This window comes from Ruegeria sp. CG1, assembly GCF_056537265.1.
Genome location: NZ_JBQFRF010000012.1, coordinates 1 through 50,872, shown reverse-complemented (window position 1 = coordinate 50,872; position 50,872 = coordinate 1). Strand labels below are relative to the sequence as shown.

The window sequence follows — 50,872 nt, the reverse complement described above, 5'->3', positions numbered from 1 at the left end:
CCCAATCAAAAACCTCAGATGCCCCCAGTCTCTCCCGAGCGTCTCCGCAGCTTCCACCGCGTCCCAGCACCTCAGCAGCGCCGGTGAAGGGGTATTTACGGATTAGGTCTGGGACCTGCAACCCCCAATTTGAAAAAACTTCACATTTCCGACCACCTTCTTCTTCACCTTAATAAAAACAACAGGTTAGCTTAACAAATCCTCCCGAGAACTCACAAAAAGGAGGTTTATAGAAAGAGAAAGAACAGTCTCTCGGCGGAATCGTACCCAATGCTTGGTACGCGCCCTGAGTCAGGCGCATGAAAACGCCGCCCGACTCTCGTCGGGCGGCGCAATTTACTGCGATGGTTATAGGGTTACTTCAGATCAAAACGATCCGCGTTCATCACCTTGTTCCAGGCCGAGACGAAATCGCAGACAAATTTGCCACCTGCGTCGTCCTGACCATAGACCTCGGCCAGTGCCCGCAGCTGCGAGTTCGACCCAAAGACCAAATCCACGCGGGTACCTGTCCACTTCACGTCACCACTTGCGCGGTCGCGGCCTTCATAGACGCCGTCACCGGATGGTTTCCATTCGGTGCCCATATCCAGCAGGTTCACGAAGAAATCGGTGCTGAGCGTGCCGACCCGTTCGGTCAGCACACCATGAGAAGTTCCGTCAAAGTTTGTGCCCAGCACACGCATCCCACCTACAAGCGCAGTCATCTCCGGTGCCGACAGCGTCAGCAGTTGCGCTTTGTCCACTAGCAGGGCCTCGGCCGGAACCGAGTATTCCTTGTGCAGGTAGTTGCGGAAACCGTCCGCTATCGGTTCCATCACCGCGAAAGACTCGACATCCGTCTGCTCTTGTGAAGCATCGGTGCGACCGGGGCTAAAGGGAACATCAACATCATGACCTGCGGCCTTGGCTGCCTTTTCGATGGCAGCACCACCACCCAAGACAATGAGATCGGCCAATGAGACCTTCTTGCCACCAGACTGCGCGTCATTGAACGCTTTCTGAACGCCTTCCAGCGCATTCAGCGCCTTGGATAGTTTCAGCGGTTCGTTGACCTCCCAATCCTTCTGCGGGGCCAGACGAACGCGCGCACCGTTGGCACCGCCACGCATATCCGATCCCCGGAAGGTCGAGGCCGAAGCCCATGCGGTCGACACCAGATCTGAGACAGACAATCCCGTCGCGAGTATCTTGGCTTTCAGATCGGCTACATCAGCGTCGTCAATAAGCGCGTGATCGACGGCCGGGACGTTGTCTTGCCAAATAAGCTCTTCGCTAGGTGCCTCGGCTCCCAGATAACGCGCACGCGGACCCATGTCGCGGTGGGTCAGTTTGAACCACGCGCGGGCAAAGGCATCGGCAAATTCGTCCGGGTTTTCGTGGAAGCGCTTCGAGATCGGGCCATAGATCGGGTCCATGCGCATCGCCATGTCGGCGGTGGTCATCATAGTCTTGACCTTTTTCGATGGATCACCCGCTGCCGGGGCCATGTCCTCTTCCTTGACCCCAACAGGTTCCCAGATCCACGCGCCCGCTGGGCTCTTGGTCAGGTTCCAGTCGTAGCCAAACAGCAGGTCGAAGTAACCGTTGTCCCACTTGGTCGGGTTTGCGGTCCAGGCACCCTCGATGCCGCTGGTGGTGGTATCATCACCCTTGCCGCTGCCAAAGTCGTTGATCCAGCCAAAGCCCATCGCCTCCATCGGGGCGGCCTCGGGTTCGGGACCGACAAGACCGGGATCACCGGCGCCGTGGGCCTTACCAAAGGTGTGGCCACCCGCAACCAAAGCAACGGTTTCTTCGTCATTCATCGCCATTCGGCCAAAGGTGTCGCGAATATCGCGACCTGAAGCCAAGGCATCTGGCTGACCATCTGGACCTTCGGGATTCACATAGATCAGACCCATTTGCACAGCGGCCAACGGGTTTTCCAGATCACGTTCGCCCGAATAGCGGCTGTGCGGGTTCTCGGTTGGAGCCAGCCATTCGGTCTCGGCACCCCAATAAATGTCTTCCTCAGGTGCCCAGATGTCTTCACGACCACCGGAGAATCCAAATGTTGTGCCGCCCATGGATTCGATCGCGCAGTTGCCCGCCAATATGTAAAGGTCAGCCCACGAGATCTGGTTGCCGTACTTCTGCTTGATCGGCCAAAGCAGACGGCGCGCTTTGTCCAGGTTGCCATTGTCCGGCCAGCTGTTCAGAGGCGCGAACCGCTGATTGCCGGTCGATGCGCCGCCGCGGCCATCTGCCGTGCGGTAGGTGCCCGCTGCGTGCCAGGCCATACGAATGAACAAACCGCCATAGTGACCATAATCTGCGGGCCACCAATCTTGCGAATCTGTCATCAGCTCATACAGGTCTTCCTTCAGTGCCTTCAGGTCGAGCTTCTTGAACTCTTCGGCATAGTCGAATGTCTCGCCCATCGGGTTCGATGCAGGGCTATGCTGATGCAGAATCGACAGGTTCAGTTGGTTCGGCCACCAATCCCGGTTGGACCGGGCCTCGGCGCCATGCATTACCGGGCATTTGCCCATGTTGGGGGTATCACTTCCGTCCATATCGATCTCCAGTCCTGGCTAGATGTGTGCGTCGCGCGGTTAACTTTGAAACGAGAAACAGGGGTCTTGAGTGTTTTTGCGCTCGTCCTTGGCATGGGCGTTACGCGGGATCGCGCAGATCGGCCCTGCCTTCATTGTAGGAAATAGCATTAACGACTCGTTCTTTCTGTTTGGATGTAGATTTAGCAAATCCAAGCCATTCATATAAGTTTTGTTTTTTGATGATATTGATAATCCAGAGCTATCACTTGAACATCTGCGCGCAGCCTGACCCTGAAGCGCGTGATTGCGATTGCACCACCAAGCTTCACCGTGCCTCGCAAGTCGGGCACAAGAGAGAGTGGACGCAAATAAACTTCCGATGATGGCCGCGCATGAAACGACTGAACTGAGTCTAGCGCAAAACGGATTGACCGGCCCAGATTCAGTGGCCACTGACCTTCTTATAAAGGGCCGATTTATAGCCGAAGGGAATTCCCAATACCCCGACAAGCCACCCAACCGTTCGGGCGATCTGGATCAATCGCCGATCTGGTTGGAACGGAAACAGAAGGATTGCCCCTAACAGCGCCAACAAGCGGAAGGGGGTGCTCAAAAACCCCAAGATCGCCTTTGTTGGCTTCTGATCAAGCTTACGGCGCATATGGGTGTTGGACTGGTCCCTTCCCCGGGCGGTCTGATACCAGAATGACAACCTTTCGGGAGGAATGGTCTCGTACACAAAAGCGTCGGGCACCCAGCCGACCGGTAAGCCTGCAGCAACGGTCTCGGCATAGAACTTTGCATCCGTCCCCCCGGTCATCCGCATGGTTTCATCGAACCAAAGGCCGGTTTCGCTGAACAGACGTGTCTCGCCCAGCCAATTGTTGGTCACAATGGTCACGCCGCCCGTATCGTTCAGCGTGGCTTTCTTGGCGGCTGCGTTTTCCTTGTCGAGGTAACGGTTGCTGATATTGCGCAACATCAGCCGCTGAATCGCGGTCTCCTGCCCCGATGGCCCCGCCGCACGAAGCGGAGCGCCCATTAGCACGGCAGAGCTGTTGCGATACCCGGCGACCAACCGTTCAAGCCAATCGACCGCCACCACCTCGTCATCATCGACAAAACAGAGCAGATCCGAGCCATTCTCCAACGCTTCGCGCGCGGCTCGGTTGCGTCCGAACGGGATGCCGAGTTCGGTCTCAAGGACATAGTTCAGACTTGCTCCATTAGGCAGCTTCTCCCCTACTGCCTGCACGGTACCTTCGCTGAGCGCTGAGCTGTCGTTTTCCACCACCAAACATCGCACCGAGCAGTCGGGCGGCAGCTTCATCTCTCCCCAGCTTCGAATCAAAGCGGCCAGCATCTCGGGCCGCTGCCGGGTCAGGGTCGAAACGGTAATGTTCAGCGGGACAGAGCGGTCTTTCATCGAAATCCCATACAATCCGTGCCGGTTTCTTGGCAAGGCGCGGCGATCAAGTGGCATCCTTCTGATGCTGCATCAGTGCTTCCAACCCTACACGGTAGTTCGGATAGAGCAATGAGACGCCCAGTTCATCCTTGATCCGATCATTCCGAACGCGCTTGTTCTCATTATAGAAACTGCGCGCCATCGGAGTCAGATCAGCCTCATCAAACGGAACCGCAGGTGGCATCGGCAGACCTTGCAACTCGGCGGCATAGCCGATCACGTCCTGCGGAGGCACCGGTTCATCATCACAGACATTATAGATCGCACCCGGATTGGGTTTGGCCATCGACGCGATCAAAACTTGTGCGATGTCGTCAACATGAATGCGCGAAAATACCTGGCCCGGCTTGATGATCCGCCGCAACCCTCCGCGTTTCAGCTTTGAAAACGGCCCGCGACCCGGCCCGTAAATCCCTGCCAGTCGGAAGATATGCAAGGGCAGGCCCGGAATGCCGCCCCATTGCTCCTCGGCACGCACGCGCCAACGGCCACGTTCAGCCGTCGGTGTGGCGGGCGTCGTCTCATCCACCCAGCCTCCCTGGTGATCCCCGTAAACGGCTGTGGTCGACAGGTAGCCGACCCATTTGAACTGTCCGATCCGCGCGGCGATCTCATCCTTCAATTCCGCCAGCACCGGATCACCATCGGCTGTGGGTGCTGTAGAGACAAGCAGATGCGTCACCCCATCCAGATCAGGCCGATCCCCCGGCCAGACCCAAGGCTCGGCGCCCGAGTCGCGGATTGTCTCAAGTTGCTGGGAATCACGCGTGGTTCCGATGACCCGCCATGTGGTTGGATCCAGTTGCCTCGATATCGCTCGGGCAGAATAGCCGTGGCCGAAGGAGAATAGTGTCTGTGTCATGGTCCCTTTGATGATCTGCCCGGCACGTGGATGCAAGCGCCGGATGGACGCACTTGATTCGAATCCTCTGATGCGCATTCATTGAGAAATGACCAAAAAGACACCTGACTTGCACGCAGCCTACTCCCTGAAATCGCCCGAGGAGAACAAGCGCCTTTATGCGGAATGGGCAGGGGAATATGACGACAGTTTCGCAGCGCTTGAGGACTATCAACTCCACATCCACACGGCGCGCGCTTTTGTGGGTGCAGGCGGACAAGGCCCGGTATTGGATGTAGGCGCGGGCACGGGGTTATGCGGAGCTATTCTGGCCGGGTTGGGCGTGGGTCCGATCGACGCCACCGATATCAGCGCCGAAATGCTGGACGAGGCGATGCGCAAGGATATCTATCGCGACGCGATCGAAGCCGATCTCAATCAGGGCCTGCCGGTTCCGCGCGGCAGCTATGCCGGTGTCGTCTCGTCCGGAACGTTCACCCATGGCCATCTTGGGCCAGAAGTTTTGCCAGCGCTCTTGCGCGTCGCACGCCACGGTGCGCAGTTCGCCCTGTCGATCAACGCAAAACACTTTGAGGCGCTCGGGTTCGCCGATACCTTCCGCCGCCTCGAAGCGGATCAGATCAGAGACTTATCGTTAACGCAGGTCCGGATTTATGGCGATCTTGCTGCCGGCCCTAACAAAGATGACGTCGCTTTGATCGCGTTGTTTGAGAAAACCTGACCAAAGCTCTGCGTAGGTCATATACGGACCTATGCAGAACTCGGCGGGGCAGAACGCCCTCGTGATCTAAGTATACATCTGCTTCTTGAAAGCCCGTGTCCGCGTTGTCGCCTCGGCTGAACCATCGTGATAAGTGCCGAACCACTTGTCGAACGGAATCTCGGATGTGCCGTAGTTACACTCGAAATACCGGTGATGAAGCTGGTGGAAGAAGTCCCCTGCCCGCGCGGCATCCGTTTCACCAGCCTTCAGCTTTTCGAAACCCGAGTGAGACAGTACCGGGCTGATCTGCTGGAAGTAGGCGTGAAACAGCAGATGCAGCGGATGCGAGGGTACAATCAGATGGATGAAGTAGGTGGTGAAATAGAGAAGGTTTTCATACCAGTGGTTCGATATTCCCGACCATGGTCCGATATTGACGTTACGATGGTGCACAGCATGAACGTGCTTGTAGAGTTTCGGGTGATGTTCCAATCGGTGCACCCAGTAGAAATGAAGCCCTGACCACATCGGGATGAAAAGCATCCAGATCACGAACCAAACGGGGGCCGCGGCCCAGGTTATCACTGGCGCATAGCCATTCGCCATCGCCCAGTAGATCAGCCACTGATAGACCGTCGCCACAGTCACCGCACTTCCCAGCGTCCACCAGATGTTATCCAAAACCTGATTTCGAAAGGTAAACGACCCATTGTCACGTGTCAGATCACGCCGGTCGAATTTCTTGTACATGCCCTGCCCTTTGCGCATGTAAAGCCACCAATGCAGACCTCCTGCTATCATGATCTGAGGCACCATGTTCAGCAGCCAGATACGGAACATCCAGCCGGGCGCGAAACTCTGCATGGTCTCTAATGGAGGTAAAAACACGAAATAGGCGGCAAAAGCCATCACCATGCAAAGCGTCAGCGACGTAAGGTGAAGCCAAGCCCCTTTGTACCAGTTCAGGATAGCCGCAGGACGCGGCGGCCAGTTGAACAAAGGGTTCAAACCGACGGGCCCTTCGGGGCGGTAATTCCATCGGGCGGCTTCTGCATCATGTATATCGGTCATGGCTGAAACTCCTAACAGTGCGCTTCAGGTTGCGTAATCCGAGCCTTCGGCATCCAGAACAGATTTGATTTCGCGTAAATGTGCTTCGGCCTGACCGGGATATTCATCAAGCTCTTGCGCGGTTTTCTCAGCAATCTCATCGGACAGAACGCGCAAAGGTTGCCCGGTTTGAAGAGCACGAATGTACGTTTCTGCGGCGCGTTCAAAATAATAGAGTCTGTTAAAGGCATCTGCCGGACTGTCGCCGATCACCAAAACCCCGTGGTTGCCCATGATCATGACTTTCTTTTTCGGGTCCGACAGCATCGCGGCACAGCGCTCACCTTCGCTTTCAAAAGCCAGACCTCCGAATTCTTCATCGATTACGTAGCGATTGAAGAAAGTTGCGGTGTTCTGATCGATCGGCGGCAAGCTGCTGTCTGCCAGCGAGGCAAGAACCGTCGCAAAAATCGAATGCACGTGCATCACGCAGCGCGCATGCGGGCAATGGCGGTGGATCGATCCGTGGAGCCCCCAAGCCGTCGGATCCGGTGCGCCGGGCTGGTCCATGACATCTTTGTCATTGGCATCAAGCAGCAGCAGATTTGACGCCTTGATACGCGCGAAATGCATCTGATTGGCATTCATCAGGAACTGCGTGCCGTCTTCGTTCACCGCAAGGCTGAAATGGTTCGCCACCCCTTCATGCATGTTCAACCGTTCGGTCCAGCGGAATGCGGCGGCCATGTCCACGCGTTCGGACCAATGATCGATGTTGGGACGCAGGTTTGTAACGCTCATGCCGGGCTCCTTCGCTTGTCAATTGACTTCTGGGAAATCGTGCCTTCACCGCAAACGTTTGACCAACGAAAAAAACATGCCTAGTTCATTAGTAAAACTACTGGCAGAGTTATGAGCATGCAGAAATCACTTCCACCGCTCGGCTGGCTACGCACATTTGAAGCGGCGGCCCGTCATTTGTCATTCACGGGGGCGGCGCGGGATTTGAACATGACGCAAAGCGCAGTCAGCCAGCAAATCAAATCACTAGAGGGCTATTTGGGTCAGCCATTATTCCTACGTCGTCCGCGTGCATTGGAGCTGACCGAAGCTGGTATCACCTATCTGCCGGTCGTGCGTGAAGCCTTTCGAACTCTGGTAAGGGGGACACAAGCCGTCACGGGCGCACAACAAAACGCGGTTCAGGTCCAGAGCAATATCACATTTGCCGTCAACTGGCTGGCTCCGCGCCTACCCCGGTTTCGGGAACTGCATCCGGATGTACATCTGAATATCTTCACCGAACTGTGGGAGCCTCGCGAAATGGCCGAAGGCGCGGCGGTGGAAATCCGCTATTCGCTGCGCCCAGCCGATACGGTGCGAACGGAATTGCTACGGACAGATCACTACTATCCTGTCTGTGCCCCCGACTTCCCGGTGACGCTGGAAACTCTGCAGGAACAGCCCCTGTTCGACTGTTCAAATTTGTTGTCGAATTGGGAGAGCTGGATCACAGATCAGGGCCTAACTTGGGGGAAACCTAAGGTAACCTATTCGACGACCTATCTGGTCAGCCTGTCGGTTGCGATGGCCGGAGGAGGCTTGTGTTTAGCCCACGACATGATCGCAAAACGGTTGATTGAAGAAGGCCGCCTGATCGCGCCGTTCAACCATCGCGCTACTATGCCCGAGGCCTATTATCTATTGCTATCGCCCCAAGCCGAGGAAACGCCGGGCGCGTTGGCGTTTGTCGACTGGCTGCGCGCGGAGATTGAAGCCGATCGCCACAACTAATCGCGGGTCGCTCCCGCCCATCTTTGATGCCCTTTGGGCATCTCCTCTGGTTGGGCGTGGCAGCGCTGGCGCGCTGCGGATGGCAGGTTTTGTGATGATTCCATGATACCTTAATAGTGGGGGTTGCACCTTGCGCCGCATTCGGGAAAGTTGGGCCATGGAATACACTCCCTTCCCAAGTTGGCCCGATACCGCCCCTCGTCTCATTGCTGTTGCTGCTGGCCGCGAGGCTGCCGATTTGGTGATCCGTGGCGGCGTCTGGGTCAATGTGCATAGCCGCGAAACCCTGCCTGACCATGACGTGGCGATCGCTGCGGGGCGCGTTGCTTTTGTGGGGCCGGACTCCGCGCATTGTATCGGTCCTGAGACTCAGATCATCGAGGCGCACGGTCGCTATTTGGTGCCGGGGTTATGCGACGCACATATGCATATCGAATCTGGTATGTTGACCCCGGCAGAATTTGCCCGCGCAGTCACTCCGCATGGGACGACTTCGATGTTCACCGACCCGCATGAGATCGCCAATGTGATGGGGTTGGAAGGCGTACGCCTGATGCATGACGAAGCGCTGATGCAGCCGGTGAACATCTTCACCCAGATGCCGTCCTGTGCACCCTCAGCACCGGGGCTTGAGACCACAGGGTATGAGATCACCGCCGAGGATGTGGTTGAGGCGATGTCTTGGCCCGGTATCATCGGACTGGGCGAGATGATGAACTTTCCCGGAGTCATTCATGGCGATCCGAAGATGTTGGCAGAGATCGCGGCCACACAACGCGCCGGTAAAACAGTTGGCGGGCACTATGCTTCGCCAGATTTAGGGCCTGAATTTGCCGCTTACGTCGCTGGTGGCCCTGCCGATGATCATGAAGGCACCTGCGAGGCCGACGCCATCGCACGTGTCCGTCAGGGAATGCGGTCAATGATGCGGTTGGGGTCGGCCTGGTATGATGTGGAAAGCCAGATTACTGCGGTGACTGAAAAAGGGCTGGACCCGCGCAACTTCATCTTGTGCACCGACGACTGCCATTCGGGAACGCTGGTAAATGACGGACACATGAACCGCGTAGTGCGACATGCGATTGCCTGTGGTTGCGATCCTCTGGTTGCGCTGCAAATGGCGACAATCAACACGGCGACCCATTTTGGGTTGGAACGCGAGATCGGCTCGATCACACCCGGGCGGCGCGCTGACATTATCCTGAGTTCTGATCTGGTAGAGCTTCCGATCGAAACCGTGGTCGCGCGCGGTCAGATTGTGGCTGAAAACGGGACGGTAACGGTCGAATGCCCGCATCTGAACTGGCCCGATAAGGCGCGAAATACCGTACACCTAGGGCACGCGCTGACCTCGACAGACTTTGAGATCGCAGCCCCTGCCGGAGCGAACCGTGTCACGGCCAACGTGATCGGGGTGGTTGAAAATCAGGCCCCGACGCAGGCACTGAAATCCGAGCTGCCGATTATCGAAGGGCTTGTTGAAGGCGAAGGCGATGTGTGCCAAATCGCATTGGTCGAACGGCATCGCGCTACCGGAGGTGTGACCAACGCCTTTGTCTCGGGCTTTGGGTATCAAGGCAAAATGGCCATGGCCTCGACCGTTGCGCATGACAGCCACCATATGATTGTTGTCGGTACCGACCGTGAACAGATGGCACTGGCCGCGAACAGGCTGGCCGAAGTGGGCGGAGGCATCACAATCTTTCGCGATGGTGAAGAACTGGCCCTGGTGGAACTGCCTATCGCAGGCCTGATGTCCGACAGCCCAGCGACTGACGTTGCCGCCAAAGCTGAACAAATGGTCGAGGCGATGAAGACCTGCGGCTGTCAGCTTAACAACGCCTATATGCAGCACTCTCTGCTGGCCTTGGTTGTGATCCCTGAGCTGCGGATCTCGGATCTTGGGCTGGTGGACGTGCGCACATTTGAAAAGATCGATCTTCTGGAACCCCTTGCATGACTACTATCCGAACACCTGACGTTCCCAACCCCGAGAAATTTAGCGATCCGCTTGCAGCTGTCGCACGTTTGGAAGAGCTCTATGAACAGGCGACAAAATTCCTGTGCGATAGGTTTGCAAATGCACTTAAGAACGGCGCTCCTACCGAGAGGTTTCGGGCGTTCTACCCCGAAATCCGGATCAGGACCTCGTCTTACGCGCAGGTCGACAGCCGGCTGAGCTTCGGTCACGTGTCCGAGCCGGGCACGCACGCCACGACAGTGACGCGCCCCGATCTGTTCCGGTCCTACCTGACCCAGCAGATCGCGCTTTTGATCAAGAACCACGATCAACCGGTCACAATCGGAGCTTCGGAAACGCCGATCCCGGTCCATTTCGCTGTCGCCAATAACCCGGATCTGGTTGTCCCGCATCAGGGTGCAGCTGGGTTCACTCTGCGCGATGCGTTCGATGTACCGGACCTGAATACAACAAACGACGATATCGTGAATGGCGTGCACGAGCTGGAAAACGAAGCCGGGCCCCTTGCGCTGTTCACGGCCCAGCGCGTGGACTATTCGTTGGCAAGGCTTTCGCATTACACCGCGACAGACCCCGGTCATTTCCAGAACCACGTGCTGTTCACCAACTATCAGTTCTATGTCTCGGAATTTGAGAGCTACGCACGGGCGCAACTCGCTGATCCCGACAGCGGCTATACCAGCTTTGTCTCGACCGGGAATGTTGAGATCACGGACGCCGAAGCCGTACTGGAACAGCCCCTTAAACTGCCGCAAATGCCAACCTACCACCTGAAACGCGCGGATGGGTCTGGGATCACGCTGGTCAATATCGGCGTCGGGCCATCGAATGCCAAAACGGCCACCGACCACATTGCGGTTCTGCGCCCGCACGCCTGGTTGATGGTCGGCCACTGCGCCGGTCTGCGCAACACGCAGGCGCTTGGGGATTTCGTACTGGCACATGCCTACCTGCGCGAGGACAAAGTGCTGGACGACGACCTGCCCGTCTGGGTGCCGATCCCACCGCTGGCCGAAGTCCAGGTCGCGCTGGAACAGGCTGTGGCCGAGGTAACCGAGTTGGAAGGCTACGAGCTGAAACGTATCATGCGAACAGGTACAGTCGCCTCGGTCGATAACCGCAATTGGGAGCTTCGCGATCAGTCCGGCCCGGTGCAACGGCTCAGCCAGTCCCGTGCGATTGCGCTGGATATGGAAAGTGCAACAATCGCAGCCAACGGTTATCGGTTCCGGGTTCCTTACGGCACCTTGCTGTGCGTCTCGGATAAGCCCTTGCATGGTGAATTAAAGCTTCCCGGCATGGCTTCGGCGTTCTATACCACTCAGGTCAGTCGTCATTTGGCGATCGGAATCCGGGCGATGGAGCACTTGCGCGGCATGCCGCTGGAACGGTTACACAGCCGGAAATTGCGTTCGTTTGACGAAACGGCCTTTCTCTGAAGCAAAAAAGCAACGAATTTCCCCTATTTTTGGGGTTTTTAGTGCTACTATTCGTTGTGTTCAGCCACAATATCCCGTTACAGTTACGCGGTGAGGCCCTATAGATCGGGCACGTTAAGGAGACCAAGAAATGGCAAAGCCTATGACAAAGACTCAGCTGGTGGCTGCTCTCGCTGAGGAAATGGGAACTGACAAGAAATCCGCAAATGCCGCGCTGGAGGCCATGACCGGCCTTATCACTCGCGAAGTTTCGGCCGGTGGTGCCGTCACCCTGCCCGGCGTTGGCAAAATCTACTGCCGCGAGCGCCCCGAGCGCATGGTGCGCAACCCCGCCACCGGCGAGCAGTTCAAGAAAGAAGCCGACAAAGTGGTCAAAATGACCATCGCGAAAGCTCTGAAAGACAGCGTCAACGGCTAATTCGCCGAAGACAGATCACAAGATCGAAGGGGTCGCCACCTGGCGGCCCTTTTATTTTGCTTGAACAAGCCATTCAAACATCTGATTGATATTGAGTTTTCACTACTATCTCCATAGTTGTGTCATATTCCTCATCCACTCGCTCAATGGGAAGTATTATTGAGGAATCTCGACTTATGGCACGATATCAAACCACTGAATTTGATACAGAAAATCAATTCGACTGGGCGAGCATTCAATACACGATTGAAGACGATGTTGTCGTTGCAACGCGGACGACTTTTGATGCCGGATACGAGGTCTTCGGGACTTACGAAGACGGCGTTTTGCGTCAGGAATTTTATGTCGGAACAGAAGAGGCATTGGGCTTTGATAATCGGTTCATTGACTATGACGCCAATGGCATAATGACCGAACGCGGAACGGTTTATCCAGACAGTATCCGCGTGACCGAGACCTTTCAAAATGGTGTTCCGAATGAGATTGTCATCCAAGATGGGTTTTTCGGAGACGGTGCAAAACCCTGGGACCAGATCGTTCTACGCTATGATGCGTCGGGCAATATCATAGGCCGCACGATAACAAACGATAATGGTGCCCAGACGGTTTAAGCCTTCGCGCCCGGTCATTTCAGTACTGTTCAGGACTTTCTACAAACCAAATCCTGGGATCGGATCGACACGTTCTTCGATGTCAACGGAGAGACAACCGGACGGACGACCACCTATGACAATGGAATTGTCAAACAGGAAACGTGGACAGACGGACAGCGTAGCAACGTAACGCAGACAGACGGAAGCGACATAAAGTCGTGGGAAACCATCAGCACCTCATTTGATGGCAGTGGAAAGATATCTGAAAAGACAACGACATATGACAACGGTGTCGCGAAGCACGAGGTCTGGTCAAATGGCCAGCGCGTCAGCATCAGCCAGACTGATGAGCTGGATGCGAAATCCTGGGATTCGATCACGACCGCCTATCAGGACGGACAAATCTCGGAACGTCGGCTGGAGAAAGATAATGGGGACGTAACCGTTACACTTTATGCGGATGGAAAACGTTCTGACGTGCTGCAACTGGACGGGGACGACAGTGCTTCTTGGGCATTGAAAGTCACCAGCTATCCAGACGCAGCCGGGAAAGAGATTTCTTTGTATGAAAAGGTCGAGGACATCCCTGAATCCTTGTTCCAATACTTCCCGGAACTGACCCCGCCTGACCCGCTTGAAGAGTTCGTGCTGGATTTCAATGACGGAACCCGCATCAAAGACAATGATCAGGTGCTGAATGGTGTATTTATTGCAAGTGTTAGCAAAGGGCAGAGCAACACTGATGGCATTCTAACCCCATACGAATACGGTGGCTCAAACCCCGACCCCGACCTGGAGGCATTCAATTCCTGGGGGGCAACGGTTGGCTTCTCCAAAAGCGATGGCGAAGAATTCAACTTCAACAGCGTTTCCTTGGCCAATGCTTCCAGATCGGACACCACGTGTATTCCTGAATCGAACTGGGCAAACCAAGTCACAATCAATGCCTATAATGGCGATGAGCTGGTGCACTCCGCAGAGGTCGATCTGACATTCGATCACGTCACACACGAGTTTGACTGGCGCGATATTGATCACGTCGAGTTCGTTGCATCGGGAGGTGAAATTACCAATGACCATGTCGAGAACGCGGGTTGGTTCTCGATGGACGATCTTAGCTTTTTCGCCTGAATCAAGCGACAAGCTGAATCATAATGATGAGCAGCGCTTTTCTACAAAAAGCTCTGCTCATTCTCATTGCGCGCAAGCTCATTGATGCCAACTATCGGGCGACCCCGCTATTCGACGCAATGGGTCCTTGCAGCTCATGTTAAAATCAGGAACAGTCGCCCGAATTTCATCAGGAGGCCGTAATGGACCTGCGCGCCATCGCCATGGGGCTTGTTTTCGCCCTCATCTGGTCTTCGGCCTTCAGCTCGGCGCGGATCATCGTTGCCGATGCCTCGCCTTTGTTCTCGTTGGCGCTGCGATTTCTGATTTCGGGACTAATGGGCGTGGCGATCGCACGCGCCATGGGGCAAAGCTGGCGCCTGACTCGCAACCAATGGCGCGCCACTATTCTGTTCGGAATCTGCCAAAATGCCCTTTATTTGGGTCTAAACTTCTATGCGATGCAGACAGTCGAGGCTTCGGTCGCGGCGATCATCGCCTCGACTATGCCCCTGCTGGTAGCCCTAGCCGGCTGGCTGCTATTGGGTGAGCGGATACGCCCGCTGGGCATCGTCGGCTTGCTGGCAGGTTTTGTCGGTGTCGCGCTGATCATGGGTAGCCGGATTAACGCTGGTGTCGATCTGTTCGGGGTTCTGCTCTGCGGAATCGGGGCGCTGGCGCTGACCTTTGCCACCTTGGCTGTTCGGGGGGCGACTTCGGGCGGTAACTTCATGATGGTGGTTGGGCTGCAGATGCTTATCGGATCGGCGGTGCTGTTTCTCGCCGCCCCGGTGTTCGAGTCTATTCATATCCACGCCACACTGCCTTTTATGCTGGCTTTCACCTACACCACGTTATTCCCGGGCCTTCTGGCAACTTTCATCTGGTTCCTGCTACTGGATCGCATCGGCCCGATCCGTGCAGCAACGTTCCATTTCCTCAACCCGGTATTCGGCGTGACCATCGCCGCCATTTTACTGGGTGAGAAGCTGGGCCCATTGGATGCGGTGGGGGTTCTGATCACAACACTGGGTATTCTTGCCGTACAGCTGTCGCGCGAGCCCGGTCAGCGCAGCAACGCCTCGACCTGATCTATCAAATTAGGCGCATTTGGCTTGGTGCTTGACCCATAGGTGGCAACGACCTCACCCTCGGGGCCAATAAGCACTTTGTTAAAGTTCCATTTCGGGACAAAGCCAGTCTGCGCAGCAACAGCTCGGTAAAACGGATGGGCATCCAAACCTTTCACTGGAGTGATATCCGTCATCGGAAGCGTAAGGTCATAATTTAGTTCGCAAAAATTCTTGACCTCTTTCGACGACGCCAGCTCTTGTTTGAACGAATTCGACGGGACCGCCAGTACCACCAGCCCGCGTTCTTCATATGTTTCGTGCAGCTCCTGCAACGCTGCGTATTGTCCGGTAAAGCCGCAAAGTGACGCCGTGTTGACCACAAGCACGGGCTGTCCGCGCCAGTCTTCCAGTGATATTGTCCCACCATCGATTGATGAAAATTCGCCCGTCAGTGGTGCCGCCTGAAGGGCTTTGCCCAACAAGATCAGAGCAGTCAACAGAGCCATACGGAACATCACTTCACCTCCTGTTATAAATCATACGCGCCGTGCATTCGTTTGGATCAACTGCACAGACCCGCGAGCGCGCTGTAATATGGTTTTGATTCCTGCGCATCTATGCCCAAATAGGACATCATCATTCAAACACCGGAGGATCCATGTCCCGTTATACCAAAGACCCCGAGGTCATTGCGGCCCTCTCACCTGAAGAATTTCACGTCACCCAGCGCAGCGGCACCGAACGCCCGGGCACTGGCAAGCTGTTGAACAACAAGGAACCGGGCATCTACGTGGATATCGTCTCGGGCGAGCCGTTGTTCGCCTCGACCCACAAATACGAATCCGGCTGCGGCTGGCCCAGTTTCACCAAGCCAATCATACATGAACATGTCGAAGAGTTTCGCGACACCACTCATGGCATGATCCGGACCGAGGTCCGCTCGAAACACGGCGACAGCCACCTGGGCCACGTGTTTCCCGATGGCCCCCGCGAACATGGCGGGCTACGCTATTGCATCAATTCCGCCTCGCTGCGGTTCATTCATCGCGACGAGATGGAGGCCGAAGGGTATGGCGAATTTCTGATCCATGTGGAGGATATCTGATGACCGATGAACGCGCCGTTCTGGCCGGAGGCTGCTTTTGGGGCATGCAGGACCTGATCCGCAAACTGCCCGGCGTCTCGCGCACCCGCGTCGGATACACCGGCGGCGATGTGCCAAACGCAACTTATCGCAACCACGGCACCCATGCTGAAGGGATCGAAATCTGGTTCGACCCGACCCAGATCACCTATCGTGATCTGCTAGAGTTCTTTTTCCAGATCCACGACCCGACTACCCTGAATCGTCAGGGCAATGACCGCGGAATGAGTTATCGCTCGGCGATCTACTATGTGGACGATGCCCAGAAACAGGTGGCCGAAGATACAATTGCCGATGTCAACGCCAGCGGCATTTGGCCCGGCAATGTGGTGACCGAAGTCGAACCCGTCGGCGATTTCTGGGAAGCCGAGCCCGAGCATCAAGATTACCTAGAGCGCATCCCCAACGGATACACCTGCCATTTCCCGCGCCCGGACTGGGTGCTGCCAAAACGCTCCAGTGCGGCAGAATGATATGCGCGGTAGCCCCTTGCGGGGCTATCCGACCGCCACCCGAGGTCGTCCGCTCGCTTCAACCGTGATCAACGCTTCGACGAAAACCTCTTGCGCCTCAATCTTGGCGGTGCGGATATCGCGGTCGACTGTCACGCGTATATCCTCGGCACCTGCTTGGCGCACCGCGCCCTCAGCCTCGTTGCGCAGCACCTCTTCAAGCAGCTGCAGAGCGGAATTCGAGTCCGAGAAATCCTGCGGCCCCTCTTCCAGATGTACCCGATAGCGGCCTTCGGCCGGGGACGTAACTGAACCGGCCCGCCGAAGGGTCAGCCGCCCGACAACCGCACCGATGGCATTTGCAACACCGGCATGCTCTGGCAGGACCATCTTGCAATGCAACCGCTCTCCGACTGCCGGGTAATAGCTGGGGGCCGAAGCCCCAAGGCCCACTACATCCACATTCAGCGCGGCATCCAATGCCAACAACCCACGGTGTTTCGCCAGCCCGCGCTGCGTCAGAACATGCCGGGCCAGATCTCTTGCAGGCTGGTCAAACCCATGGCTTTCCTCGGCAAAAGCAATCTCTAATAAGGTCAATGAGGTTTGTTTCGTCAACTGATCGACAATGAGCTGAGCCAGCGCTTCAGGCGATGCTGCCAGCTTGTCCCCTGATCCAACCCGCTTACGCGCCATCAGTTCCAGCGCCTTGAGCGCTGCCGAGCAGTCCCAATCCGCAAGCCGCCCCAGAGCATGGCTGGCATCCGAAGGGGTGACACCCGAGACCTGTACGATCCCGCGATCCACCAAACGACCCAGTGCCCCATGCTCCATCCGGGTTTGCAACAGACTGCTGAGCGGCACAACACGATCCTCCAACCGGTCCAGTAACACTGATTCACGCGGCCCGACCCCATCGGCGGGGATACCCGACACACGACGGGCAAACCTCGTGTCATGTTCACCTACGGTCGTCGCCCGCAATTGCTCATCCAATGCCGCATGTACCACATCCGGGGCCTCAGCTGCGATCAGCGACACCGGCAGCACCCGACGCGGCCCAAGGAAGACACCGCCGCCCAAGCCTTCGGTCACCACATGCACCTGACTGTCACCGCCCAAACCATGAGTCCGCATCGCAACCGCTTCAACCATGGTCCGGAAACCGCCAACCTGCGCGCCTGCGGGGTCGATGGCAGGTTTGCCATCTCTGATCAGCGCGACGTCGGTCGTAGTCCCGCCGATATCGGACACCAGCGCGTTCTCAACATCAGTCAGCCAGCGCGCGCCAACGATAGAGGCCGCAGGGCCACTTAGGATCGTTTCAATCGGACGCTCCCGCGCCTGCTCGGCGCTCATCAAAGCGCCATCCCCGCGCACAACCATCATTGGGGCGGTGATGCCCTGCGCGCGCAACTGATCCTGCGCGCGCCCGATCAAGCGGTCGATCATCCCGATCAATCGTGCATTCAGCACGGCGGTCACCGCACGCTTTGGCCCATTCAGCTTGGCCGACAGATGATGAGAGCACGTGACCGGCACTCCCGTTCGCTCGGAAATCACGCGCGCCACTTCCAGTTCATGCGCCGGATTCCTGGTCGCGAACTGTGCCGCAACCGCATAGCCGGAAATGCCTGAATGTGAGTCTAAAAAGGCCTCTAGCCCTGCAACATCCAATTCGGCGACCTGACCCCCGGCATGGTTGTGCCCCCCGGTCAGTACCAAAGCCGGATCGCCCTTCAACGCCTCTCTTAAACCGTGTTTCTCAAGGTCGCTTTCCCGAAACCCGACATAGATCAACGCCACGCGCCCGCCCTGGCCTTCGACCAACGCATTGGTGGCCAGCGTTGTCGATAACGATGCCATCCCAATCTGATCCGGAGACACATCAGCCGTCTCCAGCACGGCAGAAACCGCGCGGCCCACACCAATCGCTAGATCCGCTCGCGTGGTCAGCGATTTGGCCGACGCGATCACCTCGCGCTCATCCCGGATCAGCACCGCATCCGTATAGGTTCCGCCCGTATCCACCCCCAAAGCCAACGCCATCGGGTCCTCCATCTGTTCGCCAGAACCGGGTGTAGCGTTTTCCTGCGGCGCGTCCAGCCTGTTTACGACAACCGGGATGCCGCCCAGCGCGCTGCATCAGCCACGGTCGGATCCGGATCATCGGTCAGCGCCTGTGCAACCGGCAGTAACGCCGGCACCGCTGAGTTCCCAATCGCATAAAGCACGTTCCGCACGAACCGATTCCGGCCGATCCGCTTTATCGGCGAGCCCGAGAACATCGCGCGGAATGCTGTGTCATCCAGCTGCGCCAGTTCCGCCAACGGAGGCGCCTTTAGCTCCTCCCGCGCCGCATAGCGAAGGTCACTGGCCGCGACCGCAAACTTGTTCCACGGGCAGGCTGCAAGACAATCATCGCAGCCATAGATTCGGTTGCCCAACAGCGCGCGCAACTCTTCCTCCACCGGCCCCTTATGCTCGATGGTCAGATACGAAATACAGCGCCGCGCATCCAACTGATACGGTGCCGGAAACGCGTCGGTCGGACAGGCCGTCAAACACGCGCAGCATGAGCCACAATGGTCGACCTCAGCGCCATCCACAGGCAAATCTAAAGTTGTGAAAACAGACCCTAAAAAGGCCCAATTTCCCCAATCCTGACTGACAAGATTGGTATGCTTGCCCTGCCACCCCAGCCCAGCGGCCTGCCCCAGCGCCTTCTCTGGCACCGGAGCAGTATCGACAAACACCTTCACTTCACCCCCACCCTCGGCAATCAGCCAGCGCGCCAATCGTTTGAGGCGCTTCTTAACCAGATCGTGATAATCCTTGTTCTGCGCATAAACCGAAATGGCGCCCAAGTTGGAATGCGCCAGCACCGCAGTCGGGTCATGCTCGGGCGTATAGCTCTCCGCAAGCATGATCACCGACCGCGCGTCAGGCCACAGCACAGACGGATCACCGCGCCAATGAGCCCGCTCAGCCATCCAGCCCATCTGGCCATGATATCCGGCTTGTAGAAAGGCATCCAACCGTTCGGGAACAAGGGGCACATCCCAAGGACGACAAACCCGACAGGCGACAAACCCCTCAGACAAGGCTTGCTCCACCAACCGCTGTTTCAACTCCGATCCGCTCTTCATCTGGCCAAAAATACCTTCGGGGGTGAATTGGCCCAATGGCCAAGAGGGGGCGGACAGCCCCCTACCCCTCAATCTATCAGAAATCCAGATCCGCGTAATGTGGCGGTGGCCGGAATCCCGGAACCTGATCCGCCAGAATCGAGCGGAACGCCGGGCGGGATTTGATCTTGGCGTACCAGTCCTTCACCGCAGAGCTTCGGTTCCAATCTACGTCCGAAATGTAATCCAGCGCCGACAGATGCGCCGCCGCGGCGAAATCGGCCAATGTCATCTGATCTCCGGCCAGCCAGCGACGGTGATCCAGCAGCCAGGCCATATAATCCAGATGATACTTGATCGCGCGCGCGCCTTCCTTGACGTTCTTGCTGTCCGGATAGCCTTGCCCCGTTACTTTCTTGTTCACCCGCTCATACAGTAGCTTTGAGGTCACCTCGTGGTGAAACTTGTCATCAAACCAGCCTACCAAACGCCGCACCTCATAACGTGCTTCGGCTTTTTTAGGCATCAAGGGTGGCTCGGGTCGGGTCTCTTCGATATATTCGCAGATCGCGGCGCTTTCGGCCATGATCTGACCATCCAGTCGCAGCACAGGAACCTTACCCGCCGGGTTGCGGCGCAAAAAATCCGGGTCCTGTTCCCAGTATCGTTCTTCGACCAGCTCAACCTCGATCTTCTTTTCGGCCAGAGACAGGCGAACCTTGCGGCAATAGGGCGAGAGGGGAACGTGAAACAGACGCGCCATGAACTTCCATTCGAACCAGTAGAGTACCCTTCAAGCTTTAGCCGCTGAGGGGTCTGGGTTTCAATCCTCGAAACACGCGGCGCGTCCATCTGCGCGGATGGTGGCCGCTCCATCCAGAATTGACGCGGCACGCCTGCGGGTCCGCACCGATGGATCCGTCACCGACCGGTTGCGCGGGGATGGCAGAATCGCCGCCACACGCGCCGCTTGTGTCGGAGACATTTTTGCCGCACTCACCCCATAATACTTCTGCGCCGCGGCCTCGACGCCAAAGATCCCTTGTCCGGTTTCCGCGACGTTCAGATACACTTCGAGAATGCGCTGCTTGCTCCAGACGATTTCAACAACCGGTGTCATCGAGGTTTCAAGCGCCTTGCGGACCCAGCTGCGCCCCTGCCAGAGAAATACATTCTTGACCACCTGCTGCGTGATGGTCGATGCACCCCGGCTGCCGCCGTCTTCCAGCGCATCGCGGATCGCTTCGACATCAAAGCCCCAATGCAGGCAGAAGTTGGCATCCTCGGCTGCTACGACCGACCGCGCCATGATCGGGGCAATCTCTTCGATCGGCACCCACTCGCGATCAACCTTCCCAAGCCGACGCCACTCGGACCAGATCGTATGCGTGACCGGCGGGTTCACGACTGAATAGATCAGAACCAAAGACACAAAAGCCACGACCATCGCCAGAACAACACGAAGGGCCCAGCGCCGTATCCGAGCGATGGGGCCTGTTGTTTTGTTTGATCTGGACGCCTTCTTTTTCTTACCGCGCGGTTTGCGGACTGCTTTTTTTGCCATGCCTTGCTATACGCCGCGAAGGGCGTATTTGAAACGGATTATTTCGACAACATCTGTCCGTCGCGCGGTCGCACAACCGGGCGTGCAGTTCTGACTGAGGCTGCTCCGCGCGCCGCCAACTCCGGGAACAAGGCCAATACTTCTGCTTGCGTCCGACGCTCGGCCTGGGTCAGTGCATGTCCCGGGTAGTAGCTTTCACTTTTGGCGCCATTGGCGAACACGATCTCATGTCGCCGGAACAGAATGTGGATATAATCCACCTCGCCCCCTTCGACACGCGTGACTGTTGTTCCGTTCACAAGACAATGGGCAGCGATCAGAACTTCTTCATGGCCAAACAGGTAGGGTGCACGCCAATCATCGATCAGCATCCTGTGCTGCGGCGAAACAAGCAGAGGGCGCGTGATCCCGAACATCCCTGTCTCGAACCGAATGGGGGCCAGTTTACCCTCGGCTGCCACCTTGGTCCGACCAATCCAGAGCACAGGTTTAGCGCCGCTATCCGCGGTCGTAACCAGATCTCCAAGTTTCAGGTCCTCGACCGGCCGGGGCCCATCGGGGGTATCAATCAATGTGCTGGGCGTAAAGCAAGGCGGACCGAGATCACCGTTGGCGATATCGACCGAACCAAACGAAGCCCCATCATCGCTAAAATCGGTGACTGAAGAAGAAACAAACGTGCCTTGCTGCAGAACCGAGCCGTCTGTTGGGGTAAAAACCTCGCGCCCGTCAGCAAGGTAGAAGGTAACGCCGGTATATGTAACCTGCGCACCACCCGGCAACTCGATCGTCACCATATCATTGAAGTAAGACGCAGTGATGTCAGATCCGTCAACCGAGTCTCCATTCAGCCGGTTGACCAGATCATCGTCATTCTGATCGATGATATCAAAGAACTCGACGTTCAGCGTGGATCCAACAACGGTTCCGTTCGCACCCGGATTGGCCGGGTCGAGCACAAAAAACTGGTCTGTATACGTCGTGGGCACACCGATATTCCACTTCACTCACATCATTGGGATAGCAGCATGCCTGCATTTCCCGAATAAACTATGACTAAAGCTAGGCGTTATGCACGGCATTACACAAGAATTGGAAACAATATGGCCAGACAAAAGAATACCCGGCGTGTTGGGAACGACACGCCGGGCCAAAGATTTAGATCTCTCAAGACCTATTCTGCAGGAACCGCCGCCACCTCGGTGGTCAGAGGATGACTGAGCTTGTTCAACATCTCTTTCGGGCAAACCTGCAGGAAGTTGGTCTTTTCCACATCCCAATGCTGTAAGATATCAATGGCTTTGCGGCTATTGGTTTCCGCGACATGGCGCTCGATCATTGCTTTCAGCTGATCTTCCCAATGGTCCACTGTCACCGGACAGGTGACAAGCGTCTCCATGTTCATCAGCGCTTCGGCCTTGCCTTCGGGGTCGTACAGATAAGCCATACCACCCGTCATCCCCGCACCAAAGTTAGCACCGATATCGCCGAGAATAACCGCAATGCCGCCGGTCATGTATTCACACCCGTTCGAGCCGCAGCCTTCGATCACCACTCTGGCACCTGAATTTCGCACCGCGAACCGCTCACCTGCGCGGCCTGCTGCAAATAGGTGGCCATCGGTGGCACCGTATAGGACGGTGTTGCCAATGATGGTGTTATATTCCGCCTTGAGCGGGCTCACCTGCGGGGGTCGCACAACAATCATGCCGCCCGAAAGCCCCTTGCCGACATAGTCGTTGGCATCACCCGAGACCTCCAGCTTGAGACCTGGAGCGGCAAAAGCCCCCAGCGACTGGCCCGCCGAACCCTGCAGCTTCACATGCAAGTGATCGTCCTGGAACGTGTTCCGCATGCCGAAATTCTGGACGATGTGGCTTGAGACACGTGTACCCACGGTCCGATGCGTGTTCTGCACCGCGTAAGATAGTTGCATCTTCTCACCGTCTTTCAGGAACCGTGCTGCATCGCGCACAATCTCGGCATCCAGCGTATCCGGCACTGCATTACGATCCTTGTCGCGGTTGTAGACGATATCATGTGCGCCATCGACGGTGATCAACAGCGGGTTGAGGTCCAGATCATCCAGATGCGCCGATCCGCGGCTGACCTGTGCTAGCAGATCAGCACGACCGATGATTTCGTCAATCGAACGTGCGCCGAGGCTAGCCAGCAGTTCTCGCACTTCCTGTGCGTAGAAGGTGATCAGGTTCACCACCTTGTCCGCGTTGCCAGTAAACTTGGCACGCAACGATTCGTCCTGCGTACACACGCCCACCGGACAGGTGTTCGACTGGCACTGACGCACCATAATACAGCCCATTGCGATCAGGGCGGCGGTACCGATGCCGTATTCCTCGGCCCCCATCATCGCGGCCATGACGATGTCGCGACCGGTCCGCAGGCCACCATCGGTCCGCAGGGTCACACGGTCGCGCAGGTTGTTCATCGCCAGAACCTGATGGGCCTCAGTCAGACCCATCTCCCACGGCAGACCAGCATATTTGATCGACGTCGCGGGCGATGCGCCTGTACCGCCATTGTGGCCCGAAATCAGGATGATATCCGCTTTCGCCTTGGCCACACCGGCAGCAATCGTACCCACGCCCGAGGACGCAACCAGCTTCACCGTCACCTTGCAGCGCGGGTTGATCTGCTTCAGATCGTAGATCAACTGCGCCAGATCCTCGATCGAGTAGATGTCGTGGTGCGGCGGCGGCGAGATCAGCGTCACGCCCTTGGTCGAGTGCCGTAGACGCGCGATCAGGTCGGTGACCTTCATGCCCGGCAACTGACCACCCTCACCGGGTTTCGCGCCTTGCGCGACCTTGATCTCCAGTTCTTCGCACTGGTTCAGGTATTCGGCGGTTACACCAAACCGGCCCGAGGCCACCTGTTTGATCTTGGCCGATGGGTTGTCGCCATTGGGCTCCGGCACGAAATGCGCGGGATCTTCCCCGCCCTCGCCGGAGTCAGACTTGGCACCGATCCGGTTCATCGCCACGTTCAGCGTCTTGTGCGCCTCGGGGCTCAGCGCGCCCAGCGACATGCCCGGCGTAACGAACCGTTTGCGGATCGAGGTGATCGATTCGACCTCTTCAATCGGTACCGGCTTGCCCAGCGGTTTGAAATCCATCAGATCGCGCAGGTGGATCGGCGGGTTCGACTGCATCTTGGCCGAATACTGCTTCCACAGTTCATATGAGGCTCTGTTACAGGCCATTTGCATCATATGCATCGAGGTCGCTTCCCACGCGTGGGTCTCACCCGATTTGCGCGCTTTGTAGAAACCGCCGATGGGCAGCACATCCAGACCCGTGTCCCAGCCTTTGGCGTGGATTTCCTCGGCTTTGGCCTGAATACCGGTGACGCCGATGCCTGAAATCCGGCTGGTCATGCCTGGGAAATACTCGGCCACCATGGCACGGCTGAGGCCCACGGCCTCAAAGTTCAGGCCTCCACGGTAGGACGAAATCACCGAAATCCCCATCTTGGCCATGATCTTCAGCAGACCCTGGTCGATGGCTTCGCGATAGCGAGCAACGTTTTCGGTCAGGGTGCCGTCCAGCAGACCACGGTCAATGCGATCAGCCAGTGAATCTTCGGCCAGATAGGCGTTCACAACAGTCGCGCCACAGCCGATCAGAACCGCAAAGTAGTGAGGATCAACACATTCAGCAGACCGCACGTTCAGCGAACAAAAGGTCCGCAAACCCTGACGGGTCAAATGCGAATGCACAGCACTGGTGGCCAGGATCATCGGCATCGCCACACGACCTTGCCCTGAATTCATGTCAGACAGAACCAAGTGACCCGCGCCCGAGCGCACGGCTTCTTCTGCTTCGGCTCTAACACGTGCCAAGGCGGCGCTCAGAGCGCCTCGGCCGGGTTCAAAGCTACAATCGATCTCCGCAAGGGGTGAACCCAGTTGATTGACCAGGGTGTCCCATTGTGCATTGCCGACAAAGGGGCTTTCCAGAACGATGATCTCGGTCTGGCTGCTGTCTTCGTCCAGCACGTTCTTAAGGTTGCCGAACCGCGTCTTCAGCGACATCACACGGTATTCACGCAAACTGTCGATCGGAGGGTTCGTCACCTGGCTGAAGTTCTGCCGGAAAAAGTGGCTGAGCGGGCGGTATTGCTTGGACAGAACAGCCGAGGGCGTATCATCCCCCATCGAAGCCAGCGCCTCTTTGCCGTCCTCTGCCATCGGGGCAAGAATCTGTTCTAGGTCTTCTACAGAATACCCGGCCGCGATCTGACGCTTGCGCAGTTCTTCTCCGGTGAATTTCGGGTGTTCCGTCACGCCCGCAAGTGACTCGTCCAGATCGTTGATCTTGCCGACCCAGTCGCCAAACGGCAGTGCTCGGGCCAGTTTGTCCTTGATCTGCTTGTCGCGGAACAGCTTGCCCTTTTTCATATCGACAGCCAGCATCTGGCCCGGTCCCAGCGCGCCTTTTTCGGTCACGGTGGCCTCATCAATCGGCACCATACCCGCCTCGGACCCCGCGATGACCAGACCATCGCCGGTTACCACATAGCGCATCGGGCGCAGACCATTCCGATCCAAACCGGCACACACCCAGCGGCCATCCGTCATTGCCAGCGCAGCAGGGCCATCCCAAGGTTCCATCACTGAATTGCAGTAGGAATACATGTCGCGCCAGCTTTGCGGCAGCTCGATAGCTTGCTTGGACCAGCTTTCCGGAACCAGCATGGTTTTCGCCATCGGCGCCGAGCGCCCCGCACGCACCAAGACCTCGAATACCGAGTCTAATGCGGCGGAATCCGACGATCCGCCCGCTATGATCGGTTTGATATCCTCGGCATAGACGCCAAAGCTATCCGAGGTCATGCGGATCTCGTGGCTTTTCATCCAGTTGATGTTGCCTTTCAGCGTGTTGATCTCACCGTTGTGGGCCAACATACGGAAGGGCTGGGCCAGCCACCATTGCGGGAACGTGTTGGTCGAATAGCGCTGGTGGTAAATGGCAAAAGCGGACTCGAACCGCTCATCCATCAGGTCGGGGTAGAAAACAGCGACCTGCTCGGCCAGCATCATGCCTTTGTAGATGATCGACCGGCAAGACAGCGATGCCAGATACAGCCCCGAGATTCCTGCGGCCAGCGCCGCTTTTTCAATACGGCGACGAATGACATAGAGCTCACGCTCGAATGTCTCTTCATCCACGCCTTTGGAGTTCGAGATCAGAATTTGCTCGATCTCGGGCCGGGTCGCGTTGGCCTTTTCGCCCAGACAGGTCACATCAACCGGCACATGTCGCCAGCCATAAATATAGTAACCCATGCGTAAAACTTCGGTTTCCACGATGGTCCGGCACTGTTCCTGCGCGCCAAAATCCGTGCGGGGCAGGAAAACCTGACCGACAGCAACCAGTTCATCCAAGTTTGGTTCATGACCCGTGCGACGAATCTGATCATAGAAGAATGGGACAGGGATCTGCACATGGATACCTGCGCCATCCCCGGTTTTACCGTCCGCATCCACCGCGCCGCGATGCCAGATTGCCTTTAGCGCATCGATCCCGGCATCCACCACCTTGCGTGACGGCTTACCATCGACGGACACAACAAGGCCCACACCGCACGAGGAATGTTCTTCTTCCTCTGAATAGAGACCGTTTTCTGCCATCCATTTGCGCTTGGCTTCTTCGGCCCGCACCCAATCGGCATCATATTTGGTCATTGGCTGTCTCCTTCTTCCCAAGGGGGCACACAGGCTTTTGTTCATCTGTCGTCGTTCGCTTTCGAACGCATACCCGCTGGGATTTTTCGAATTGCTTTTGCGTTTTGTTTCACTCGGCTGCGATGGCGGATTTGGCGTTAAAACGCTCAATTATGGCATCTGCGCAATCGCGCCCGTCACGGATCGCCCAGACCACCAGCGAAGCACCGCGCACGATGTCGCCGATGGCATAAACGCCCTCCATCTCGGTTGCACCGGTCTGGAACGCAGCTTTGATTGTACCCCAGCGGGTCACAGGCAGATCAGGTTGGCCGAATAAGGTGGGCAGGTCTTCGGGTTCGAAGCCAAGCGCCTTGATCACCAGATCGGCCTCTTCGACATAGTCTGCGCCCTCAATCACTTCGGGAGCCTGACGGCCCGAGGCATCGGGCTGGCCCAGACGCATCTTCTGCACCATGACACCGTTTACTTGCTCATCGCCGGTAAAGCCTTTGGGTGCGCTAAGCCATTCGAAGATCACGCCTTCTTCCTCGGCATTCTGGGTCTCACGCTGCGAGCCCGGCATATTGGCGCGGTCCCGACGATAGAGGCATTTGACCGACGTCGCACCCTGACGAATCGACGTGCGCACGCAATCCATTGCGGTATCGCCCCCGCCGATGACGACCACTTTCTTACCTTCCGCGTTCAGGCGGCCATTGTCGAAGTCATCAACCGCATCGCCAAAACTTTTGCGATTCGAGGCTGTCAGAAAATCGATCGCCTTTTCAATCCCACCCAGACCGCTGCCGGGCATGGACAGATCACGGGATTTGTAGACGCCCGTTGCAATAATCACCGCATCATGTTTCGCGTGGATTTCCGCGAATTTCGCGGCGTCCACATCGCAGTTCAGCTCAAATGCAACACCACCATCTGCCAGCAGGTCATTTCGGCGTTGGACGATATCCTTTTCCAGCTTGAAACCGGGAATGCCGTACATCAGCAGCCCTCCCGCACGGTCATATCGATCATAGACCGTGACCTGAATACCCGCCCGGCGCAGCATATCCGCCGCTGCCAATCCTCCGGGACCACCGCCAATGATACCCACGCTTTCGTCGCGCTCGGCACGAGGCTGAACGGGTTTGACCCAGCCTTTGTCCCAGGCTGTATCGGTGATGTATTTCTCGATCGAGCCGATGGTGACCGTACCGTGGCCCGATTGCTCGATCACGCAATTGCCTTCGCACAGACGGTCCTGTGGGCAGATGCGGCCGCAGATTTCAGGGAAAGTGTTGGTAGCCTGGCTTGTTTGATACGCCTCTTCCAACCGCCCGGTTGCCGTCAGGTTCAGCCAATCAGGGATATTGTTGTGCAGCGGACAATGGGACTGGCAATAGGGCACTCCGCACTGGCTGCATCGGCTGGCCTGTTCGACCGCCTTCTCCGCGGCGTACTCTGCATAGATTTCATCGAAGTCCTCTTTGCGGTCACTGGCGGCACGCTTTTCAGGCATGACACGATCGATCTGCACAAATTTCAGCATCGGTTGCTTGGCCACGGGTCAGACTCCATGAATTGGCTTGGTCAGGGTTCTTTAAGTGATGTCATTCTGGATGAAAAGTCAACAGTACTGACCTATATTGAGAAAACTGCATCGCTCGATGTTTTTTCAGAGAAATTTGTCGTGTTTTTAGTTCCGATTCGGACCTATCTGAGCACTTCACTTTCCCGTTGCCCGCTTATACCCATTGTTCTCAACAAAACGAGCACGGTACCGGCAGAGCAGATGAGCCTTTTTCACTTGATTCTTGTGGCGATCATTCAGGGCGTCACCGAATTCTTGCCTGTATCTTCATCCGGGCACCTGATCCTGTTGCCCCGCCTGACTGGCGCGGTTGATCAAGGCCTGGCAATCGATGTCGCCGTCCATGTAGGAACACTTGGCGCGGTTATTCTTTATTTCTGGTCAGATGTGAAACAAGCCCTAGCCGGGATACCCCAAATTATCCGAGGACGAATTGAGACGCCTCAGGCGCGGTTGGCACTGGGCTTGGTCATCGCCACGATTCCGACAGTCATTGCGGGCGGGATCGTGTACCTGACGGGGCTTGAGCAGACTCTACGTTCAGTCGCCGTCATCGGATGGGCGATGCTTGGCTTCGGGTTAGTGCTGTATTGGATGGATCAAAAGGGGGTACAAACCAAACGTAGTTCGGACTGGGGCTTAAAGGACGCAATGATCATGGGGTTGTGGCAGATGTTGGCCTTGATCCCGGGGACTTCACGCTCGGGGATTACGATCACAGGCGCTCGCCAGCTTGGCTATACACGCGAAGATGGTGCGCGGATTGCCATGCTGATGTCGATACCAACGATTGTCGCTTCGGGCGTCCTGCTTTCGGTCGACGTCGTCCGTGAGGCGGACACACAGCTGGCCAAGGACGGCGCGATTGCCGCAGCCTTCGCCTTTGTTTCGGCTCTGATCGCGCTTAACCTGATGATGCGGCTTCTGCGCAGCGTCAGTTTCACACCCTATGTGATCTACCGGGTCATCCTCGGAGCAATCCTGCTGGTGATTGCCTATAGCTGATCAGATGCGCAGGTTCTTGGCCGAGTTCTGAATATCGTCATACTGACCCGCGGGGCGGAATTTCCACAGATATTCTGGCAGCACCGACTCCAACGTTGCGGGCTCGATCCCGAGGTCTGAAAAACCTTTAGCGTCATCCGCCGCTACATTATCGCGCCGCAAATTTTTAAGCTGGTCACGGGTCAGGATATTGTTCGGAAACAACTGAAAACTGACGAACTTCGCGATATCCAACACACCCGCCATGATTTTCGCCGCCCAGAAAGGCATCCCGATGATGATCCGGCGGCGATGAATTACGTCGAGCATCTGCTGCATCAAGGCGCGGAAACTCTTTACCTCTGGCCCGCCCAGTTCATAAACACCGGCAGACGCTTTGCCCAGAACGCCTTGAACTGCCGCTTGCGCAACATCATCGACATAGACAGGTTGAAATTTCGTTTCCGCCCCAACAAGCGGCAGGAACGGGCTCATCCGTGTCATTCCTGCGAAGCGATTGAAAAACTGGTCTTCGGTGCCGAAAATGACTGATGGGCGCAGAATGACGGCACCCGGCATGTGTTGCAAAACGCCCGCCTCGCCCTGCGCTTTGGTGCGCGCATATTCGCTGTCGGATTCGGGATCCGCACCGATGGCCGAGATATGAACCATGCGGTCAATACCCTGAGCGGCCGCCAGCCGGGCGATCCGTCCGGCACCTTCGGCCTGCACTGCGTCGAACGCATTCTTGCCCAGCTCATTCAATACGCCGACGCAATTCACCACGGCGTCCACACCATGCATCGCTGCAGCGACCGAGGCGTCATCACGGATATTGCACAAGATAGGCTCGACCTGACCAACCGCGCCATATGGTCTGACGAACATCGCTTCATTGGGCCGCCGCACAGCGACGCGGACACGCCAGCCTTCGGCAGCCATACGCCGCGCGATATATCGGCCGACAAAGCCCGATCCACCGTAAATCGTGACGAGTTTCGACATGATGGCGCTCCTGCTGTCTTGGTCTGAATTGATCTAGCGCCCACGAGCCCGTCGAACAAGGCGCAATAACGCCGCGCTTCTCTGAAAATCCGTCGCGTTAACCAGAAGTTGGGGCACGCATCAAAAAACTTTCAAAAACACCCCCGAATCTGGTTGACGCCCACTGCCAGTCAGCTTAAACGCCCCTCCACGACACCTGCCCAGGTGGCGGAATTGGTAGACGCGCTAGCTTCAGGTGCTAGTGTCCGTATGGACGTGGAGGTTCGAGTCCTCTCCTGGGCACCAAAATCTCCATAAAATTTGAACCCCTGGCACTTCCGGTCACTTGACTGATGTACAATCAGACTGGTTTGGCCTGTCTGAGTCAATTTCTCTGTTTGACCCCGAAAATTGACCCGCAGGTACCGGAATTAACAATCTCTGTTGCACTACCTTTTGCCAGTCGAAGAAGGACATGGTGCAAGGCTATGGCAATTTCCTGCAAATCAAACTCATCTTTTTTGAAGATACCTTCCCGTCGCGCTTGTTAGTTACAAAGTCAACTATTACCACACCGATTAAATTCGATCGTATCTGTCCGGAAGGAACGTGCAAAATGAATGAGCTGACCAAGAATGAACGCATGACAGTTGCCCCATCCTTGAAAGGGCCGCACGAAGGGTACATGCCGGGCTTTGGCAACGATTACGAAACCGAAGCGCTTCCTGATGCTCTGCCCCAGGGTATGAACAGCCCGCAGAAATGCAATTACGGCCTCTATGGTGAGCAGCTTTCAGGCACTGCGTTCACGGCACCTTCGCACCAGAACGAGCGTACCTGGTGCTATCGTATCCGCCCGTCGGTAAAGCATTCACATCGCTATGAAAAAATCGATGTTCCCTATTGGAAATCAGCGCCTAATGTAGATCCTGACGTTGTCAGCTTGGGACAATACCGCTGGGATCCGGTGCCCCATACCGGTGAACAGACAACCTGGGTCACGGGCATGCGCACCATGACCACTGCCGGGGATGTGAACACTCAGGTCGGGATGGCTAGCCATATCTATATGGTGAACACTTCGATGCAGGATGATTACTTCTTCTCGGCTGACTCCGAGCTGCTGGTGGTGCCGCAAGAGGGCGTTCTGAGATTCTACACCGAATTAGGGATCATCGACCTTGAACCCAAGGAAATCGCTATCATTCCACGCGGCCTTGTCTACCGGGTCGAAGTTGTGGAAGGCCCTGCGCGCGGGTTCGTGTGCGAAAACTACGGCCAGAAATTCGAACTGCCTGGCCGCGGCCCGATCGGCGCCAACTGCATGGCCAACCCGCGTGATTTCAAAGCACCGGTCGCGGCGTTTGAGGACCGCGAAGTGCCCTCAAACGTGACCGTCAAATGGTGCGGTCAGTTTCACCAGACCAAAATCGGTCACAGCCCGCTGGACGTGGTGGCGTGGCACGGCAACTATGCACCCGTCAAATACGACCTGCGTACATATTGCCCGGTCGGAGCCATCCTGTTCGATCATCCGGATCCGTCGATTTTCACCGTTCTAACCGCACCTTCAGGCCAGCCCGGCACCGCCAATATCGACTTTGTTCTGTTCCGCGAGCGCTGGATGGTCATGGAAGATACCTTCCGCCCGCCCTGGTACCACAAGAACATCATGTCCGAACTGATGGGCAATATTTACGGCCAATATGATGCGAAACCGCAGGGCTTTATTCCCGGCGGTATGAGCCTGCACAACATGATGCTGCCCCACGGCCCAGATCGCGAAGCCTTTGAAAAAGCATCGAATTCAAACCTAGGGCCAGACAAGCTGGAAAACACCATGTCCTTCATGTTCGAAACCCGCTTTCCGCAGCATCTCACAGCGTTCGCCGCCAATGAGGCACCACTGCAGGACGATTACATCGACTGTTGGAGCGACATCGAAAAGAAATTCGACGGCACACCCGGCAAGAAGTGACGAGGGTATAATTTCTTCGTCTCCCAAAGGGCAGAGATTTGGAACGCTTGATCTGTAACGCATTTAAGCGGGTACGTTCAGAAAAGCTTGGCGACCCCGGCAGGATTCGAACCTGCAACCTGCCCCTTAGGAGGGATGCGTTCATAGCGCTATTCCTTTTGTGATTTCTTACTGTTGGGTGCTTGTACAGTGTCATCCTGTACGTGGTTTGTACGAAAACGGGCCCTAATGTCGGCCTCATCGGTCTCTGCGTGGGCATAAATCCGCATGGGCAAATTGGGGTCTGACCAACGTCCAGCCTTGGCTGCTGTGACGGGATCGACGCCCTGACGGACAACAAGCTCCGTGAAGAACCCGTGCCGCCCTGCCGGGTGGGCTGAAAGGTACGAGATGCCCGCGCGTTTGCAGATCGTCTTCCAGCGCGTGTTGTAACCGGTGGAGCTCCCATAGCCGAAGATGCGCGCCTTCATGAGCTTGCCGGTCTTGCGGTTCTTGGGACGTTTGGGAGGCAGCGCGAGTAGCTCGTCCATCATCTGAGGCGAAACGGTGATCCAGCTTTCCGGATGCCCCTTCTGAGCTTTCACGCGGACTTTGTTTTCGTGCGGCCTTAGGTCATCGGGCTCCAAGGACACGGCTTGATCAATCCTTGCAGCCGTCTCAAACATAAAACGCACCAGTGCGGCATTGTATGGGTCGGCGGCACGACAAAATGCCTCGATCCATTCCTTATCAGCTGGTGTGCGCTCGACGCGGCTGAGCTTCCCTCGCCGCTTGTCCTGAGCGATCCGCTCGAACTTGTCGTAGGGTTTCACGCGGATCAGCGGCGTGCCTTCCAGCTCATGCGCGTTGTTGATCACCGCACTCGCGGGCGTCACGATCTCGCGCCACCAGGTATCCGTCGACGCTTTGGGTTTCAGCTTCGGCCCAAGGCTTTTCAGTAACGCGCCAGATATCGCACCTAACGACAGGTCGCCGATCACTTCGACAATCGGGATCAACTGCTTCGCCGCCTTCGGGGACGCGTTGTAGAGCATGATTGCATCAGAGAACGTCTTGCTCGGTTCGTCGCCCACGACATAGCGACGGATCTGACGTTCGGTCTCATGGTTTATCCAGTCCCGTGCGCCCTCTTCTGTAGATGCCTTAGTGCTTCGCCGGTATGGGCCGGCGATTGGCCTGCCGTTGTATTCGATCCACCCCTTGGCCCAGTAGACACGGCCCCTCTTGTAAATTTGGAGCGGCATGACTGGCCTCCTTCAAAAATCGTATCAATCTGCGCGGGCGTGATCAGCATGGTTCGCCCAAGGCGATAAAATGCACCCGTCTCATTGGCGCGTTCACGCAACGTGCGTTCTGAAATATCGATCCCCATCCCGGCCATAACTTCGACCCACTGCGCGGGTGTTTTCCCGAGCCCCAGGATCTGCGAGCTGTCTGAATAGTTGGTCTCTGCCATTTCACTCGTCCTTGTCCACTTAAGTTGAGTCAGCGACACGCATGGAATCGCTTGTTCTGCACCTTCTGACGTGGTCAGATGTGATTAACTGTAAATGTTCGTCATTTTTTGCAAAGTTCGCGAATTTCGACGAAGTAGTCAATTGGAAAATTCAGATGCCGCAGAAACATGCTGATCTTTTTGCTGCAATGGGTGCTCGTCTCACCATTGCTCGCAATGAAATCGGCTTCTCACAAGCGGCCATGGCGGAAGCTATCGGTGTCTCACCGCGCGCGTATCACAGCTACGAAAAGGGCCAGCGCGGAATGCCTGTAGAGGCCTTGGTCGCGATGGGTGAGCGGTTCGAGGTGGACGTGCCCTGGCTACTTCTGGGCACCAAATCCATTCGGGCGGGGCATGACTTCGAAGCCCTCAAACACATTGAAAGCTCGCTGGATCAGCACCTCACCGATGAGGGCATAAGAATCAAAAGTGAAAAGCGCGGGGCCATCGTCACCCGTTGGTATCAATCGCATGTCGAAGGTCGCGAAGTGACGGATGACGACGTGCACACATGGATCGAGCTGGTAAGGGAGTAATCTGGTGAACAAGGCAAGCAAACGCTGGAACATGTTGCGGCACTCAGTCTTGGAGCGTACCCGCCGAGAGGTGATCGAACCCTTTGGGCCGCTTTACATAATCTTGCTTGGAACCAGCGTCTTCTATTTGATTGGTTTGGGCCAACTATCGTTGGCGCAACAGCCTGCCGAATACTCGGTGTTTGCTGCCATCCTGATTTTTGCGATCGCCGCAGCTGGCTTGGCGCTTCCATTTTTGACAGGTGCGGTACTGACCCTACGCGCGGCCGATCGAAAACTGGAACGTCTTCAACGCGGGTGATGCGATGGCCTTCGGTATCTTCATCCATCGCAGCGACTCGGTCTACGAAGACATTCCCTCGGAGCGGTATCAATTTCCAAAGCAATACCTCTCGCGTGCCCAACAGTGCGAAGGGGACTGGATCGTCTACCTGGAGCCAAGCAAGGTCAAAGAGACCAAAGGCTATTTTGCTGTCGCTAAGGTCCAGGAGATCATTCCGGATCCTAGGAAACCGGAAATGTTCTTGGCGGTGATTAAGCCGGGGACCTATCTTGATTTCGGCGACCCTGTTTCATTCCGAGACGAGAATTCAGTCATCGAAAGCGGATTGCTGAACGATCAAGGCAAGATATCTGGACGCGCGCAAGCTGCGGTAAGAACCCTTTCAGCTGAAGACTTTGCCCGAATTGTCGAACGTGGTCTTGGACGGGACGAGGACATCCTGCCTCGCGTTGGTGACTCGATGCAGCTGCCAGGTTTTCAAGACGCGCAAACACCTTTCCGACACATGCCCGCACGGGAACGCGTCAACCAACTGACCAACCGGGCGGTTCGCGATCGTAATTTCAGAAAGAACGTCCTGCGCGCCTACGGCGAGCGCTGCGCCATCACTGGTTTACGTCTGATAAATGGCGGTGGCCGAGCTGAAGTGGAAGCCGCTCACATCAGACCTGTAGAGCATGACGGACCCGACATCGTCAGCAACGGGCTCGCCCTGTCCGGAACCGCGCACTGGATGTTTGATCGCGGTCTCGTTGGTTTAGCTGACGACGTGACAATTCTGGTTTCCCGTCAGAGCAACGACATCGAAGCCGTGACGTCGATGATTAACTCGTCCGGCAAGATCTTGGTGCCGGACCGCCTCGCCAACCGGCCAAGGGCAGAGTTTGTAACCTGGCACAGAGAGAACTGTTTCAAGCATTAACGATACTCAGTGCGGACCTTGGTGCAAAACGCAGCTAACGGCCGGAAAGAGCCCAAACTCACCAATGCTGCGGCCAGGATCAAGGGACGTGAACTGGTGTGAAGCTGCCATTCGAACTTGCTGGCCATGGGTGGGTGAGCGAGAGATTGCGGTCCGTTTAATCCCATAAAAGCTTCTCTCGGCGGCAATCAACTTGGGGCAGGAAAAGCCTGCCTTCGATACCATTCGCCCAAAATCGAAGCGAGATGGACGCAGAGCATAAGGGCGAAATACGACGTTTCGCTCGGCTCTGAGGCTCCGAAAGCGTGGGGTTTGACTCCTGCGCTGTCAAAAGAATCCTTGACCAGTTCCAGTATCAGCACTAGTTGAAATGAAATGACGTTTTGTCTAATGAAACGTTAAGGCAAAAGATGATGGGATCGCCCATGTCGCGGACCCGCAAGCCAACCAACAGTTAGGGAGGAGCCTGACATGACGAAAGATAACGGAAAATTGACGCTCACTGCGGGTCTCGTAGCCGGTAGTCTGGTCATTGCCACGTCTGCCTTCGCCGAAGGCGAGGTGGTGTTTTCGTCCTGGGGAGGTTCATTCCAAGATGCGCTTCGGGAGTCCATGCTGGACCCAGCGGCGAAAAAGCTGGGTCTTACCATCAAAGAAGACACGACAAACGGCATTCAAGACGTGCGTGCGCAGATCACTGCGGGTGCGGTTGCTTGGGACATTACCGAACAGGCGTTGTCCGACTGTGCCCGTTTGAAGCAGGAGGGGGCGCTGGAACCCATCGACTATGGCGTGGTCTCGACCGATGGCATGCCGTCCAGCCTTGTGGACAGCGAGTGGGTTGGCATGCTGACCTATTCACTGGTCATCGGCTGGCAAGCAGAGAAGTTTGGTGAGAACGGCCCACAGTCCTGGGCGGATTTCTGGAACACCGAAGCCTACCCTGGGACACGCGCGATGTTCAACTCGGTGTCGCATGCGCTGGAGGCGGCATTGATGGCGGATGGTGTCGACCCGGCGGATGTAAACACCGCTCTGCGGAGTGAAGGCGGCGTAGACCGGGCCTTTGCCAAGCTTGAGGAGATCGCGCCCGATATCACGGTCTGGTATCGGGGAGGCTCGCAAGCGGCGCAGTTGATGGCAGATGAAGAGATTGACTTCATTCATATCGGCAACGGCCGCGCAGAAGCGCTGAATGCCGATGCAATAACGGTTGGGTATACCTGGAACCAGGCCACGACCGACGCGGATTGCCTGTTGGTACCCAAGGGCGCGCCAAATCGCGAAAACGCCATGCGGGTTCTCAATGAGATGCTGTCGGCCGAAGCGCAGGCGCGCATGGCGGTGGCCATCTCCTACGGCCCTGTCAATGCGCATGCATTTGAAACCGGGCTGATCTCGCCCGAACTGGCAGCCAAAAACAATGCCGCCCCTGACAATATGAAGACCCAGGTGGTTATTGACGCAAGCTTCTACGTCGAAAACTTCGCAGAACTGCAAGAGCGGTTTGACACTCTGGTTCAGCAGTAGGCCCAAATTGATGCGCTCCAGTCCTTCATCCGATCCGGCAGAACCTTTGAACGTCCTTTTCGTTCATGGCTGGGCGTGCGGGTGGCAGGATTGGAGCGGTGTCTCCCCGCTCCTTCCAGACAGTGCCCACATTGGGCTTGCGAAGCTTCCGGGATGCCCCGATGCCGTGCCGCTGGGGGGAGCGATCAGTCTCAGCGACTGCGCGGCCCATGTGATTGCCCAGGCAAATGATCTGGGTTTTGATCGCTTTGCCCTTGTCGGGCACAGCATGGGTGCCCGGATTGCCATCGAACTGGCTGCGACTTGGCCAGGACGCGTCTCTCATCTTCTTTTGCTGGATGGCAGCAACGTTCCTGAAGACCCCGAAGAAGCCGTTGCGCGTCTGGCAGAGCAGCTTGCGCAGCTTGGTCAGAAAGGATGGGCGGAGGCGGCAGTCGGTGGGATGATGGTCAACAACCTCGATCCAGATCAAAAACGTGATATTGTGAACCGGGCTGCGCAATATCCGGCAGACGTTTTGAAGGCGTATTACCATGCGATGGCTGCATGGGATCGCGATAAATTTGTTCCGGCCATCGACCGGCTCACCTGCCCGGTCACAATCCTGCAATCAACGTCGCTGGACGAACACGAAGTTCGCCGATCGGCGACGACCCACCCCGCATCGCTTTGGCTGGATGCCTTGCGCGCGCGGGTTCCCGGGGCGGTGATCAAGTTGGTGCCGAATACCGGCCATTTCATCATGTACGAACGGCCGCAACTGATCGCCGACTGGGTGGAAGAGACATTGCAAGTCAACCACGGCGTTCACCACGAAAAACCCAACCAAATAACGAGAGAATATCAAGGGAGAAACTGACATGAAAAAAGTAGAGAGAAAACTGTCGCTTGCGACCAGCCTCGTTGCCGGCAGCCTGGCAATGGCTGCGCCAGCCTTCGCCGAGGGCGAGGTGGTGTTTGCATCCTGGGGCGGGTCCTTTCAGGACGCATTGCGCAGCGCCATGCTGGAACCTGCCGCCGGCGCGCTGAATGTCACGGTCAAGGAAGATACCACAAACGGTATTCAGGACGTGCGCGCACAGATCACAGCGGGTGCCGTCGCCTGGGATGTGACCGAGCAGGACTTGCCCTCGTGTGAAACACTCAGCCGTGAGGGCAGCCTTGAGCCGATTGATTACTCGATTGTCGACACAACGGGCATCCCCGAAGAGCTGATCCACGAAAACTATATCGGCTTCATCAACTTCACCAAGGTGATTGCGTATCGCAAGGATGCCTTTGGCGACAATGGTCCGTCCAACTGGGCAGAGTTTTGGGATCTGGAAAACTTCCCAGGCAAGCGCGGCATGCACGGCAAGGTGAACTACAACCTTGAGGCCGCCCTTATGGCCGACGGTGTGCCGATGGCCGATATCTACGACACATTGGCCACGGACGAAGGCAAAGCGCGCGCCTGGGCCAAACTGGGAGAGATCGCACCAGAGGTCACCGTTTGGTATCGTGGCGGGTCGCAGTCCGCGCAGCTGCTGCGTGATGGAGAGGTGGACGTGATCCACATGGGCCATAACCGCGTGGAAAGCGTGATCGCATCCGGCATTGAAGTCGCCTATGCCTTCGATGGAGGGACGATGGATGTCGACTGTCTGCTGGTGCCCAAAGGTGCCCCGAACAAAGACAACGCCATGCGCCTGATCAATGAGCTGCTGAGTGCCGAAGCGCAGGCACGGCTGGCGGTCACGATGCCGCTGGGCCCGGTGAACACCGGTGCGTTTGACACTGGTATTATCTCGGGAGAAATGGCGGTTAAGGTCAACACCCATCCCGACAACTACGGCAAGCAGCTTCTGGTCGATCCGAACTTCTACATCGGCCAGCTGGGTGAGTTGACTGAAGAGTTCGACACTCTGATCCAGCAATAATCCATCTGGGCGCAGCGCATTTGGCACTGCGCCCACTTTTCAAGTCAGGAGCTAGCATGTCCTCTGCCACCCAATCCCTTCCCATCGACATATCCAGCCTGTGCAAAGCCTACGGATCAGTCAAAGCGCTCGATGATGTATCGCTGAATATCGCTGCAGGCGAATTTCTGACACTGCTTGGGCCGTCGGGCTCCGGCAAAACGACGCTCCTGATGGCGCTGGCCGGATTTGTGCGTCCTGATGGCGGGTCGATTCGGTTTGGCGAACGCGAAATGATTGCAACGCCGCCGCACAAACGCGGCCTTGGCATGGTTTTTCAAAGCTATGCGTTGTTTCCATTCATGACGGTGGCTGAAAACGTAGCCTATCCGTTGAAAATCCGCGGAGTTTCCAAAAGCGATCAAAAGACCCGCGCCGAGCGTGCGCTGGATACCGTACAGCTGGGCGGCTATGGGGATCGGCGCATCACCCAATTGTCCGGCGGCCAAAGACAGCGTGTGGCTCTGGCCCGCGCCATGGTTTTCGAGCCGCAGATCATCCTGATGGATGAACCCCTGTCCGCGCTCGACAAAAAGCTGCGCGAGCACATGCAGATTGAATTGAAGGCGCTCCATCAAAAATTGGATGCAACCATTGTCTATGTAACCCATGACCAGCGCGAAGCCCTGACGATGTCGGATCGCATTGCGGTGGTCAATCATGGGCGGATCGAGCAGGTCGAGACCCCTGAGCGGCTGTATCGCCAGCCTCACAGCTTCTTTGTGGCGGATTTTATCGGTGAATCCATTTCGGCGCCGGTGAACGTGGCCAATAATACGGCGCATCTTGGCGAACGCGTGCTGAAATCCGATTTGCCTATTGCTCCGGGGAGCGGCGGCCATCGCCTGGTGATCCGGCCTGAGCTGCTGGAGGTCACCTCAGGTGCTGTGCCTGAAACAGCCAATGATTTGTCCGGCCGGGTCGACGCCATCATTTATCAAGGCGACAGCGTGCTGGTTATCGTTCAGCACGACAGCGCAGGCCAGATCAATGTGCGCGTCCCTGCCAATCGCGCGGGCCAGACGGGTCTGCCTTCCAAGGGAGAGAAAATTGGCCTGGCCCTGCATCCCGAAGACACGATCATCGTACCGGAGAATGTATCATGAGCATCGCCGAGTCCTTTGGGGCCGCTCAGACGCTTCGGAACGCAAGCACGCTCAAATCCGAAGAGCGCCGTGAACGCCTGACGTTTTTGGGGCTTTCGATGCCCGCGGTTCTCGCAATTCTGATTGTCGTGTTTCTGCCGATTTTCTGGCTGTCTTCGCTCTCATTTTACAATGCGGCGGGTGAGTTGAGCACGGAAAACTATGCGCGTATCTTTGAAAGTGCTTTGTATCGGCGGACCTTTGTTGTCACCTTTCAGATCAGCATCGCCGTGACGGTGATTTGTGTCCTGCTCGGATATCCGCTGTGTTACTGGCTGACCAGGATGCCGAACAGAACGGCTGCCATTTTAATGGTTTTCGTGCTGGTCCCGTTCTGGACGTCGGTTCTGGTGCGGACCTACGCCTGGCTGGTGCTGTTGCAGCGCAATGGCATCATCAATTCGTCGCTGATGTCGCTTGGCATCATCGAGGAACCGCTGCAACTGGCGCACAACCTCACGGGATCAATCATTGGCATGGTACATATCATGCTGCCGTTTCTGGTTTTGCCGCTTTACGCCACCATGCGCAACATCGACACCGACCTGGTTCGGGCCGCCGTTGGGCTTGGCTCCAGCCCGCGCGGCGCATTCTGGCGGGTGTTTTTCCCGATGTCCTTGCCGGGCCTTTTTGCCGGCATCGTGCTGGTCTTCATCCTGTCACTTGGGTTCTTCGTCACACCTGCTTTGCTGGGCGGTGGCCGGGTGCAGATGCTGGCGCAGCGGATCGAAAGCACGATCACAGTCTATTCCAATTGGGGGGCTGCATCCGCCCTGGGCGTTGTCCTGTTGCTGCTGGCACTGGCGATGATCTGGCTGATGAACCGTGTGTTCGGTCTCGACAAACTCTTCATGCGCTAAGGATCTGAGAATGGAACAAGTCGGACAACGTAAAATTGACGGTCTGTGGCTGACGGTGGTCGGTATCGCGGTGCTGTTCTTTCTGATCCTGCCCACGCTGATCGTGATCCCGATGTCGTTTTCGGGGGCCTCATTTCTGGAGTTCCCGCCGACGTCGTTCTCGTTCCGCTGGTACACGGCCTATTTCACCTCTGCGGAATGGATGAGCGCCACGAAGACCTCTCTGATCGCGGCAGTGTTGACCACGGCGATCGCGACGCCTTTAGGCTCTCTTTGTGCCTATGGGCTGCATTGCTCCACCCCACGGATCAGGAACACTGCGCAGATCCTCGTGATCATGCCCATTGTCGTGCCGGTGATCCTGATCGCCGTCGGCGTGTTCAGCCTTTATGCCAAGCTGGGGCTCAATTACACACTGACCGGTATTGTGATCGCCCATACCGCGCTGGCCCTGCCGTTTGTAATCGTGACCGTGATGTCGGGCTTGCAGAACTATGACTTCGATCAGGAACTGGCGGCGCGCAGCCTGGGTGCGTCCCGAGCTTACGCGCTGTGGACAATAACAGTACCCCAAGTCAAATTCTCGATCCAGACCGGGGCCTTTCTGGCCTTCATCACATCGCTGGATGAGGTGGTGATTTCGATGCTGGTCTCGGGCGGGGAAAATGCCACAATTACCCGCCGCATGTTCAATTCACTGCGCGATCAGCTTGATCCGACCATTGCCGCGATTTCCACCTGCCTGATTTTCGTATCAATCACGGCGCTCATCGGCGTTCAGTTGATTGGCCGCAACAAGAATGCTGACAAATGATGGGCTCTTTATATCACACCAATCTCGGCCCGGATCTGGCGGGCGGCATCAAGCACCGCAGCGCGATAGCCTTCGACAGCGGTTTCATTGAAGCGAACGCGCAGACCCGACAGGCTGACGGCACCCAGCAGCTCGCCCTCAGGCCCAAGAACCGGAACAGACAACCCGGCAACGTCCGGATCACGTTCACCAAGGCTGAGATAATACCCGGCCTTGCGGATGCTGCTGGCCTTTTTGCCATGCCCGATGGAATAGGCATCCAGCACCCGGCCCGACGAGCCAGTGCTCAGCGGAATTATCTCGCCCTCCTGGATATGATCCCGCGCAAGCCTGGGCGAATTGACACGGTAGAGGCAAACGCCGGAGTTGCCGCGTTGCACGTAAAACGACGCGCTTTCCCCCGTCGCATTCACCAGGTTCGCCAGCACCGGGCGCACAATAGGCCCCATGCGCAGATTCTGGCGAAATACGGATCCAAGACGCCACAAAGACGGCCCCAGATGAAACAGCCCTTCGGCGTCGCGCGTGATATGGCCAAATTTCTCAAGCGAGACGCTCAGACGCAGGATTGTCGCTTTGTTGACACCACTGCGGTCCGCGACCTCTTTCAGAGAAAGCCCCGCATCTCCGGGCTCAAAGCTGTCCAGAACACGCAATGCACGTTCAACCGCTTCGACACCACCATTCGTGTCGGGGGTTCGGGGCTTGTCGGGCATGGGCAGACCTTTCGACGCAAATCCGTCACTTTTTATAGCTGGTTTGAACGCAATTGGAAATCGCAAATAATGAAGGCATCTGGCAATGCATAGCGCGCAGAAACAAATGATAACAACTGGTTATGCTGGCCTGCCATTTGGCGAGATTTCGCAATGCGATGCAGGATCTGTCGGGCTTTTGGGTGTTCCAAGCGAAGTCGATAGCGGGCCACGTTCCGGCGCCTCCTTGGCACCGGATGCGCTGCGCAAGATGACCGGACAGCTTGGAACTAGCCTGCCTGTAAATGGTCGGGATCTGGGTAATCTGGACCTGTCGGGCGATTGGTCCGGCGTATTGAAACAGCTTGTGGCGCAAATGGTGGATCGCGGCATTGTGCCCGTCGTTCTGGGTGGCGCGTCTGATGTCGCCTCTGCTGTACTGGGGGCCTTGCCTGATCTGCCGGTTGTCGCGGCCATGCCACTGGCTCGGCGTGATCTTACAGAACGACCATCAAACACGATTTGGGTGGGTTTGAATGGCGGGCAACCTGCCGATGTTTGGGATCAGATCGCTCAGCGCACGATGGATTGGCGTACCGCCCGGTGGTTGGATGAAGGGCACGCAGACTTTTCTGACACGCCCGAGCGCGCTGTTCTCTGGATCGACATATCGGTCGTTGATCTGGGGCATGCAGCCGGTGCTATCGGCCTTAACCCAGGCGGAATGAAACCCGAAACCTTGGTTTCTGTCATTGGGGCAATGTCCTGCCGCTGGCAGGCGATTGTGATCACTGGCCTTGCGCCTGCCCGCGACACGCGTGGCATGTCGGAATTGGCGGCCATTGAAACCCTGAACGCGGCTTTGCGTCATGGGTGATGCGGCGCAAATACAGTTTGACGGGATCCCCAGTTTTCTGGGCATGCCTGTTGGCGATCTGGAAGACCTCGTGCCTGGGCAAGTCGCGGTAGCAGGATATTTTTGTGACAATCTCGACCGACCAGCAGCAGAGCAACGCTACCTCGCAAGGCAATTACGATACGCCTCCCAACCCGGAAAGGCCCCCGCGAATGCCATTGACCTAGGGGACGTGAATGTATTTCCGCTTGAGCCGGATAAGCATTTTTCTGCAGTTGTCTCGCAATGCGAGGCGGTTCTGAAAACCGGCGCGCGGATGGTGCTGGTTGGCGGAGATTCCAGCGGACTGAAGGCGCTTGGAATCGCGACACAAAAAGTCACAGGTGCTGATGTTCCTGTCATTCAGGTCACAGGGGGCGTTGCAGGCCAATTGTCTCACGCTCAACCGGTCATCCTTTCTGTGGATTTACAAGAGCTTGCGGGCAAATGGGTGTCGCACCCACGTCGCCTGACCGGGATGTCACCTGCACAGATGATCGCGCAAATTGACACTACCCCAGGCAATGTCACCGCCGCAGCAGTTTTCGGACTTGCCCCGGCATTAGACGATCGTGGCAGAACGGAATCCTGCGCCGCGCTGGCGATCTTGCAGGCAGTGACTGAGCGTCTAGAGAAAGGAGCTGGCTGATGCCTTTACGATCGGCCCCATTGCCGCGCATGGCAGGGCAACTGTCGTTTATGCGCGCACAAACCAAAGCAATTGAAGATGTCAGGCCCGGTGATCTGGCAGTGCTGGGCGTCCCGTTTGAAGACACCAGCGCGCCGCATGCCGGGCAGTCCCTGGCGCCGCGTGCGTTGCGCGAAACCTCGGTCTATTTCGGTTGGCACGCAAACCCACAATTCAGTCACCCGGTAGATGTCGATGCACGTCAGGACATCAGTACCGACGGTCTGCACGAGCGGCTCTGTGACCTCGGAGATATAGCGGCAGGATCTGAGGACGCGATCCACGCGGCATTGAAGGCCGCGACGCGTCAGATCAGCCGCAATGGTGCCTGCGCCATAATATTGGGTGGGTCAGATTGCCTGTCCAAGACAGTGCAGAGCGAGCTGCCTGAGTGTCAGACTGTGCAGCTTGGCGGTACGCCAGATGATGCGCGCGACTTTCATGTATCGCCCCTGCCAAACGGGGGTGGCACGACCTGCAGCCAAAACACTGCCGCGCAGCTTGCCGCGTTTTCCAGGTGGCGGGATGTATCAAAGCCGCTGTTTGTGCAGTTTGATCTGTCCGTGTTTGAAACATCGCTCAGCGCGCTTTGTGATCGGCCCCGTTTGGGAGGCTGCGACCTTGATACAGTGGTGCAATGGCTCAGCGCCCTGGGACAGCACGAGGTCAGTGCCATCATGTTGACCGGTCTGAACCCGAGCAGGCCCGGAATGGGTGTGGTGAAGGTTGGCCAACGACTGATGGTCACGGCTCTTTTGGCATTCATCTATGCGCGCCTCGGTTTTGGGATTGACCGACCGGTGCGCCCAATTCCCAAGGAAAATGTACTGACATGACTGCAGCTAATACCACATTTCACCCGCCTCTGTCACAACCGGGATATCGGCTGTTTGATGGGCCTTTGCGCGACGTGGCCGAGGTCGGTCCCGATAAGATCGGCGTGGTCGGCATGCCGAGCGACTGGACACATTCCAGCCGCCTTGGCACAAGGTTCGGCCCCGAAGCATTGCGCAGGGCGACAAGTCTTCTGCAATCTTTGCGTCCGCAGGGAGCCAGCTTTGATCCCGATACAAGCCGCCGTACTGTGCCTGCAACCGATTGGCTGATCGATTGCGGCGACGCAGAGATCACAGCGCAGGACGTTGACGCAACAACCGAAGCCATCGCTGCAATGACCGAAACGCTGACCGTTGCAGGGGCAATCCCACTGGCACTGGGTGGTGATCACTATAACAGCTTCCCGGCCTGTATGGGCTATTCCCGTGGGCTGACCAAACGTTCGCCAAACGCGCGCTTCGGATATATCCAAATCGATGGTCATCTCGATTTCTCCGACCGGCTGGGGGCGTGGGGCAGCCACAACCATGCAACCAACGCGCGCCGGATTTCCGAACTGCCCAACATCGATGTCTCCAATATGGTCTGGATCGGCATCACGGGCTGGGTCGATGGCGGCGATCTCGCGCTCATTGAAGAGCAGGGCGGACGGGTATTTTCATCTGGCGAGGTGCAAAAACTCGGCGCGGCCGAGGTGATGCGTCAGGCCCTTGCGCATGCCATGCAGGGGTGCGACGAGCTATATCTGTCGATTGACATTGATGCGATGGACGCCGGCTACCTTCCCGGCACGGGTTCCATCGTGCACAGCGGCATTACACCGCGTCAGTACTACGACCTGCTGGATGGATTGGCCGAGGCCCCCTTGGGCGGGTTGGATATTGTCGAGGTCTCACCTCCGCTTGATCCTTCAGAACGCACGGAGTTCCTGGCGGCGGAAATGCTGTTCCGGGTCCTGCGGCGCTTCCGCACGCGACCGGTGTAAGAGCTATGATGAAATATATCGGAACCCGGCAATTGGGTGGGCTATCACATGCAGGACAGATCCTTGCCCCGGCAACCCGGCCCTGGATCACGGATCTTGCAGCGCTTTGCCCCTACGAGGGTCTGCAACCCGGTAACCTCCCGGAATTTGAACGTGACCCGGATTGGGACAACTGGGCGCTCACTGACAGCCCCAAAGACCCGACCAAACGCCTGAACTGGCATGTGTTTCAACAGGGAGGCACCCGGTATCTGGTGGCCGACCGGATGCTAATGAGCCGCGTTAGCTGGCAGGATCTGGACGATGCCGGGTATGTCTATGGCACAGAGGTGTCCATCGATGGCACTACGTTTCGATGCCGGTTGCTGACCGGTGGTGATACGCCCCGAAATGACCCCTATCAGGGTGCGACTGGGCCCAATGAATGGGATGCGTTGGTGGGCGGTGCCGCCGTGTCAAACGCGCCCCAACCGGACCCAGCCAATGGTGCAGCCCCGCTTCGCCCGGATCACCTGACCTCACCTCATAACCGTTTGTGGAATTGGTTCGGGGCGGTCAGCTGGACCGCCGAACCTGTCGCCAACCGTGCCGATGGGCGGGTATGCCGGGGCTATCACGGCCCGACCTATTTTTATGTGAACACTGTAGACCACCGGCATGAAGATATCGGGTGGCGACCAGTTCTTGAGGAAGTACTATGACCGCAGATCCCTTTTCCAACTATATCGCCGGAACATGGGCCGCTGGCAGTGGTGCAGTTCCAAACATCAACCCATCTGACCTGAACGACACAATCGGGGATTATGCGCAGGCCAGTGCCGCGCAGACTGCCGATGCGATCGAGGCCGCGGCTGCCGCTTTTCCGAAATGGCGCGCAACATCGCCACTGGTCCGGTTCGAAGTGCTGGACCGGATCGGGTCGGAAATCCTCGCCCGTGTGGACGAGCTGGGCGACATGCTGGCCCGCGAAGAGGGCAAAACCCTACCTGAGGCCAAGGCCGAAGCACATCGCGCCGGGCATTTGTTCAAATACTTCGCGGCCGAAGCCTATCGTGCCACCGGCGACGCTTACCAATCACTGCGCGAAGGTGTGTCGCTTAAGGTTCTGCGCGAACCCATTGGCGTCGTGGGCGTAATCACGCCCTGGAATTTCCCGCTGGCGATCCCGGCATGGAAAATTGCGCCCGCTCTGGCCTATGGCAATACGGTCGTGTTCAAACCTGCCGAACTGGTGCCCGGTTCTGCGTGGATGTTGTCCGACATCATTGCCCGTGCGGGGCTGCCCGAGGGTGTGTTCAACCTTGTGATGGGCAAAGGCCGTGAGGTCGGGGAGGCAATCGTGTTACACCCCAAGGTTTCCGGGGTCACGTTCACCGGCTCCACACCAGTCGGTCGCAATATGGGGGCTGCGCTGTTCGCCCGCGGGGCAAAAATGCAGCTTGAAATGGGGGGCAAGAACCCGCTGGTTGTGCTGGATGACGCGGATCTGGATCTGGCAGTTCACTGCGCCATACAGGGCAGTTTCTTCTCAACTGGCCAACGCTGCACAGCGTCTTCGCGGCTGATTGTTGAAGACGGAATTCATGATCAATTTGTCAGCGCGATGACCGCGGCGATGAAAAAGCTTCGGATCGGGGATGCGCGTGCGCCTGACACCGATATTGGCCCGGTTGCGAGCGCCGACCAATTGCGGATTGACCTTGATTATATTGCGAGAGGGCAGGCCGAAGGCGCGGAGCTCATCAGCGGTGACCAAATTACTCTGAACACGCCGGGGCACTATTTGGAGCCAGCCTTGTTCGTGGGGGCCGAGCCGCAAATGGATATCTCTCGGCATGAAATTTTCGGGCCAATCGCCGCTGTGTTGCGCGTGCCGGACTATGAGGCCGCCCTTGCCAGCGCCAACGACTGTGAGTTCGGCCTGTCAGCGGGCATCATCTCGCGGGATGCGGCCAAGATCGACCATTTCTCGCAGAACGCCGAGGCAGGCATGGTACAAGTCAATCTTCCCACGGCAGGCATGGATTTTCACGCGCCATTCACGGGCCGAAAAGGATCATCCTATGGCGCGCCGGAAAAAGGCAGCTATTGCCGCGAGTTTTTCACAGTAGCCAAGGTTGTACACGAGGGGCGCGGACAATGACGCAGGCACCTTTGAAGGGCATTCGCATTCTTGATCTGACCAATGTGCTGGCCGGTCCGTTCTGCTGTCATCAGCTGGCCCATATGGGGGCCGACGTGATCAAGGTCGAAACCCCGGGCACCGGTGATCTTGCGCGCCAGCTGGGGGCTGATCCCGCGCGCAACGCCGACCTTATGGGCGTTTCCTTTCTGGCGCAAAATCCGGGCAAACGGTCGATCACCTTGAACCTGAAATCGGCATCCGGAAAACGCATCCTGAAGGAGCTGGTGCAAAAGGCCGATGCCCTAGTCGAAAACTTCCGCCCCGGGGTGATGGCGCGCTTGAACCTTGACTATGAGACGCTCCGTCAGGAAAACCCGCGCCTTGTTTATTGTGCGATCTCCGGATTCGGCCAAGATGGCCCGCTGGCGAAACTGCCCGCTTATGACCAGATCGTGCAGGGGATGAGCGGCGTGATGTCGATCACCGGCGATGCCGACACCGCGCCCTACCGGGTGGGCTACCCGATGGCCGACACCATCGGAGGGATGACGGCCGCCTTCGCCGTCGCCGCTGCGCTTGCTAACAAGGCCGAAGACCGCGGCACGTTCATTGACGTCTCGATGCTCGAGGCCGTCATTGCGACAATGGGCTGGGTGGTGTCAAACCATCTGATCGCCGGGAAGGCACCCACTCCAAACGGCAACGATAATTTCACCGCCAGCCCATCCGGCACCTTCAGAACCGCCGATGGCGTGATGAATATCGCCGCCAACAAGCAAGAACAGTTCGAGGCCCTGTGCGGGATCCTCGACAACCCGGCCCTTGCGCAGGACCCACGCTTTGCCGACCGAAAGAACCGACTGGCCAATCGGCCCGCCCTGACCGCCGAACTGGAAGCGGCCTTTGCCACGGCCCCCACCCATGAGTGGGTCGACAAGCTGACAGCACAGGGCGTTCCCGCAGGGCCTGTCTGGTCGGTGCCTGAGGCGTTGACGCATCCGCAGCTTGCCGATCGGGGCCTGCTGCAAACCCACCGTATAGGATCTGAGGATCTGCAACTGGTCGGGATCGGCGCCAAGCTTGATGGCACGGCCCCTGGTGTCGATTCGCCGCCCCCGACCTTGGGTGCACATACAGCCGATATCCTGAGCGAACTTGGCTATAACAATGCCCAGATCTCGGACCTGAAAAAGGAAGACGCGATATGACGGCCCCCTCAGAACGCAAAGAGGTCGATGACATGCGCCACTGGTGGCGCACCGCAATCATCGACATGGCTCCAGGGCGGATCGCCTTTCGCGGCCACCCGATCCAGGACCTTATAGGTTCTGTTAGCTTTGCTCAGATGATCTGGCTCATGGTGCGGGGCGATATGCCCACGCCAGAACAGGCGGCGCTTTTCGAATGTGCGCTGGTGGCGGGCGTGGATCATGGTCCGCAAGCGCCTTCGATTGCCGCCGCCCGTATGGCCGCGACCTGCGGGCTGGGGCTCAACAACGTCATGGCAACCGGGGTCAATATGCTGGGTGACGTGCATGGCGGCGCCGGTGAACAATGCGCAGAACTTTATTTCGACATCGCCAAACGGATCGATGACGGCGCTGAACATGAAAGTGCCGTCCGCGACGGTATCGCCGCCTGGCGTGAGGAAAATGGCAAAATTGTCTCGGGCTTTGGCCACCGCTTCCACAAGCCCGTCGATCCCCGCGCACCAAGGTTGATGGCGTTGGTACGCGAGGCCGCGAAGTCCGGTACGGTGGATGGGCGGTTTGCCGACATTGGCGAGGCTATTCAGGCGGAAATCGGACGCAAGCGCGGCACTGAGATCGCAATGAATATCGATGGGGCCACGGCTGTTATCTTTTGCGAGCTGGGCTTTCCGCCCCCACTCTCTCGTGGTCTGTTCTGTCTCTCCCGCTCGGTAGGCGTCTTGTCTCATGGCTGGGAACAGATGCAGCAGGGCGGCCGGAACAAAGGGCCAATGCCACCGCGCTATCTGCCGGAATACATTGGTGTTAAATCGGAGAGCTAAACCGACGAAACCTCTTAAGGCCGGAGCTATCGTTTGCGGCTGCATCAGCGGCATCTATTTCAAAACACTGGAAAAATATGACGCAATTGAGGTTATGGCCTGTGCCAGACTCGCACCGCAGATCGAGGGGTATTTGTCAGATATCAAAAGTCGCGCAATCCCGATGAACATCGATGGCGCGACCGCCGCAGTTTACGTCGAGCTTGGCTTTAAAGCCTCACTCGCGAGTGGACTGTTCTGCCTTTCTAGGTCAGTGGGCATCCTGGCACACGCCTGGGAGCAGACCCAACAAGGCGGTCGTAACAAAGGTCCATTACCTAAAGATCGTCTTTGGACATATCTCACCCCAAGTGAGAAATGATACGAATTTCACACTTGTTCTGACGTCAGCGAAGAGCAATCAAGCGGCCATTGGTGCAAGCGCCGCGAACTTGCACTTTGTCCGGATAGTGTTGAAAAAGTCGACGTTGGAACTGCCGATGAGCGATGGCAAAAGCCGCTTGGGATGTTCCTCTCAGCCTGTTGGT

General features: G+C 57.1%; 46 protein-coding genes and 1 tRNA gene. 31 read left to right on the top strand and 16 right to left on the bottom strand.

The window, feature by feature from the left end; all coding sequences use genetic code 11:
• Positions 1–356: 356 nt before the first annotated feature.
• The 3 genes from katG to ACR0AU_RS20900 form a co-directional block, all read right to left on the bottom strand.
• Positions 357–2,558, bottom strand: coding sequence for a catalase/peroxidase HPI (gene katG / locus ACR0AU_RS20910; RefSeq protein WP_480796234.1), 2,202 nt, complete (start codon positions 2,556–2,558; stop codon positions 357–359).
• 424 nt (positions 2,559–2,982) lie between these two features.
• The gene (locus ACR0AU_RS20905) at positions 2,983–3,966 is read right to left on the bottom strand and encodes a glycosyltransferase (RefSeq protein WP_170734102.1); all 984 of its coding nucleotides are present in this window, start codon (positions 3,964–3,966) and stop codon (positions 2,983–2,985) included.
• Positions 3,967–4,012: 46 nt separating this feature from the next.
• Complete coding sequence (locus ACR0AU_RS20900; protein WP_170408734.1) at positions 4,013–4,870, bottom strand: SDR family oxidoreductase; 858 nt, start codon at positions 4,868–4,870, stop codon at positions 4,013–4,015.
• A gap of 88 nt (positions 4,871–4,958) precedes the next feature.
• On the opposite strand from ACR0AU_RS20900, the gene ACR0AU_RS20895 reads away from it, so the two are divergent.
• A complete protein-coding gene (locus ACR0AU_RS20895; RefSeq protein ID WP_170408735.1) occupies positions 4,959–5,591 on the top strand; it encodes a class I SAM-dependent DNA methyltransferase in 633 nt (210 codons plus the stop codon).
• Between the two features lie 66 nt (positions 5,592–5,657).
• Here the strand turns inward: ACR0AU_RS20895 and ACR0AU_RS20890 are convergent, their stop codons facing one another.
• Both ACR0AU_RS20890 and ACR0AU_RS20885 read right to left on the bottom strand, forming a co-directional pair.
• Positions 5,658–6,644 carry a sterol desaturase family protein gene (locus ACR0AU_RS20890; RefSeq protein WP_480796233.1) on the bottom strand — a complete coding sequence of 329 codons (987 nt, stop codon included), beginning with the start codon at positions 6,642–6,644 and terminating at the stop codon, positions 5,658–5,660.
• A 24-nt stretch (positions 6,645–6,668) separates the two neighbouring features.
• Complete coding sequence (locus ACR0AU_RS20885; RefSeq protein WP_170426232.1) at positions 6,669–7,424, bottom strand: class II aldolase and adducin N-terminal domain-containing protein; 756 nt, start codon at positions 7,422–7,424, stop codon at positions 6,669–6,671.
• 117 nt (positions 7,425–7,541) lie between these two features.
• Between ACR0AU_RS20885 and ACR0AU_RS20880 the strand changes: the two genes are divergently transcribed.
• The 7 genes from ACR0AU_RS20880 to ACR0AU_RS20850 all read left to right on the top strand — a co-directional run bounded on the left by ACR0AU_RS20880 (position 7,542) and on the right by ACR0AU_RS20850 (position 15,049).
• Positions 7,542–8,417 (top strand): LysR substrate-binding domain-containing protein, encoded by an 876-nt coding sequence (locus ACR0AU_RS20880; protein ID WP_170734101.1) that lies wholly within the window; start codon positions 7,542–7,544, stop codon positions 8,415–8,417.
• A 157-nt stretch (positions 8,418–8,574) separates the two neighbouring features.
• Positions 8,575–10,377, top strand: a complete 1,803-nt coding sequence (gene ade / locus ACR0AU_RS20875; protein WP_480796232.1) for an adenine deaminase — start codon at positions 8,575–8,577, stop codon at positions 10,375–10,377.
• Positions 10,374–11,837, top strand: a complete 1,464-nt coding sequence (locus ACR0AU_RS20870) for an AMP nucleosidase (RefSeq protein WP_170399140.1) — start codon at positions 10,374–10,376, stop codon at positions 11,835–11,837. Before ade ends, ACR0AU_RS20870 begins: the two co-directional genes overlap by 4 nt.
• A gap of 130 nt (positions 11,838–11,967) precedes the next feature.
• Positions 11,968–12,255, top strand: a complete 288-nt coding sequence (locus tag ACR0AU_RS20865; protein WP_010442901.1) for an HU family DNA-binding protein — start codon at positions 11,968–11,970, stop codon at positions 12,253–12,255.
• 176 nt (positions 12,256–12,431) lie between these two features.
• On the top strand, positions 12,432–12,866 hold the full coding sequence (locus ACR0AU_RS20860; RefSeq protein ID WP_480796231.1) for a hypothetical protein: 435 nt from the start codon (positions 12,432–12,434) through the stop codon (positions 12,864–12,866).
• Between the two features lie 459 nt (positions 12,867–13,325).
• Positions 13,326–13,979, top strand: a complete 654-nt coding sequence (locus ACR0AU_RS20855; protein WP_480796230.1) for a hypothetical protein — start codon at positions 13,326–13,328, stop codon at positions 13,977–13,979.
• A gap of 182 nt (positions 13,980–14,161) precedes the next feature.
• Complete coding sequence (locus tag ACR0AU_RS20850; RefSeq protein ID WP_170426241.1) at positions 14,162–15,049, top strand: DMT family transporter; 888 nt, start codon at positions 14,162–14,164, stop codon at positions 15,047–15,049.
• Here the strand turns inward: ACR0AU_RS20850 and ACR0AU_RS20845 are convergent.
• A complete protein-coding gene (locus ACR0AU_RS20845; protein WP_170598604.1) occupies positions 15,025–15,546 on the bottom strand; it encodes a glutathione peroxidase in 522 nt (173 codons plus the stop codon). The genes ACR0AU_RS20850 and ACR0AU_RS20845 overlap by 25 nt on opposite strands.
• Before the next feature lie 143 nt (positions 15,547–15,689).
• Between ACR0AU_RS20845 and msrB the strand changes: the two genes are divergently transcribed.
• Positions 15,690–16,136 (top strand): peptide-methionine (R)-S-oxide reductase MsrB, encoded by a 447-nt coding sequence (gene msrB, locus ACR0AU_RS20840; protein WP_170399151.1) that lies wholly within the window; start codon positions 15,690–15,692, stop codon positions 16,134–16,136.
• Positions 16,136–16,648 carry a peptide-methionine (S)-S-oxide reductase MsrA gene (msrA, locus tag ACR0AU_RS20835; protein WP_170408742.1) on the top strand — a complete coding sequence of 171 codons (513 nt, stop codon included), beginning with the start codon at positions 16,136–16,138 and terminating at the stop codon, positions 16,646–16,648. Before msrB ends, msrA begins: the two co-directional genes overlap by 1 nt.
• A gap of 24 nt (positions 16,649–16,672) precedes the next feature.
• Here the strand turns inward: msrA and ACR0AU_RS20830 are convergent, their stop codons facing one another.
• The 7 genes from ACR0AU_RS20830 to ACR0AU_RS20800 form a co-directional block, all read right to left on the bottom strand.
• Positions 16,673–18,676 carry a hydantoinase/oxoprolinase family protein gene (locus ACR0AU_RS20830; RefSeq protein WP_480796229.1) on the bottom strand — a complete coding sequence of 668 codons (2,004 nt, stop codon included), beginning with the start codon at positions 18,674–18,676 and terminating at the stop codon, positions 16,673–16,675.
• 62 nt (positions 18,677–18,738) lie between these two features.
• Positions 18,739–19,776 (bottom strand): tRNA epoxyqueuosine(34) reductase QueG, encoded by a 1,038-nt coding sequence (gene queG / locus ACR0AU_RS20825; RefSeq protein WP_170734098.1) that lies wholly within the window; start codon positions 19,774–19,776, stop codon positions 18,739–18,741.
• Positions 19,777–19,852: 76 nt separating this feature from the next.
• Positions 19,853–20,518: an FtsZ-binding protein FzlA gene (gene fzlA / locus ACR0AU_RS20820; RefSeq protein WP_170399162.1), complete on the bottom strand. Its 666-nt coding sequence runs from the start codon at positions 20,516–20,518 to the stop codon at positions 19,853–19,855.
• A gap of 60 nt (positions 20,519–20,578) precedes the next feature.
• The gene (gene mtgA / locus ACR0AU_RS20815) at positions 20,579–21,319 is read right to left on the bottom strand and encodes a monofunctional biosynthetic peptidoglycan transglycosylase (protein WP_170598598.1); all 741 of its coding nucleotides are present in this window, start codon (positions 21,317–21,319) and stop codon (positions 20,579–20,581) included.
• 38 nt (positions 21,320–21,357) lie between these two features.
• A complete protein-coding gene (locus ACR0AU_RS20810) occupies positions 21,358–22,308 on the bottom strand; it encodes a Hint domain-containing protein (RefSeq protein ID WP_170734097.1) in 951 nt (316 codons plus the stop codon).
• 185 nt (positions 22,309–22,493) lie between these two features.
• Entirely contained in the window at positions 22,494–27,026 is a 4,533-nt protein-coding gene (gene gltB / locus ACR0AU_RS20805; protein WP_170734096.1) for a glutamate synthase large subunit, read from the bottom strand.
• Positions 27,027–27,135: 109 nt separating this feature from the next.
• Positions 27,136–28,569 (bottom strand): NAD(P)-dependent oxidoreductase, encoded by a 1,434-nt coding sequence (locus tag ACR0AU_RS20800; protein WP_480796228.1) that lies wholly within the window; start codon positions 28,567–28,569, stop codon positions 27,136–27,138.
• A gap of 228 nt (positions 28,570–28,797) precedes the next feature.
• On the opposite strand from ACR0AU_RS20800, the gene ACR0AU_RS20795 reads away from it, so the two are divergent.
• Positions 28,798–29,601, top strand: a complete 804-nt coding sequence (locus ACR0AU_RS20795; RefSeq protein ID WP_480796227.1) for an undecaprenyl-diphosphate phosphatase — start codon at positions 28,798–28,800, stop codon at positions 29,599–29,601.
• Here the strand turns inward: ACR0AU_RS20795 and ACR0AU_RS20790 are convergent, their stop codons facing one another.
• Positions 29,602–30,585: a complex I NDUFA9 subunit family protein gene (locus tag ACR0AU_RS20790; protein WP_480796226.1), complete on the bottom strand. Its 984-nt coding sequence runs from the start codon at positions 30,583–30,585 to the stop codon at positions 29,602–29,604.
• A gap of 198 nt (positions 30,586–30,783) precedes the next feature.
• On the opposite strand from ACR0AU_RS20790, the gene ACR0AU_RS20785 reads away from it, so the two are divergent.
• Positions 30,784–30,870, top strand: a tRNA-Leu gene (locus ACR0AU_RS20785).
• Positions 30,871–31,180: 310 nt separating this feature from the next.
• Entirely contained in the window at positions 31,181–32,542 is a 1,362-nt protein-coding gene (hmgA, locus tag ACR0AU_RS20780) for a homogentisate 1,2-dioxygenase (RefSeq protein WP_480439467.1), read from the top strand.
• A gap of 149 nt (positions 32,543–32,691) precedes the next feature.
• Here hmgA and ACR0AU_RS20775 read toward each other — a convergent pair whose 3' ends face one another.
• Positions 32,692–33,786 (bottom strand): tyrosine-type recombinase/integrase, encoded by a 1,095-nt coding sequence (locus ACR0AU_RS20775; RefSeq protein WP_170361263.1) that lies wholly within the window; start codon positions 33,784–33,786, stop codon positions 32,692–32,694.
• A 367-nt stretch (positions 33,787–34,153) separates the two neighbouring features.
• On the opposite strand from ACR0AU_RS20775, the gene ACR0AU_RS20770 reads away from it, so the two are divergent.
• From ACR0AU_RS20770 to ACR0AU_RS20730, 9 genes are all read left to right on the top strand, one after another.
• Complete coding sequence (locus tag ACR0AU_RS20770; protein WP_170361359.1) at positions 34,154–34,576, top strand: helix-turn-helix domain-containing protein; 423 nt, start codon at positions 34,154–34,156, stop codon at positions 34,574–34,576.
• A gap of 4 nt (positions 34,577–34,580) precedes the next feature.
• The gene (locus ACR0AU_RS20765; protein WP_170361261.1) at positions 34,581–34,877 is read left to right on the top strand and encodes a hypothetical protein; all 297 of its coding nucleotides are present in this window, start codon (positions 34,581–34,583) and stop codon (positions 34,875–34,877) included.
• A 4-nt stretch (positions 34,878–34,881) separates the two neighbouring features.
• Positions 34,882–35,781 (top strand): HNH endonuclease, encoded by a 900-nt coding sequence (locus tag ACR0AU_RS20760; protein WP_170361259.1) that lies wholly within the window; start codon positions 34,882–34,884, stop codon positions 35,779–35,781.
• A gap of 471 nt (positions 35,782–36,252) precedes the next feature.
• Positions 36,253–37,311 (top strand): ABC transporter substrate-binding protein, encoded by a 1,059-nt coding sequence (locus ACR0AU_RS20755; RefSeq protein ID WP_170361257.1) that lies wholly within the window; start codon positions 36,253–36,255, stop codon positions 37,309–37,311.
• A 10-nt stretch (positions 37,312–37,321) separates the two neighbouring features.
• A complete protein-coding gene (locus ACR0AU_RS20750; protein ID WP_170361255.1) occupies positions 37,322–38,170 on the top strand; it encodes an alpha/beta fold hydrolase in 849 nt (282 codons plus the stop codon).
• Between the two features lies 1 nt (position 38,171).
• On the top strand, positions 38,172–39,230 hold the full coding sequence (locus tag ACR0AU_RS20745; protein WP_170361253.1) for an ABC transporter substrate-binding protein: 1,059 nt from the start codon (positions 38,172–38,174) through the stop codon (positions 39,228–39,230).
• Positions 39,231–39,286: 56 nt separating this feature from the next.
• Positions 39,287–40,375: an ABC transporter ATP-binding protein gene (locus ACR0AU_RS20740; RefSeq protein WP_170361251.1), complete on the top strand. Its 1,089-nt coding sequence runs from the start codon at positions 39,287–39,289 to the stop codon at positions 40,373–40,375.
• Complete coding sequence (locus ACR0AU_RS20735) at positions 40,372–41,274, top strand: ABC transporter permease (protein WP_170361249.1); 903 nt, start codon at positions 40,372–40,374, stop codon at positions 41,272–41,274. The genes ACR0AU_RS20740 and ACR0AU_RS20735 overlap by 4 nt, the downstream gene beginning before the upstream one ends.
• Positions 41,275–41,284: 10 nt before the next feature.
• Positions 41,285–42,088, top strand: a complete 804-nt coding sequence (locus ACR0AU_RS20730; RefSeq protein WP_170361248.1) for an ABC transporter permease — start codon at positions 41,285–41,287, stop codon at positions 42,086–42,088.
• Between the two features lie 8 nt (positions 42,089–42,096).
• Here ACR0AU_RS20730 and ACR0AU_RS20725 read toward each other — a convergent pair whose 3' ends face one another.
• Entirely contained in the window at positions 42,097–42,804 is a 708-nt protein-coding gene (locus ACR0AU_RS20725; protein ID WP_170361245.1) for an IclR family transcriptional regulator, read from the bottom strand.
• Between the two features lie 106 nt (positions 42,805–42,910).
• Between ACR0AU_RS20725 and ACR0AU_RS20720 the strand changes: the two genes are divergently transcribed.
• From ACR0AU_RS20720 to ACR0AU_RS20680, 9 genes are read left to right on the top strand one after another with little or no spacing between them, the layout of a single operon-like run.
• Positions 42,911–43,660: an arginase family protein gene (locus ACR0AU_RS20720; RefSeq protein ID WP_170361244.1), complete on the top strand. Its 750-nt coding sequence runs from the start codon at positions 42,911–42,913 to the stop codon at positions 43,658–43,660.
• Complete coding sequence (locus ACR0AU_RS20715) at positions 43,653–44,327, top strand: arginase family protein (protein WP_170361242.1); 675 nt, start codon at positions 43,653–43,655, stop codon at positions 44,325–44,327. The genes ACR0AU_RS20720 and ACR0AU_RS20715 overlap by 8 nt, the downstream gene beginning before the upstream one ends.
• Positions 44,327–45,202 (top strand): arginase family protein, encoded by an 876-nt coding sequence (locus ACR0AU_RS20710; RefSeq protein WP_170782105.1) that lies wholly within the window; start codon positions 44,327–44,329, stop codon positions 45,200–45,202. Before ACR0AU_RS20715 ends, ACR0AU_RS20710 begins: the two co-directional genes overlap by 1 nt.
• On the top strand, positions 45,199–46,188 hold the full coding sequence (locus ACR0AU_RS20705; protein ID WP_480796225.1) for an agmatinase family protein: 990 nt from the start codon (positions 45,199–45,201) through the stop codon (positions 46,186–46,188). The genes ACR0AU_RS20710 and ACR0AU_RS20705 overlap by 4 nt, the downstream gene beginning before the upstream one ends.
• 8 nt (positions 46,189–46,196) lie before the next feature.
• Positions 46,197–46,889, top strand: coding sequence for a hypothetical protein (locus tag ACR0AU_RS20700; protein WP_170361236.1), 693 nt, complete (start codon positions 46,197–46,199; stop codon positions 46,887–46,889).
• A complete protein-coding gene (locus ACR0AU_RS20695) occupies positions 46,886–48,331 on the top strand; it encodes an aldehyde dehydrogenase family protein (RefSeq protein WP_170361234.1) in 1,446 nt (481 codons plus the stop codon). Before ACR0AU_RS20700 ends, ACR0AU_RS20695 begins: the two co-directional genes overlap by 4 nt.
• Positions 48,328–49,521 (top strand): CaiB/BaiF CoA transferase family protein, encoded by a 1,194-nt coding sequence (locus tag ACR0AU_RS20690; RefSeq protein ID WP_170361232.1) that lies wholly within the window; start codon positions 48,328–48,330, stop codon positions 49,519–49,521. Before ACR0AU_RS20695 ends, ACR0AU_RS20690 begins: the two co-directional genes overlap by 4 nt.
• Positions 49,518–50,345 carry a citryl-CoA lyase gene (locus ACR0AU_RS20685; RefSeq protein WP_170361230.1) on the top strand — a complete coding sequence of 276 codons (828 nt, stop codon included), beginning with the start codon at positions 49,518–49,520 and terminating at the stop codon, positions 50,343–50,345. The genes ACR0AU_RS20690 and ACR0AU_RS20685 overlap by 4 nt, the downstream gene beginning before the upstream one ends.
• Complete coding sequence (locus tag ACR0AU_RS20680) at positions 50,326–50,706, top strand: citrate/2-methylcitrate synthase (RefSeq protein ID WP_437438583.1); 381 nt, start codon at positions 50,326–50,328, stop codon at positions 50,704–50,706. Before ACR0AU_RS20685 ends, ACR0AU_RS20680 begins: the two co-directional genes overlap by 20 nt.
• The last annotated feature ends 166 nt before the right edge of the window (positions 50,707–50,872 follow it).

Bases quoted from the DNA above. Each gene is read 5' to 3' on its own strand.
- katG (WP_480796234.1), bottom strand. From the start codon at position 2,558: ATGGACGGAAGTGATACCCCCAACATGGGCAAATGCCCGGTAATGCAT.
- ACR0AU_RS20905 (WP_170734102.1), bottom strand. From the start codon at position 3,966: ATGAAAGACCGCTCTGTCCCGCTGAACATTACCGTTTCGACCCTGACC.
- ACR0AU_RS20900 (WP_170408734.1), bottom strand. From the start codon at position 4,870: ATGACACAGACACTATTCTCCTTCGGCCACGGCTATTCTGCCCGAGCG.
- ACR0AU_RS20895 (WP_170408735.1), top strand. From the start codon at position 4,959: ATGACCAAAAAGACACCTGACTTGCACGCAGCCTACTCCCTGAAATCG.
- ACR0AU_RS20890 (WP_480796233.1), bottom strand. From the start codon at position 6,644: ATGACCGATATACATGATGCAGAAGCCGCCCGATGGAATTACCGCCCC.
- ACR0AU_RS20885 (WP_170426232.1), bottom strand. From the start codon at position 7,424: ATGAGCGTTACAAACCTGCGTCCCAACATCGATCATTGGTCCGAACGC.
- ACR0AU_RS20880 (WP_170734101.1), top strand. From the start codon at position 7,542: ATGCAGAAATCACTTCCACCGCTCGGCTGGCTACGCACATTTGAAGCG.
- ade (WP_480796232.1), top strand. From the start codon at position 8,575: ATGGAATACACTCCCTTCCCAAGTTGGCCCGATACCGCCCCTCGTCTC.
- ACR0AU_RS20870 (WP_170399140.1), top strand. From the start codon at position 10,374: ATGACTACTATCCGAACACCTGACGTTCCCAACCCCGAGAAATTTAGC.
- ACR0AU_RS20865 (WP_010442901.1), top strand. From the start codon at position 11,968: ATGGCAAAGCCTATGACAAAGACTCAGCTGGTGGCTGCTCTCGCTGAG.
- ACR0AU_RS20860 (WP_480796231.1), top strand. From the start codon at position 12,432: ATGGCACGATATCAAACCACTGAATTTGATACAGAAAATCAATTCGAC.
- ACR0AU_RS20850 (WP_170426241.1), top strand. From the start codon at position 14,162: ATGGACCTGCGCGCCATCGCCATGGGGCTTGTTTTCGCCCTCATCTGG.
- ACR0AU_RS20845 (WP_170598604.1), bottom strand. From the start codon at position 15,546: ATGTTCCGTATGGCTCTGTTGACTGCTCTGATCTTGTTGGGCAAAGCC.
- msrB (WP_170399151.1), top strand. From the start codon at position 15,690: ATGTCCCGTTATACCAAAGACCCCGAGGTCATTGCGGCCCTCTCACCT.
- msrA (WP_170408742.1), top strand. From the start codon at position 16,136: ATGACCGATGAACGCGCCGTTCTGGCCGGAGGCTGCTTTTGGGGCATG.
- ACR0AU_RS20830 (WP_480796229.1), bottom strand. From the start codon at position 18,676: ATGGCGTTGGCTTTGGGGGTGGATACGGGCGGAACCTATACGGATGCG.
- queG (WP_170734098.1), bottom strand. From the start codon at position 19,776: ATGAAGAGCGGATCGGAGTTGAAACAGCGGTTGGTGGAGCAAGCCTTG.
- fzlA (WP_170399162.1), bottom strand. From the start codon at position 20,518: ATGGCGCGTCTGTTTCACGTTCCCCTCTCGCCCTATTGCCGCAAGGTT.
- mtgA (WP_170598598.1), bottom strand. From the start codon at position 21,319: ATGGCAAAAAAAGCAGTCCGCAAACCGCGCGGTAAGAAAAAGAAGGCG.
- gltB (WP_170734096.1), bottom strand. From the start codon at position 27,026: ATGACCAAATATGATGCCGATTGGGTGCGGGCCGAAGAAGCCAAGCGC.
- ACR0AU_RS20795 (WP_480796227.1), top strand. From the start codon at position 28,798: ATGAGCCTTTTTCACTTGATTCTTGTGGCGATCATTCAGGGCGTCACC.
- ACR0AU_RS20790 (WP_480796226.1), bottom strand. From the start codon at position 30,585: ATGTCGAAACTCGTCACGATTTACGGTGGATCGGGCTTTGTCGGCCGA.
- hmgA (WP_480439467.1), top strand. From the start codon at position 31,181: ATGAATGAGCTGACCAAGAATGAACGCATGACAGTTGCCCCATCCTTG.
- ACR0AU_RS20775 (WP_170361263.1), bottom strand. From the start codon at position 33,786: ATGCCGCTCCAAATTTACAAGAGGGGCCGTGTCTACTGGGCCAAGGGG.
- ACR0AU_RS20770 (WP_170361359.1), top strand. From the start codon at position 34,154: ATGCCGCAGAAACATGCTGATCTTTTTGCTGCAATGGGTGCTCGTCTC.
- ACR0AU_RS20760 (WP_170361259.1), top strand. From the start codon at position 34,882: ATGGCCTTCGGTATCTTCATCCATCGCAGCGACTCGGTCTACGAAGAC.
- ACR0AU_RS20755 (WP_170361257.1), top strand. From the start codon at position 36,253: ATGACGAAAGATAACGGAAAATTGACGCTCACTGCGGGTCTCGTAGCC.
- ACR0AU_RS20750 (WP_170361255.1), top strand. From the start codon at position 37,322: ATGCGCTCCAGTCCTTCATCCGATCCGGCAGAACCTTTGAACGTCCTT.
- ACR0AU_RS20745 (WP_170361253.1), top strand. From the start codon at position 38,172: ATGAAAAAAGTAGAGAGAAAACTGTCGCTTGCGACCAGCCTCGTTGCC.
- ACR0AU_RS20740 (WP_170361251.1), top strand. From the start codon at position 39,287: ATGTCCTCTGCCACCCAATCCCTTCCCATCGACATATCCAGCCTGTGC.
- ACR0AU_RS20735 (WP_170361249.1), top strand. From the start codon at position 40,372: ATGAGCATCGCCGAGTCCTTTGGGGCCGCTCAGACGCTTCGGAACGCA.
- ACR0AU_RS20730 (WP_170361248.1), top strand. From the start codon at position 41,285: ATGGAACAAGTCGGACAACGTAAAATTGACGGTCTGTGGCTGACGGTG.
- ACR0AU_RS20725 (WP_170361245.1), bottom strand. From the start codon at position 42,804: ATGCCCGACAAGCCCCGAACCCCCGACACGAATGGTGGTGTCGAAGCG.
- ACR0AU_RS20720 (WP_170361244.1), top strand. From the start codon at position 42,911: ATGATAACAACTGGTTATGCTGGCCTGCCATTTGGCGAGATTTCGCAA.
- ACR0AU_RS20715 (WP_170361242.1), top strand. From the start codon at position 43,653: ATGGGTGATGCGGCGCAAATACAGTTTGACGGGATCCCCAGTTTTCTG.
- ACR0AU_RS20710 (WP_170782105.1), top strand. From the start codon at position 44,327: ATGCCTTTACGATCGGCCCCATTGCCGCGCATGGCAGGGCAACTGTCG.
- ACR0AU_RS20705 (WP_480796225.1), top strand. From the start codon at position 45,199: ATGACTGCAGCTAATACCACATTTCACCCGCCTCTGTCACAACCGGGA.
- ACR0AU_RS20700 (WP_170361236.1), top strand. From the start codon at position 46,197: ATGAAATATATCGGAACCCGGCAATTGGGTGGGCTATCACATGCAGGA.
- ACR0AU_RS20695 (WP_170361234.1), top strand. From the start codon at position 46,886: ATGACCGCAGATCCCTTTTCCAACTATATCGCCGGAACATGGGCCGCT.
- ACR0AU_RS20690 (WP_170361232.1), top strand. From the start codon at position 48,328: ATGACGCAGGCACCTTTGAAGGGCATTCGCATTCTTGATCTGACCAAT.
- ACR0AU_RS20685 (WP_170361230.1), top strand. From the start codon at position 49,518: ATGACGGCCCCCTCAGAACGCAAAGAGGTCGATGACATGCGCCACTGG.